We start from the raw sequence: 45365 nt of genomic DNA, 5'->3' as shown, positions 1-45365 counted from the left end.
TACGAGCACCCGCAAACTTACGACTCAGGACACTACGGTTTCCAGGGCTGCTGGGTAACTGGCCGCGATGCCCGTGGAGTGGAGCAACGGAGTCAGTTCGCTGGGCGGCAGGTCGCCTTGCAGCTTGGCGAGTCGGTCGGCGATCTCCTCGCCTCCGGCTCGGACGCCCGGCATGCGCAGTCCGTCGTCGTCATCCGCAGCTGACTCGGCCAGCACCCGCAACTCACAGAGCGGGTCCGTCAGCAGCAGCCACTCTGCGGTCTCTTGGTCGAGCGGGCTGGCAGCCGCCGTGCCACGAACACCGTCGAACCCCGGGATCGAGGCACCACCCGCGCTGAGCTTCGCGCCATAGGCGTCGCCCCCAGTAACAGGGCACCAGTTGTGCATCGGGGAAGCGCGCGGTCAACCCCGAGGCGACAAGAGTGGCCAACTGGTCGAAGCGTTCACGGCGCACGCCAGTCCCGTGAACGAAGACGAACCGCATGCAACCAGCCCTCCCCCATTTTGCTGTCTGCTGGCAGGAGAATATCTGCTGAGACGCATGAGCACGGGCAATTCGTTGCTAAGCGCGTGATGCAAAGCACCTCGGTAGACGCGCAGTGCTACATACGACACCCACTCGGGATCCGGAGGCCAGCATCAGGAACGACAGCTGAAGATCTCTTCGTCTTTCGCGTCTCGCATCCGTCTATGGCGTCGGCGAACCCGAGCGCCCGACCTTGCCCTCCACTCCGTGGGGGTCTGACGGCAACACGTCAGCCCTCGACCGGCTTACTGCTGCGCGGCTGACCTGCACTTCAGAGCACCTGAGACCCCATCAGAACGAGCGTCAAATGAGCGGCACGAGCGTCATTTCGGCGTCAAGATATCGCCCGTAACGCCCACACCGCACATAATGCGCACGGACAAAACCGCAGGTCAGGTGCCCTTTGCGACCGGTTCAAGGATGGCAACGCACTCCACATGGTGGGTCATCGGAAACAGATCGAAAGCCCGCAGCGTCCGCACCCCGTACCCCCCCTCCCGGAAGTACGCCAGGTCGCGTGCCAGGGCCGCCGGGTCGCAGGCCACGTACGCGATGCGGCGGGCGCCCAGGTTCGACAGGTGCTTGACGACCTGCCTGCCCGCGCCCGCGCGCGGCGGGTCCAGGACGATCAGGTCGCACTCCGTGATGCCCGTGCGCGGCAGCACCTGGTCGACCTTGCCCTGTTCGATGCGGACCCGGTCCAGGTCCTTCAGGTTGTGGCGGGCGTCCTCGACCGCGCGCTTGCCGGACTCGATGCCCAGCACCGCGCCCTTCTCGCCGATCCGCTGACCGATCGCGCCGGCGAACAGGCCCACCCCGCAGTACAGGTCGAGCGCCGTGTCGTTCTTGCGCGGCAGCAGGCCCTGCATCACCGCGCGGACCAGCGTGTTCGCCGCCTGCGGGTGGACCTGCCAGAAGCCGCCGGAGCCGACGCGGTACGTGCGGTCGTCGGCCCGTTCGCGGACGAACGCGCGGCCGTGCACGCGGTGTACGCCGCCGTCGTGCTCCTCCACCCGGAGCACGGAGACCGGCTTGTCCAGCTCGACGAGCGGGAGCCGGCCGCCCGGCTTCGGAGTGAGGATGACCTGGCGGTCGTGCGAACCCGTGGCGGTGATCGCCTCCACGCCCGCCAGTTGCGGCCACTCCCGCTTCTCGACGCCCAGTTCGGAGACGCCCGGTGCGGCGATCAGGCAGTGGTCGATCGGCTGGACGTCGTGCGAGCGGTGCTTGCGCAGGCCCACCCGGCCGTCCTCGTCGATGGCGTACTGGACGCGGGTGCGCCAGGCCGGGACCTCCCCCGGCGGCAGCTTGTCGCCCTCCGCCGGCATGACCGTGCCGTCCCAGCCGGCCTCCTCGGGAGTGAGCCCCGCCAGCCGCCACAGCTGTTCGGCGATCACCTCGCCCTTGAGGCGGCGCTGCGCACCGGGCTTCGCGTGCTGCCAGTCGCAGCCTCCGCACATTCCGGGACCGGCGTACGGGCAGGGAGCCTCGACGCGGTCCTTGGACGGCTCGATGATCCGTACCGCGTCGGCCCGCAGAAAGCGGGAATCGGTGTCCCCGTCCGTGACCTTGGCGATCACCTTCTCGCCCGGCAGGGTGTGGCGGACGAAGAGCACCTGGTTCTCGGCGGTACGGGCGATGCAGTGGCCGCCGTGCGCGACGGGCCCGACCTCGACCTCGTACTCCTCCCCGACCAGCGACGACGCGGATTCGTTCTGCATGAGGGGAGGCTCCAGAGGTCATGAGGGCAAGCAGGCGATCGGGCGAGCCGACGAGCAAGCTAGCGGTCGTACAGGCAGTCGAGCGGGCAGCCGGCGTGCGGCCGGACAGCAGCCCACCAGTCTACGTGTCGGCCGCCGGAGCGCTTACCACGAGCGGGGAGCGCCGGAGCCCGTGCGCCGCGCCTGCCTCATGTCCTCTTGGCCTCGGTCCGCCGGTCCTCACAGCCTCATGTCCTCATGGCCTCGGTCCGCCGGTCCTCACAAGCCTCGGGGCCTCGGGGCCTCAGGGCCTCGGTCCGCCGTTCCTCCGCCCGACCGCTCCCTGCCCCTGCTCGGCCGACACGCCGGGTCTCCCGCGACCGCCGTCGGCCGATCGCCCTTTCTCAGTCCTTGCGGGCCGGCTCCTTCGGGCGCCGCTCCACCGGGCCCCTGCGGACCGCGCCCGGAGCGTTCCACTCCGCGCGCCTGCGCGCCCGCTTCCTCGCCGCCTCCGACGACTGGAGCTGGTACGGCACCGACGTCACCATCACGCCCGGTGTGAACAGCAGCCGGCCCTTGAGCCGCAGCGCGCTCTGGTTGTGCAGCAGGTGCTCGTACCAGTGGCCGACCACGTACTCCGGGATGTAGACGCTGACCACGTCGCGCGGGCTCTCCCGGCGCAGGCTCTTCACGTAGTCGATGACCGGGCGGGTCACCTCGCGGTAGGGCGAGTCGAGGATCTTGAGCGGTACGTTGACGCCCCGCTTCTCCCAGTCGTCGCGCAGCGCCTTGGTCTCGTCCGGGTCGACGCTGATGGACAGCGCCTCCAAGTGGTCGGCGCGGATCAGCTTCGCGTAGGCGAGGGCGCGCAGGGTCGGGCGGTGGAGCTTGGAGACCAGCACGATGGCGTGGACGCGGGAGGGCCGCAGGCTCTCGTCGGTCGGCGTCTCGTCGGCGGCGATCTCCTGGGCGACGCGGTCGTAGTGCCGGCGGATCGCGCTCATGGTGCCGTAGAAGATCACCATGCCGAGCAGGGCGACCCACGCTCCGTGGGAGAACTTGGTGGCGAGCACGATCACGAGGACCAGACCGCAGAAGAAGGCGCCGAAGGCGTTGATCGCCCGGGAGCGGACCATGTGGCGGCGCTTGGCCGGGTCCTGCTCCGTGCTCAGGTGGCGGTTCCAGTGCCGCACCATGCCGGTCTGGCTGAGGGTGAACGACACGAAGACGCCGACGATGTAGAGCTGGATCAGACGGGTGGAGTCCGCCCCGTAGACCACGACCAGCAGGATGGCGGCGCCGGCCAGCAGGACGATGCCGTTGGAGAAGGCGAGCCGGTCGCCGCGCGTGTGCAACTGCCGCGGCAGGTAGCGGTCCTGGGCGAGGATCGAGCCGAGGAGCGGGAAGCCGTTGTACGCGGTGTTCGCGGCCAGGAACAGGACCAGTGCGGTGGCCGCGGCGAGGACGATGAAGAGAAACGATCCGTCGCCGAAGACGGCGGCGGCGACCTGGGAGATCACCGGGTCCTGGATGAAGCTGTCGCCGACGGCGGCGCCGTCGCGGATCAGGTCCTTCGCCGGGTTCTCGGCCATCTTGACGTCGGTGGCCAGGGCGAGCCCGATGATGCCGCAGAACATGGTGACGGCGAGCAGGCCCATCAGGGCGAGTGTCGTCGCGGCGTTCCTGCTCTTCGGCTTGCGGAAGGCCGGGACGCCGTTGCTGATCGCCTCGACGCCGGTGAGGGCGGCGCAACCGGAGGAGAACGCGCGCAGCAGCAGGAAGACCAGGGCGAAGCCGGCGATTCCCTGGTGCTCGGGCTTGATCTCCAACTCCGAGGTCGGCGCGTGCATCGTCTCGCCGAGGACCAGTCCCCGGAACGCGCCCCACAGGATCATGGCGAAGACGCCCGCCACGAACAGGTAGGTGGGGATGGCGAACAGCTTCCCGGACTCCTTGACGCCCCGCAGGTTCATCAGGGTCAGCAGCACGATCGCCACGACGGCGCTGAGCGTCTTGTGCTCCACGACGAAGGGGACGGCGGAGCCGAGGTTCTCCACACCGGAGGAGATCGACACGGCGACCGTCAGGACGTAGTCGACCAGCAGGGCGCTGGCGACGGTCAGTCCGGCCCGCGGTCCCAGGTTGGTGGTGGCGACCTCGTAGTCGCCGCCGCCGCTCGGGTAGGCGTGGACGTTCTGCCGGTAGGAGGCGACCACCGTGAACATGAGGACGACGACGGCGAGCGCGATCCAGGGGCTGAAGTGGTACGCCGACACCCCCGCGATGGACAGCACGAGGAGCACTTCCCCTGGTGCGTACGCCACCGAGGACAGCGGGTCGGAGGCGAAGACGGGAAGCGCGATGCGCTTGGGAAGAAAGGTCTCCCCCAGCTTGTCGCTGCGCAGCGCCCGGCCGATCAGGATCCGTTTGGGCACGTCGGTCAGTTTGGACACGCTGAGGATCGTAAGCGGATCGCGCACCGGGCGAGGACGCCCAAACGCCGTGGGCTGGCAATCTCCTGCGGTCAGAGCAGGAAACCACGCAATCCTTAACGGAATCCTTGCGCGCGCGGCACACGTTTTTACTCCCCCTTTGCCGGATTGTCCAGCTGATAGGACAGGCGGATGAGGGAATGTCCGCGCAGCCGCATAAGCTCGTGTCGGGCAAGGCCGCAGGCATGTGCCCCGTTGTTTGCCCGGCAAGCTGAGAGAGAAGTGTGAGCAGGGTGTTTTCGCAGGTCAGCCGGATGATCAGGACGGCGAGGTAGGCGCACGGTGCACATCGTCATCATGGGCTGCGGTCGAGTCGGAGCCGCGCTCGCGCAGACCCTGGAGCAGCAAGGGCACACGGTCGCGGTGATCGACCAGGACCCGACCGCGTTCCGGCGCCTGGGCTCCGGCTTCGGCGGACGCCGGGTGACCGGGGTGGGGTTCGACCAGGACACCCTCCGCGAGGCGGGGATCGAGGAGGCCGGAGCCTTCGCCGCCGTCAGCAGCGGCGACAACTCGAACATCATCGCGGCCCGGGTGGCCCGCGAGATGTTCGGCATCGAGAACGTCGCGGCCCGGATCTACGACCCCCGTCGCGCGGAGGTCTACCAGCGTCTGGGCATCCCCACCGTGGCGACGGTCCGCTGGACGGCCGACCAGATGCTGCGGCGGCTGCTGCCGTCGGGAGCCGAGCCGCTGTGGCGCGACCCGAGCGGAGGGGTGCAGCTCGCCGAGGTGCACACGACGCCGTCCTGGATCGGCCACAAGATCAGCACGCTCCAGGAGGAGACGGGCGTCCGCGTCGCCTTCCTCACCCGGTTGGGCGAGGCCATACTGCCGACGTCGCAGACCGTTCTCCAGGAGGGCGACCTCGTCCACGTGATGATGCGCACGGGCGAGATCGCCAAGGTCGAAGAGGCCTTCGCCGAGGGCCCCGAGGAGGGCGGTCACTGATGCGTGTGTCGATTGCCGGGGCGGGCGCGGTGGGCCGTTCCATCGCCGCCGAGCTGCTGGAGAACGGGCACGAGGTGCTGCTCATCGACAAGGCGCCGACCGCCATCTCGGTGGAGCGGGTCCCGATGGCCGAGTGGCTGCTCGCGGACGCGTGCGAGATCACCTCGCTCGACGAGGCCGCGCTGCAGCGGTGCAACGTGGTGATCGCGGCGACCGGGGACGACAAGGTGAACCTGGTCGTCTCGCTGCTCGCCAAGACCGAGTACGGGGTTCCGCGCGTGGTGGCGCGGGTCAACAACCCGAAGAACGAATGGCTCTTCAACGAGTCCTGGGGCGTGGACGTCGCCGTCTCGACCCCGCGCCTGATGTCGGCGCTGGTGGAGGAGGCGGTGAGCGTCGGCGATCTGGTCCGGCTGCTGCGCTTCAGCCACGGCGACGCCAACCTGGTGGAGCTGACGCTGCCGCCGGAGTCCGCGCTGGCCGGCACGCCGGTCGCGGAGGTGGCGTGGCCGCAGGACACCTCGCTGGTGACGATCATCCGCGGTACGCGGGTGCTGACGCCGAGCCCCGAGGAGACGCTGGAGGCCGGTGACGAGCTGCTGTTCGTGGCCGCGCAGGCGCGCGAGGAGCAGTTGGAGGACCTGTTGTCGGTCCGCCGCGACCCCGCGGAGGCGGACGACTGACCGGGAGCCGCGCGCAGCGAGAGGGGCCCGGAACCGCTGTGCGGTTCCGGGCCCCTCTCGTACGACGGCGGTCCGTGCACCCCCGCGCGACCGGCGCGCGGGAGGATCAGACCTCGGGGTCGCGCAGGGCCGCCGCGGCCTGCGCCTTGCGCTCCTTCTCCGCCTGTTCCTCGGCCTCCATCTCGGCGAAGACGTCGATCGGCGGCGGCGCCTTGGCGAGGAAGACCCAGGTCAGGTAGACCGCGAGCAGGAAGGGCGGGATCTTCAGCGCGACGAGCACCCAGCCGAGCTGGGTGGTGTCGGCCCACCAGTACAGCGGGAAGAGGATCGCGCACTTGGCGAGCAGGATCAGGCCCCAGGCGTAACTCGCCTTGGTGTACGCCTTCTTACGGCCCGGATTGCGGGTCCGCCAGGAGAGGTTCTCCTTGAAGACGGGGCCGAGGATGAGGCCGATCAGCGGGACGCCGGCCAGCGTGGTGATCAGGTAGGCCAGCGCGAGGCCGAGCGTGTAGAGCATGCCCGGCAGGTAGAAGTCCTTGGCGTTGCCCGTCATCATCGCGAAGACGACGCCGAAGGCGACGCCGAAGACGCCGCTGAAGGCGTGCTTGACGGTGTCCTTGCGGACCAGCCGTACGGCGACCAGTGCCAGCGACACGGCCAGGGCCGCGATCGCCGAGGTGTGCAGGTCCTTGTTGATGGTGAAGATCGTGACGAAGAGCAGCCCGGGAAGGACTGTCTCCACCATGCCGCGCACGCCGCCGAACGCCTCGAAGAGCGCGGCCTCGGTGACCGCCTTGGCCTCGGCGTCCTGCTGTTCGGTGCGGTGGTTCGGGTCCGTGTCGGACGTCGGCTTGTCGAGAGACGTCACCGGCTACTCCTTGCCGAGCGGTCGGAGTTCGTATGTGGGGTTGAACAGCACCCGTCGCCCGTGGCTCATGGCGACCCGGCCCGAGGCGATGATCCTGCGGCCGGGTTCTATGCCGACGATGGAGCGCCGGCCGAGCCAGACCACGTCCAACGGCTCGGTGCCGTCGAAGAGCTCCGCCTCCAGGGCGGGCACTCCGGCCCGGGGACGGAGGGTGACGGTCCGCAACGTACCAGCCACCTTCACGATCTGGCGGTCGGAGCACTCCGAGATACGGGTGCATCCGGTGGCCTGCGCGTCCTCCCGCAGCTCCTCGGACTCCAGGTCCTGCTGGGAGCTGGAGAGCCGGTCGAGCATACGGCGGAAGCGCCCGGACGGCCTCTCCGCCCTCTGGGCCTTCCCGGGTCGGGAAACAGCACTCATAAGCGAAGGGTACCGGTCTCGCGCGGCGACAGCGGAGGCCGCCGAGAACCACCCGATCAGGTGACAGATCGATGGGGCGGCAGGTTGCCGCCGCCCGGCGTTCCCGGGCGCCCCGGCGGTGCGCCCACGGAAACCGCGCCGGGGCTCACTCGCGCTCGAAGCGGTACCCCATGCCCGGCTCGGTGACGAAGTGCCGCGGGTGCGAGGGGTCCGCCTCCAGCTTCCGCCGCAGTTGGGCCATGTAGACCCGCAGGTAGTTGGTCTCCGTGCCGTAGGAGGGGCCCCAGACCTCCTGGAGGAGCTGTTTCTGGCTGACCAGGCGGCCTCCGTTGCGGACGAGGACCTCCAGCAGGTGCCATTCGGTGGGGGTGAGGCGTACGTCGCGACCTCCCCGGTGCACCTTCTTCGCCGCCAGGTCGACGGTGAAACCGTCCGTCTCGACGAGCGCCACGTCGTCGCCGCCGTCCTGGCCCACCGGCTCGGCGCGGCGTACCGAGGCGCGCAGCCGGGCCAGCAGCTCGTCCATGCCGAAGGGCTTGGTCACGTAGTCGTCGGCCCCCGCGTCCAGCGCCTCGACCTTCTCGTCGGAGGTCTGGCGCGCGGAGAGGACGAGGATCGGCACCCGCGTCCAGCCCCGCAGCCCCCTGATCACCTCGACGCCGTCCATGTCGGGCAGTCCGAGGTCCAGGACGACGACGTCGGGATGGCGGGCGGCGGCGAGCTGGAGGGCGGTCGCCCCGTCGGGCGCGGCGTCGACCTCGTACTTGCGGGCCTTCAGGTTGATCACGAGGGCGCGAACGATCTGCGGCTCGTCGTCGACCACAAGCACCCTGGTCATCGCGGACCTGCCTTTCTGCTGTACGGAGAGTTGCTGCGGGGGGGGAAGTCGCCGCACGGGGCGGGGGCGGGGGGCGGTACCTCACGAGGTGACCTGGGCGGGCAGGTCGGCGCCGACCGGGATGAGCCCCCGGGCCGCGGGGAGCGTGAGGACCATGGTGAGCCCGCCGCCCGGGGTGTCCTCGGCGTCGAGGGTGCCGCCCATCGCCTCGGCGAAGCCGCGGGAGACGGCGAGGCCGAGGCCGACTCCGGCGCCGCGCGGGGCGTCGCCGTAGCGCTGGAACGGTTCGAAGATCCGCTCCTTGGCCTCGTCGGGCACGCCCCGGCCGCGGTCCACGACCCGCAGCTCGACGCGTTCGCCCAGCGCGCTCGCGGCGACGGCGACGGGGTCCCCGGCCGAGCTGTACTTGACGGCGTTCTCGACGATGTTGGCGACGACCCGCTCCAGCAGCCCCGGGTCCACGGCGACCATGGGCAGCGTCTCGGGGATGTCGAGTTCGACGCTGCCCTCGGGGACGCCGCCGAGCGCCATCGGCACGACCTCGTCGAGGTCGATCTCGCGGATCAGCGGGGTCACGGTGCCGGTCTGGAGGCGGGACATGTCCAGCAGGTTGCCCACCAGGTGGTCGAGCCGGTCGGCGCCGTCCTCGATGCCCTCCAGCAGCTCCGCCTCGTCCTCCTCGGACCAGGCGACGTCGTCGGAGCGCAGGGAGCTGACGGCCGCCTTGATGGCCGCGAGCGGGGTGCGCAGGTCGTGGCTCACGGCGGCCAGGAGCGCGGTCCTGATCCGGTTGCCCTCGGCGAGCCTGCGGGCCTGTTCGGCCTCGCCGACCAGGCGCTGGCGGTCCAGGACGACGGCGGCCTGGGCCGCGAACGCGCCGAGCACCCGGCGGTCCTCGGCCGGCAGCACGCGGCCGGAGAGCGCGAGGGCCATGTGGTCGCCCACCGGCATGTCCACGTCGGCGTCCTCGGGTCGGGTCACCGGGGCCGGACCGACCGACCCCGCACAGGTCCACGGGTCGACGTCGCTGGTGCGCTCCAGCAGGGCGACGGACTCCATGGCGAAGGTCTCCCGCACCCGCTCCAGCAGGGCGTCCAGGGCGGTCTCGCCGCGCAGCACGCTGCCCGCCAGGAAGGAGAGGATCTCCGATTCGGCGCGCAGCCGTGCCGCCTGGTGGGTGCGCCGGGCCGCGAGGTCGACGACGGAGGCGACGGACACCGCGACCGCGAAGAAGATCACGATGGCGACGAAGTTCTCCGGGTCCTGCACGGTCAGGGTGTGGGTGGGCGGCGTGAACCAGTAGTTCAGGAGCAGGCAGCCCACGGCGGCCGAGGCCAGGGCGGGGCGCAGTCCGCCGAGCAGGGCGGCCACGACCGTCAGGAAGAGGAAGAGCAGGACGTCGTTGGCGAGGCCGGGACCGTTCTCCAGGCTGCTCAGCAGGACGGCGAGCAGACACGAGCCGACCACGCCCACGAGCCAGCCCCAGACGATCCGGGCCCGTCCGAGCCGAGCGCCGCGGGCGATCGGCAGTCCGCGCCCCTTGGCGACCTCCTCGTGCGTGACGATGTGGACGTCCAGGTCGGGGCCGGACTCGCGGGCGACGGTGACGCCGACGCCGGGGCCGTAGATGTACTGCCAGGTCTTGCGGCGGCTGGAGCCGAGGACGATCTGGGTGGCGTTGACACCGCGGGCGAACGCGAGGAGGGCCGCGGGTATGTCGTCGCCGATGACGTGGTGGAAGGTGCCGCCGAGGTCCTCGACCAGGGTGCGCTGGACGGCCAGCTCCTTGGGCGAGGCAGAGGTCAGGCCGTCGCTGCGGGCGATGTAGACCGCCAGGATCTCGCTGCCGGAGCCCTTGGCGGCCATACGGGAGGCGCGGCGGATGAGGGTGCGGCCCTCGGGGCCGCCGGTCAGCCCCACGACGATGCGTTCGCGGGCCTGCCAGGTGCTGCGGATGTCGTGCTCGCCCCGGTACTGCTGGAGGTATTCGTCGACCCGGTCGGCGACCCAGAGCAGGGCCAGCTCGCGCAGGGCGGTGAGGTTGCCGGGGCGGAAGTAGTTCGACAGGGCGGCGTCGAGCTTGTCGGGCTTGTAGATGTTGCCGTGGGCCATCCGGCGGCGCAGCGCCTGGGGCGACATGTCGACCAGCTCTATCTGGTCGGCCCGGCGGACCACCTCGTCCGGGACGGTCTCGCGCTGGCGGACTCCGGTGATCGACTCGACGACGTCGCCGAGCGATTCGAGGTGCTGGATGTTGACCGTCGATATGACGTCGATGCCGGCCTTGAGCAGTTCCTCGACGTCCTGCCAGCGCTTGGCGTTGCGGGAGCCCGGGACGTTGGTGTGCGCCAGCTCGTCCACCAGGGCGACGGCGGGGGCGCGCTCCAGGACGGCGTCGACGTCCATCTCGGTGAAGACGGTGGAGCGGTAGGGGATCTCGCTGCGCCGGACCTGTTCGAGGCCGTGCAGCATCACCTCGGTGCGCGGCCGGTCGTGGTGCTCCACGAAGGCCACCACGCAGTCGGTGCCGCGCTCGACCCTGCGGTGGGCCTCGGAGAGCATCGCGTACGTCTTGCCGACGCCCGGTGCCGCGCCCAGGTAGATCCGGAGTGTGCCGCGTCCCATGGCCCCATTGTCTTCTTCCGTCCGGCCGAGTTCGCGACGGCCGGTGGCGCCCGGTGCGGCTGCCTGCGACGACGCTACTCCGCGCGGCTGCGCCATTCGGGGCCGGGAGCGCTGGTGGGAGCCGTCTTGACGCAACCCTGATGCCTTCGCGGGGCCGCACCGCCGTCGGCCGGTGCCCTTCCCGGGGACGCCGACGGGCCGCACCCCGGGCGGGGGTGCGGCCCGTTCGCCGGTACGGGGACCGGCGGGCGTCGCGGTGGGTCGGGCCGGCCGGGGCCGGACCCGGCGGCCCTAGCGGACCTCGGTGATCTCGGGTCCGCGCTGGAGCTGGCCCATGCCGCCGGAGAACTTCGAGCTCTCCTGGTCCTCCTGCTGGACGCCCTCGGGGACCATCTGCGCGTCGTTGGGGAGCTTGAGGACGATCGGGTCGCGCGGCGCCATCGGGCCGTCCCCGCGGGCCACGACGGTGTCCCGGAAGACCGTCTCCAGGAGGCCCGCGGCTTCCGGCTGCACGGCGCCCTGGCCGGAGATCACTCCGCGCAGGAACCACCGCGGTCCGTCGACTCCGACGAAACGCACCAGCTGGACGCCGTTCGCGCCGTCCGGGAGCTGTACGGGGACCTGCGCGCGCAGCTCCCAGCCCAGCGGTCCCTCGACCTCGTCGATGACGCCGCCCTGCTGGGTGATGCCCGAGGCGATCTCGTCGCGCACCTCGCCCCAGATGCCCTCCTTCTTGGGCGCGGCGAAGGCCTGCAACTGGACGGCGCTGTCGCGCAGCACCACCGTGGCGGCGACGATCGCGTCCCCGGCCACCTCCACGCGCAGTTCCATGCCCTCGACCCCGGGCACGAAGATGCCGCCCAGATCGACCCGGCCCTCGCCGGGCTGGGAGACCTCGGAGAGGTCCCAGGGCCCGTCCGGCCGGGGAGCCGGCGGAAGATTCATCCGCCGGGCGCCCGGCGCGGCGTCCTCGGTACCGTCGGCGACCTGCTCGGCCTCGCGCACCTCGTCCGCCTCGTCCTCGGCGGAACCACTCTTCTTGCGACGTCCGAACACGTCACTGTCCTTCCCGGTCGGATACGACCGAAGCGTAGCTGTTCCCACCGCGGGTGATCCCGCCCTCGGCGCCGTCCACCGACGCGTGGCCGCCGGTGGACCCGAAGCCCCCTTCGGCCCGCGCCGAGCCGGGAAGTTCCGCCACCTCGTGGAAGCGCGCCTTCTCGACCTGCTGGACAACCAATTGGGCAATCCGGTCGAACCGTTCGAACCGCACGCTCTCGCGCGGATCGAGGTTGACCACGATCACCTTGATCTCTCCACGGTACCCGGCATCGACCGTCCCTGGGGCATTCACGAGGGCCACTCCGCAGCGTGCTGCGAGGCCGGAGCGCGGGTGCACGAACGCGGCGTACCCGTCCGGGAGGGCGATCGAAACCCCGGTGGGCAGAACCGCGCGCTCGCCGGGAGCGAGTTCCGCGGCCTCGGTGGTCACCAGGTCGGCCCCGGCGTCGCCGGGGTGCCCGTACGCCGGAATCGGGACTTCCGGGTCGATCCGGCGGATCAGTACGTCGACGGGTTCGCGCGTCACGGGTTCACCTCGAAGGCGCGGGCTCGCCTGGCCTGGTCCGGGTCGGCCATGGCCGCCTGGATCTCGGCGGGCCGGCCGTTGTCGATGAAGTGGTCGACCTTGACCTCGACGAAGAGGGCGTCGGCGCGGACGGCGACGGGGCCGTCGGGGCCGCCGATCCGGCCGGTGGCCGTGGAGTAGATCTTCCGGCCGTGGACGGCGGTGATGCGGGCGTCGAAGTGGAGCACGGTGTCCACGGGAACCGGCCGGATGTAGTCGGTCTCCAGCCGCCCGGTGACGGCGATCGTGCGCAGCAGCCAGTTCAGCGAGCCGAGGGTCTCGTCCAGGGCGGTGGCCAGTACGCCGCCGTGGGCGAGGCCGGGGGCGCCCTGGTGGGCGGGCTTGACGGTGAACTCGGCGGTCACGCTCACGCCTTCGCCGGCGCGCGCCTGGAGGTGCAGGCCGTGCGGCTGCCCGCCTCCGCATCCGAAACAGTGTTCGTAGTGCGCGCCGAGGAGTTCACCGGGGGCCGGGGCGTCCGGGTGCCGCACCGGCGCGACCGCGTCGGCCGGAGGTGTCAGACCTGCTGATGTTCCACTCACAGGCGCAGACCTTACCCGCGCTGCGGACCGCCGGTCGCGCCGTGCCAAGCTTGGTTTCATGCAGCCTTCCGCACCGTCTTTCGACGAACGCCTCACGGCGCCCCGGTCCTGGTGGTTCATCGCCTTCGGAGTGGGCGTCTCCTGCGCGCTGATGCTCCTGCCGCTCGGCACGCTGCCGCTGCTCGGCGGCCTGGTCGGCGGGACGGCCGCCACGGCGCTCCTGGTGAGCAACTACGGCTCCGTCCGCATCCGGGTGGTGGCGGGGGCGCTGGTGGCCGGCGACGCGCGGATCCCGCTGTCGGCGCTCGGCGAGCCCGAGGTGCTGGACGCCGAGGAGGCGCTGGCCTGGCGGAGGCACAAGGCGGACGCGCGGGCGTTCATGCTGCTGCGCAGCTATGTGGAGACCGCGGTGCGGATCGAGGTCACGGACCCCGACGACCCGACTCCGTACGTCTTCCTCTCCACCCGGGACCCGCGGGGCCTGGCGGCGGCGCTGACTGCCGTGCCGGCGGCCTGAGCGGGCAGCGCGCCGCTACCGGGGCCCGGGGCCCTCGATCTCCTTGGGCAGCTCGGCCGGGCGGGCGGGCTGCTCCAGCGGGGGCAGCTCCGCGAGGCGGGCCCAGGGCACCTGGTCCCTGCGCAGGTCGGCGCGGACGCGGTCGGCGAGCTTCTGGGTGTCACGGCGGTTCATCACGGCGCCGACGGCCGCGCCGATCATGAACGGGATCAGGTTGGGCAGATCGCGCACCGTGCGCTTCATGATCTGCTGCCGCAGCTCGCGCTTCATCTGGCCGCCGAGGGCGGCGTTGAGCGTGGTGGGCTTGCTGACGTCGATGCCGCGTTCCTCGGTCCACGACGTCAGGTAGGCGGTGCTGCGCTGGGCGAGATTGCCCGGCGGGCGGCGGCCGTAGACCTCGTGGAGCTCGGCGACGAGCTTCATCTCGATGGCGGCGACGCCGGTGATCTCCGCCGCCAGCTCGGCGAGCATGGCGGGCGGTACGGGCATCATCGCCGCGGCGCCGATGCCCGCTCCGACGGTCCCGGTGGCCCGGGTCGCGCCCGCCACCAGCTTGTCGGCCAGTTCCTCGGGCCCGAGCCCGGGGAACTGCTTGCGCAGGGTGTCGAGGTCGCGTACGGGGATGCGGGGAGCCATGTCGATGATCCGGTCGGCCAGCTGGCCGACCATGGCCCTGGCGCTCTCCCCGCCCTTGCGTACGCCTCGTCGTACCGCGTCCAGGCGGCGGGCCCCGGTCGCGGGCTCCTCCGCCGCGCCGGCCTCTCCCGTGCGGCCCGGAGCCGCTGCCGCCCCGGCCGCTTCGAGCGAGGCCGAACGGCCCCGCCCGTCGTCGGTGAGACCGGAGAGGTCCGGCAGGGCGGCGGGGTGGCCGTCGGGCGCGCCCGCGCCCTCCGCCGCTCCCGTACCGCCCTGATTCGCCTCCGGTCCGTGCCGGCGCCAGGGGCGCCGCTTGCGGAACGGTGTATCGCCTGCCACGGCCGGCCGGCCTCAGTCGCAGTCGCGGCAGATGGGCTGACCGTTCTTCTCGCGGGCCAGCTGGCTGCGGTGGTGCACCAGGAAGCAGCTCATGCAGGTGAACTCGTCGGCCTGCTTGGGCAGCACCCGGACGGCCAGCTCCTCGTTGGAGAGGTCCGCGCCGGGCAGTTCCAGGCCCTCGGCGGCGTCGAACTCGTCGACGTCGACGGCGGACGCGGTCTTGTCGCTCCGACGAGCCTTCAGCTCTTCGAGGCTGTCCTGGTCCACGTCGTCGTCGGTCTTGCGTGGGGTGTCGTAATCCGTTGCCATGTCGCTCTCCCCCTCATGGGTGTCTGCGGGTGTCTCAGCGCACGTAACGCGTGAGAGGCCGGACTTGTGCCCGACCTGAGGCGGAGATTTTGCCTCACATCAAGGTCTGTTACTCAATCGACACCCAACCGGGCTCCTCGGCGAGGATCGGCTTGGGTGGCGATGGGGACCGTACACGGTCCCGGCGGTGCGGTTCACGGGTGCCACCCCGTGTACTTCCCGTGATAACACCCCCCGAAAACCCGGGCGATTCCCGGCTTTCCGGCGGAGGCATGATCACGGAGCGTAGAGCGACGGAAAATCGGGCCTGTGATCGATCACACACGACCCGCCCGGGAACGGGTCCCGAAAATTCCGCCCAAAGCGAACATGGAGATACGGCACGGAGTCGCATCGCGCAGCCGTTCAGACCGGCAGGGTGACGCGCATCACAAGACCACCACCCTCGCGGGGCTCCGCGATGATACGGCCTCCGTGGGCGCGCGCGACGGATCGCGCGATCGACAGGCCGAGTCCGACGCCCTTGTCGCTGCCCGTGCGCTCCGTGCGCAGCCGCCGGAACGGCTCGAAGAGGTTGTCGATCTCGTACGCCGGCACCACCGGCCCGGTGTTCGACACGACGAGCAGGGCGTGGCCCGGCCGCGGCTCGGTGGTGACCTCCACCCAGCCGCCCTCCGCCACGTTGTAGCGCACGGCGTTCTGGACGAGGTTCAGAGCGATCCGCTCCAGCAGGACCCCGTTGCCCTGGACGACGGCGCCGGCCCGCTCCCCGCGCACCTCCACCTTCCTGGCCGCGGCCTCCGCGCGGGCCTGGTCGATCGCGCGCTCGGCCACCTCGGCGAGGTCGACGGGTTTGCGCTCGATGATCTGGTTGTCGCTGCGGGCGAGCAGCAGCAGCCCCTCGACCAGCTGCTCGCTGCGCTCGTTGGTGGCCAGCAACGTCTTGCCGAGCTGCTGGAGCTCGGGCGGGGCCTGTGGATCGGAGAGGTGGACCTCCAGCAGCGTGCGGTTGATCGCCAGCGGCGTGCGCAGCTCGTGCGAGGCGTTGCCGACGAACCGCTGCTGCGCGGTGAAGGCCCGCTCCAGCCGGTCCAGCATGTCGTCGAAGGTGTCCGCGAGCTCCTTGAGCTCGTCGTCCGGCCCGTCCAGCTCGATGCGCCGGGTCAGGTCCGTACCGGCCACCCTGCGCGCGGTCCGGGTGATCCGGCCGAGCGGGGACAGCACGCGGCCGGCCATGGCGTAGCCGAAGGCGAAGGCGATGATGCTGAGCCCCACCAGGGCGAGCAGGGAGCGGTTCAGGAGGGTGTCCAGCGCCTGTTTGCGCTGGTTGTTGACGCAGGCGTTCATGGCGGCGTTGAACGCGTCGGGACTGGCGTTCTCCGGGAGGTCGCAGACGTTGCTGGTGACGTTCCCGCTGACGATCTTGAACGGCAGCTCGCTGCCGACGTGCAGGGCCTGTGCGGCGAGCATGTAGATGATCGACAGCAGCAGGATGCCCGCGATCAGGAACATCCCGCCGTACAGCAGCGTGAGCCGTATCCGGATGGTCGGACGCAGCCACGGGTACGGGGTCTCCTGCTGCTTGGGCTCCCAGGTGGGCTTCGGAGGCGCGGCGGGGGGCGGCGGGCCGGCGGCCACGGGCCTCAGATCCGGTATCCGGAGCCGGGCACGGTGACGATGACGGGCGGTTCGCCGAGCTTCCGGCGGAGCGTCATGACCGTGACCCGCACCACGTTGGTGAAGGGGTCGGTGTTCTCGTCCCAGGCCTTCTCCAGCAGCTGCTCCGCCGAGACGACGGCGCCCTCGCTGCGCATCAGGACCTCCAGCACCGCGAACTCCTTCGGGGCGAGCTGGATCTCCGTGTCGCCGCGGAAGACTTCGCGGCGGTTGGGGTCGAGCTTGATGCCGGCCCGCTCCAGGACGGGCGGCAGCGCCACCGTCGTACGGCGTCCGAGGGCGCGCACCCGGGCGGTCAGCTCGCTGAAGGCGAAGGGCTTGGGCAGGTAGTCGTCCGCGCCCAGCTCCAGCCCCTCCACCCGGTCGCTGACGTCGCCGGAGGCGGTCAGCATGAGGATCCGGGTGGGCATGCCCAGCTCGACGATCCTGCGGCACACGTCGTCCCCGTGGACCAGGGGCAGGTCCCGGTCCAGCACGACGACGTCGTAGTCGTTGACCCCGACGCGTTCCAGAGCCGCAGCCCCGTCGTAGACGACGTCGACGGCCATGGCCTCCCGGCGCAGTCCGGTGGCCACCGCATCGGCGAGCAGCTGCTCGTCCTCGACGACGAGTACGCGCACGGCGCAGTCCTTCCTTCGGTCCTTCGATGGGTTCACAGGCGAGCGGCCCGCTGCGGGCCGCTCGGGCACGGCCGGCAGCACCGGCTGTGCGCCTCCATCCTGCCCGCAACGCGCGTAAACCGGCGGTAAGACGACGTCCGGGCACCGCTCGGCCGGGGTTGCGGCGGCTTTCCGGTCCCGTTGAGGTTTCTCTGAGCCTTCGCGTGGGGAAGAGGGCTTCACACCCGCGATCACGCCAGTCACGTGGCATGCCACGACCCGCTCCGTTCCCCGGAGATGCTGCGCGATCACCCGCCTCTCCGGCTCCCCTGCCGGAGGGGACCAGGGGCACACCCCCGTGCCACCGACCCACGATGAGGGGGCGCATCATGGACGCATTCACCGCAGGTCTCCTGCAACGCATCAAGAGCACCGAGTCCGACCTCACCCGGGCCCGCGAGAGCGGCGACGACTTCCTCGCGGACGTCGAACTGGGCGAGCTGGAGGATCTGCACCGCCTCGCCGCCGAACACGGCGTGGAGGTCGGCGCGACCACCGTCTGACACCCGTGTGAAGCAGGGCCCCGGACGCTGTCCAGACGTCCGGGGCCCTGTGCTGTGTCCGGGGGCCGCGCCGTCCGGGGGGCGGCGCGCCGCCCGCCGCGGCCGGATCAGTCGTGCCAGGCCCCCAGCTCCTCCAGAGCGGCCTGGAGGGGTTCGAAGACGCCGGGGACGGCGGCCACCGCCAGGTCGCCGTCGGCGGGCCGCCCGGGGCGTCCGCCGGTGAGCGCTCCCGCCTCCCTGGCGATGAGGTCGCCCGCGGCCAGGTCCCACGGATGCAGTCCGCGTTCGTAGTAGCCGTCCAGCCGGCCCGCCGCCACGTCGCAGAGGTCCACGGCCGCCGAACCGCCGCGCCGGATGTCCCGCAGCCGCGGGATCAGCTGCCGGGCCACGTCCGCCTGGTGGCTGCGGACCCGGCTGACGTAGTTGAAGCCGGTCGAGACCAGCGCCTGGTCCAGGGGCGGTGCGGGGCGGCAGCGCAGGGCGGTGCCGTTCGCCCAGGCCCCGCCGCCCAGGACTGCCTGGTAGGTCTCCCGCCGCATCGGGGCCTCGACGACGCCCACGACCCGCTCGCCGTCGCGCTCGGCGGCGATGGAGACCGCCCAGGTGGGCAGCCCGTAGAGGTAGTTGACGGTGCCGTCGAGCGGGTCGATGACCCAGCGGATGCCGGTGCTGCCGGCAGAGCTGGCGCCCTCCTCGCCGAGGATGCCGTCGTCGGGCCGGCGCTCGGAGAGGTAGCCGGTGATCAGCTTCTCGGCGGCGATGTCCATCTCGGTGACCACGTCGATGGGACTGGACTTCGTCGCGGCCACCCCCAGGTCGGCCGGGCGTCCGTCGCGCAGCAGGGCTCCGGCCCGGCGCGCGGCCTCCAGGGCCAGGTCGAGCAGGTCGGAGAGGGCGGGGTCGGTCACGGTGCTCCCAGGGGGCTCGGGGCGTACGGGACGGGTCAGGCGTACGGGCTGTCGGCGCCCGCCGCGGCCGGCTTGGGGGCCCGGGCCGGGCAGCAGCCGACCGGGCAGACGTCGTGGGAGGGGCCGAGGGAGCCGAGCGCGCACGGCGTGGCCCGCGCCCCCCGTTCGGTCGCCGCCCGCTCCAGGAGGAGGTCCCGTACCGCGGCGGCGAAGCGGGGGTCGTCGCCCACCGTGGCGGAGCGGCGGACGGGCAGGCCGAGTTCGGCGGCCTTCGCGGTGGCCTCGGTGTCGAGGTCGTACAGGACCTCCATGTGGTCGGAGACGAAGCCGATCGGCGCCATGACGACGGCCGGGACGCCCTGGCCGTGCAGGCTCTCCAGGTGGTCGCAGATGTCGGGTTCCAGCCACGGGATGTGCGGGGCCCCGCTGCGGGACTGGTAGACGAGCTGCCAGGGGTGCGCGACGCCGGTCGCCTCGCGCACCGCCTCGACGATCAGCCGGGCCACGTCGAGGTGTTCGGCGACGTACGCGCCGCCGTCGCCGTGTGCCTCCGGGGGGCCGGAGGCGTCGGCGGCGGCGGTCGGGATGGAGTGGGTGGTGAAGGCGAGGTGGGCGCCCGCCCTCACGTCCTCGGGCAGGTCGGCCAGGGAGGCGAGCACGCCGTCGGCCATCGGCTCCACGAAACCGGGGTGGTTGAAGTAGTGGCGCAGCTTGTCCACCCGCGGCACCGCGAGTCCTTCGGCCTCCAGGACGGCCAGCGACTCGGCCAGGTTCTCGCGGTACTGCCGGCACCCGGAGTAGGAGGCGTAGGCGCTGGTGGCCAGGACGGCGATGCGGCGGTGTCCGTCGGCGGACATCTCGCGCAGGGTGTCGGTCAGGTACGGCGCCCAGTTGCGGTTGCCCCAGTACACCGGCAGGTCCAGGCCGTGCTCGGCGAAGTCCTTGCGCAGGGCGTCGAGCAGCGCGCGGTTCTGCGCGTTGATCGGGCTGACCCCGCCGAAGAGGAAGTAGTGCTTGCCGACCTCCTTCAGGCGTTCCTCGGGGATGCCCCGGCCTCGGGTCACGTTCGCCAGGAACGGCACCACGTCGTCCGGGCCCTCGGGGCCGCCGAAGGAGAGCAGCAGCAGGGCGTCGTAAGGAGCGGGATCGCGCAGATCGGACATGGCGTCGATCCTGCCACCCGCCGGCGGCGGTGCGGCAACCGACATCCGACGCCGCCGGCGGACGTCCGGAATCCGGTTTTCCCGGCCCCCGCCCGCCCGTAAGCTGTATGAGCCCTCTGCACCCCTGACAGGCTTGACCGGAGTCCTCAGTTGCCCAGCCCCTACCGCGCCATTTTCGCGTCCCCCGGCTCCAAGGGGTTCTCCGCCGCAGGGTTCTTCGGCCGGATGCCGCTGTCCATGATGGGCATCGGCGTCGTGACCATGGTGTCCCAGATCACCGGCCGCTACGGGCTGGCCGGGGCGCTCTCCGCGACGCTGGCCATGGCCGCCGCGGTCTTCGGCCCGCAGGTGTCGCGGCTGGTCGACCGCTACGGGCAGCGGCGGGTGCTGCGTCCGGTCACGCTGGTCGCGGTGGCGGCGGTGGCCGGCCTGCTGTTCTGCGCCCAGCAGCGGATGCCGGACTGGACGCTGTTCGTCTTCGCGATCGGCGCGGGCTGCGTGCCGAGCGTGGGGTCGATGGTCCGGGCCCGGTGGGCGGAGATCTACCGCGGCTCCAGCCGCGATCTGCACACCGCGTACGCGTGGGAGTCCATCGTCGACGAGGTGTGCTTCATCTTCGGCCCGATCATCTCGATCGGGCTGTCCACCGCCTGGTTCCCCGAGGCGGGGCCGCTGATCGCAGCCGTCTTCCTGCTGGTCGGCGTCTTCTGGCTGACCGCCCAGCGCGCCACCGAACCGGTGCCGCACCCGAAGTCCACGCAGACCGGGGGCTCGGCGCTGCGCTCGGGCGGCCTCCAGGTGCTGGTGGTGACCTTCGTGGCGACGGGCGCGGTCTTCGGCGCCGTCGACGTGGTGACCGTGGCCTTCGCGGAGGAGCGCGGCCACAAGGCGGCGGCCTCCCTGGTCCTGGCCGTCTACGCGCTGGGGTCCTGCCTGGCGGGGGCCGTGTTCGGGCTGCTGCACCTGAAGGGGAAGCCCGCGAACAGGTGGCTGGTGGGGGTCTGCGCGATGGCCGTGAGTATGATCCCCCTCCAACTGGCCGGGAACCTTCCGTTGCTGGCCGTGGCGCTCTTCGTCGCGGGCCTCGCCATCGCACCGACGATGGTCACCACCATGGCCCTCGTCGAAACGCACGTACCGCGCACCAAGCTGACCGAGGGCATGACCTGGACCAGTACCGGGCTCGCGGTCGGCGTCGCACTCGGTTCCTCGGCCGCCGGCTGGGTGGTCGACGCGGCGGGGGCGAAGGCGGGGTACGCGGTGCCCGCCGTGGCGGGAGCGCTCGCGGCGGCGGTGGCGTTCCTGGGGTATCGCCGGCTGGCGAAGCCGGTCTCGACGGGAGGGCGCGGGGAAGATGACAAGCACCTACGCACGGACGACGACGAGCGCGTGGCGTAACTGGGCGGGCACCGTCACCGCCCGACCGGCCCGGGCCGAATCCCCCGCGTCCGTCGACGAGCTGGCCGAGGTCGTGCGCCGGGCGAACGCGGACGGTCTGAGGGTCAAGGCGGTCGGCACGGGGCACTCGTTCACCGCGGCGGCGGCGACCGACGGGGTCCTCATACGCCCCGACCTACTCACCGGCATCCGGGACATCGACCGCACGGCCATGACCGTGACGGTGGAGGCGGGCACTCCGCTCAAGCGGCTGAACGCCGCGCTCGCCCGCGAGGGGCTGTCGCTGACGAACATGGGCGACATCATGGAGCAGACGGTCGCCGGAGCCACTTCCACCGGCACCCACGGCACCGGCCGCGAGTCGGCCTCGATCGCCGCGCAGATCCGCGCCCTCGAACTCGTCACCGCCGACGGCTCGGTGCTGCGCTGCTCGGCCGAGGAGAACCCGGAGGTGTTCGCCGCCGCCCGGATCGGGCTCGGCGCCCTCGGCGTGATCACCGCGATCACCTTCGCCGTGGAGCCGGTCTTCCTGCTGACGGCCCGTGAGGAGCCGATGGGCTTCGACCGGGTCACCGCGGAGTTCGACGAGCTGGTGACGGAGAACGAGCACTTCGAGTTCTACTGGTTCCCGCACACCGGCAACTGCAACACCAAGCGCAACAACCGCAGCGGAGGCCCGGCCGCCCCGCCCGGTCGGGTGAGCGGCTGGATCGACGACGAGCTGCTGTCCAACGGCGTCTTCCAGGTCGCCTGCTCGCTCGGCCGCGCGATCCCGGCGACCATCCCCTCGATCGCCCGGCTCTCCAGCCGGGCGCTCTCCGCGCGAACGTACACCGACATCCCGTACAAGGTGTTCACCAGCCCGCGCCGGGTGCGGTTCGTGGAGATGGAGTACGCCGTGCCGCGCGAGCGGGCCGTGGCGGCGCTGCGGGAGCTGAAGGCCATGGTCGAGCGCTCGCCGCTGAAGATCAGCTTCCCGGTCGAGGTGCGGACCGCGCCGGCCGACGACATCGCCCTGTCGACCGCGTCGGGCCGGGAGAGCGCGTACATCGCCGTGCACCTGTACCGGGGCACGCCGCACCGCTCCTACTTCACCGCCGTCGAGCGCATCATGACCGCGCACTCCGGCCGGCCGCACTGGGGCAAGATCCACACCCGGGACGCGGACTACCTCGCGGAGGTCTATCCGCGCTTCGGCGAGTTCACGGCCCTGCGGGACCGGCTCGACCCGGACCGGCTCTTCGGCAACGACTACCTGCGGCGCGTGCTCGGCGACTGAGCCGGTACGCCGTCGGCCCCGGTCCCCTTCGTCCGGGGGCCGGGGCCGACGCGCCGGTGCGAGCGGCCGGACGTCACCGGTCCTCGCCGCCGGGCGGGGCCTGGTCGTCCCGCTGCTCCCCGCCGGGCGCTCCGGTGCCGGTCGGGTCGGGTGGGACGCTCGTGCCGCCGCCCGGGTCCGAGGGATCCGGCGAGGGGGTCTCGGAGGTTTCGCCGCCGCCCGGGTCCGAGGGCTCCGGGGAGGGCGACGGGCCGGTGCTCCCGCTCTCGCCGGTCCCCGGGTCCGTGCTCGGGCCGCTGTCGCCGTCCGGGTACGTGGCGGGAGGCGACTCGGTCCCGCCGGGGCCCGGCCGCCGGTCGCCCGGGTCGTCGTCCCGCTCGGAGTCCTGCGACGGGGCCGGGTCGGTGTGACCGGGGTCGCGGTCTCCGCCGCGTACGACGGAGCTGAGGGTCGTGCCCGTGCCGCCGCCGAGCTCGTTGCCCGAGACCATCTCGAACACGGTGATCCCGGCCATGGACACGCCGAAGACGGTGGCCGCCGCGAGGGCGGGCCGCTTCCAGCCGCGCAGCCGGGTGCCGTGCGTGACGCCCTCGGTGAACGCGTCGTCGCGGGAGCCGGAGCGGGGGCCCGGTCCCGCTCCGGGACCGGCGCCGCGGCCGGCCTGCGGAAGCAGCTGCGTGCGATCGGCCCCGGCGGTCGGGCCGCCCGGCGGCACGCGCAGCATCCGGGTGCGCGCGTCGTTCAGATCCAGCGACTGCGTCCGGTCGGCGTCCGGCCCCGGGGCGATCGGCCGCGTGCGGTCCGGATCGGCGCCGGGACCCACCGTGCGCAGCACCGTGGTGGCGTCGTCGGCCGGGGGCCGCGGCTCCTCCGGGTCCCGGGCGGGCCGCGTCTCCCTTGTGCGGACGGTCACCTGACGGCCCTCCGGGTGGGTCACCTGGACGGTGACCTCGCGGATCTGCTCTCCGGTGCGGCGGAAGAAGTGCTGGAAGACCGAGCCCCCGCACGTGGCGACGACGCTCATCACTCCGGCCCCGGCGATGGTGCCGTACACGCCCAGTTGCGAGGCGAGCACGGCTGCCGCGACGGCCGCGACGGCACTCCCGGCGACCTGCGGCAGACTCAGATCGAGGCGCCCTTCCTTGGGTTCCGTGTCACTTTCCGGCTTCTTGACCATTACCAGCCCCTGCTTGACATCTCCCCCACCCTGCACCAGGAAGGGACAAATGAGCGAAGTGGATAGTTCCGATTCTGGTGATTGTGTGAAGCACAACACCCATCAGGGGCATTTCGCAGCGAGGCGGGTAACTCAACTCCCGCGGCGCGCGAGAAGTTCGGCGGCGCGCCGGTCCACCCCGGTGGCCCGAATGGAGTACTGTGACGAGCCCTGGGGCGGACTCCCACACGGGAATCCGCAGCTGAGGGAGGGGGCCCACATCGGCACTCGAACCGGCGGCGTCGAAGCATCGCACGGATGCCTGCTGCACAGAGCGGCCATTTCGGTCACTTTGGGTCGCGAGGGGCAACCGTGTCATTGTGGCGTCCCAGAGCGAGCGCCCGACACGCCGGGCAACTTGGCAAGGTTGTGACAGGCTGCACCCGGGCAGGTCACACTCGACTAGCGGAAGCAGCGACGCACGTGACGTCGGCAGGCACCACCCGGGAGGTCCCCATGCCCGAACTGCGTGTCGTGGCCGTCTCCAACGACGGCACACGACTGGTGCTCAAGGCTGCCGACAGCACGGAGTACACGCTCCCGATCGACGAGCGGCTGCGTGCCGCCGTGCGCAACGACCGCGCGCGGCTCGGCCAGATCGAGATCGAGGTGGAGAGCCACCTCCGCCCCCGTGACATCCAGGCGCGTATACGAGCCGGGGCCTCCGCGGAGGAGGTGGCCCAGTTCGCCGGTATTCCGGTCGACCGCGTGCGCCGTTTCGAGGGCCCCGTGCTCGCGGAGCGCGCCTTCATGGCCGAGCGGGCCCGGAAGACCCCGGTGCGCCGCCCCGGTGAGAACACCGGTCCCCAGCTCGGCGAGGCCGTGCAGGAGCGGCTTCCGCTGCGCGGCGCCGACAAGGAGACCGTCCAGTGGGACTCCTGGCGCCGCGACGACGGCACCTGGGAAGTCCTGCTCGTCTACCGGGTCGCCGGCGAACCGCACTCGGCGAGCTGGACCTACGACCCGCCCCGCCGGCTGGTCCAGGCGGTCGACGACGAGGCGCGCGCGCTGATCGGCGAGGCGGACGACGCCGCGCCCGAGCCCAGCTTCCCGTTCGTGCCGCGGATCGCCCGGTTGCCGCGCGACCGGCCGCTGGACCGCGCGCTCGACCGGCAGATCGAGCGGCCCGCCCCGGCCGAGCCCGACGAGTACGTGGGCAGCGCCTCGGCCGGTGAGCGGGACTCGCTGACCAGCCTGCTGGAGGCGGTGCCGAGTTTCCGGGGCGACATGGTCGTCCCCGAGCGCCCGGCTCAGCCCGAGCCGCCCGCGCTCGAACCCGCCGAGGAGGCCGAGGCGGACGAGCCGCCCGCCGCAGCCGCTTCCGCGGGGGCCGGTTCGGCGTACGCGGACGTGCTGATGCCGCGGGCGGTGGCCGGTCACCGGGACCGGCTGACCGGGACGACGGACCGCCAGGCCGAGGCGGACGGGGTCCGTCCGGGCCGCCGGGCGGCCGTGCCGAGCTGGGACGAGATCGTCTTCGGCACCCGGCGCAAGAAGCAGGACTGACCGGACATGAGGTTCGGCGGGAGAAGGGCCCGTACGCAGGCGCGTACGGGCCCTTCTCCGTCGGGGGCCTCCGGATTACCCGGGCTCGGAGCCGGTGGCGACCGGGCGGGACTCGTCCGAGGACCACTCCGACCAGGAGCCCGGGTACAGGACGCCCCGGAGCCCGGCGATCTCCAGGGCGAGCACCTGGTGGGCGCCGGAGACGCCCGATCCGCAGTAGACGCCGACGCCTTCGGGGCTCCGCTCCGCGCCCAGTGCCGCGAAGCGGGCGGCCAGCAGGTCGGCGGGGAGGTAGCGGCCGTCCTCGCCGGTGTTCTGCGTGGTCGGCGCGGACACGGCTCCGGGGATGTGGCCGCCGACGCGGTCGATGGGCTCGACGTCGCCCCGGTAGCGCTCCGCCGCCCGCGCGTCCAGCAGCAGACCCGAACGGGCGAACGCGGCTGCGCCGTCCGCGTCGAGCGTGGGCAGGGCGCCGGGTTTCGGCCGGAAATCGCCCTCGGCGGGGTGCGGGATCTCGGTGGAGAGTTCGCCGGTCCAGGCCGCCAGCCCGCCGTCCAGGACCCGTACGTCGGGGTGGCCCGCCCAGCGCAGCAGCCACCAGGCGCGGGCGGCGGCCCAGCCCAGCCCGGCGTCGTACACCACGACCGGGGTGTCCTGGCCGACCCCGGCGCGGCGCATCGCCGCGCCGAACTCCTCCGGGTCCGGCAGCGGGTGGCGGCCTCCGGAGCCGGCCGGGCCCGCCAGCTCCGCGTCGAGGTCGACGAAGACCGCGCCGGGCAGGTGTCCGGCCTCGTAGTCGGGCCGGCCGTGCGGGCCGCCGAGCTGCCAGCGCACGTCCAGGAGCACGGGCCTGCGCGGTCCGGCCGACTCGCTCGCGTATGCGGATGCGGTGATGATGGGCTTCATGGGCGCCATCCTCGCGCAGAGACCGTGGCGCCCGTAACGGCGTCCGCGAGGACGCGCCACGGCGATGCCGCCTCTCTCCGTCGAGAACACGGAAAACCCGGCGCGGCCGGAGCGACACCCGCGCCCGGTGGTGCGAGCATCTGGACGGGGTCCGCGGACCGCGTCCCGACCCGGGACGGCGTACCCGCCCCGTTCCCCTGTACGGCCACCACAACGGTCCGAGGAGAGAGACGACGATGACCGAGGCTGCCGCCCGGCGCACGCCCGGAACACCTTGCTGGGTGAGTCTGATGGTGCACGGCCTGACCGCGACCCAGGAGTTCTACGGAGCCCTGTTCGGCTGGGAGTTCCGTCCGGGCCCCGACCAACTGGGCCCCTACGTGCGCGGCCTGCTGCACGGCAAGGAGGTCGCGGGCATCGGTCAGCTGCCGCCCGACCGGCACCTGCCCATCGCCTGGACGACCTATATCGCCACGGACGACGCCGACCTCACCGCGGAGGCGATCCGCGCCTGCGGCGGCACGGTCGGGGTCGGACCGCTGGACGCGGACGTCGCGGGCCGGCTCGCCATCGCCTCCGATCCGGGCGGAGCCGTCTTCGGCGTCTGGCAGGGCGCGGAGCACGTCGGCACCAAGGCGACCGGCATTCCCGGCACGCCCGTCTGGAACGAGCTGGTGACCCGTGAGACCTCGATGGTCGCGAAGTTCTACCAGATGGTCTTCGGTTACGAGACGGAAGCCGTGGTCTCGGCCGACTTCGACTACCAGACCCTGCACCTGAAGGGCCGTCCGGTGGCCTCCCTGCACGGCGTCGGGCACGCGCTTCCGCGCGACCGGGGCCCGCACTGGATGACGTACTTCGAGGTCGCGGACACGGATGAGGCGGCGGCCCGGGTGGTGGAGTTGGGCGGGCACGTCCTCCAGCCGCCGCGTGAGAGCTCCGGCGGCCGGATCGCGACGGTCGCGGACCCGGAGGGCGCCGCGTTCACCCTCATCCGGTCCTCGGGGTCCTCGGCGAAGTGACCGGTCCGGGCGCCGGCCACCGGGCCGGCGCCACGGGCTCAGCCCTCGGCGGCGACCGGCAGCACGTCCGGGGACAGCGTGCCCGCGCGGGCCGTGCCGGCGGTCATCCGGCGGCGGTGGTGACGTCGGCACAGCACCTCGTAACCGACCTCGCCCGCCTGCCGGTTGACGTCGCCGACGACGACCTGGGCTCCCTCGACGACCATCTCGCCGTCCACCGTGCGGGCGTTGTGCGTGGCGCGCGCGCCGCACCAGCAGAGCGCCTCGACCTGAAGGGCCTCTATCCGGTCGGCCAGCTCGATCAGCCGCTGCGAGCCCGGGAAGAGCTTCGTGCGGAAGTCCGTGGTGATGCCGAACGCGAAGACGTCCAGGCCCAGGTCGTCGACGACCCTGGCGAGCTGGTCGATCTGGACCGGGGCGAGGAACTGGGCCTCGTCCACGATCACGTAGTCGACCCGGCCGCCGCGGCTGATCTGGTCCACGAGGTGCGCGTACACGTCCATGCCCTCGTCGGCCTCCACCGCGTCCGTGACCAGGCCGAGGCGGGAGGAGAGCTTGCCCTCTCCCGCACGGTCGTCCCGGGTGAAGATCACGCCCTGGAGTCCGCGCGCCGAGCGGTTGTGACCGATCTGCAGGGCCAGCGTGCTCTTTCCGCAGTCCATGGTTCCGGAGAAGAACACCAGCTCGGGCATGAGGGGTCGAGCACCTTTCACAGCGGCGGGGCGAGGGAGTGGGAGAGATCGGTTACGAGCGTACTTCGAGGAGCGGAACGAGCTGTTCCACGGGGGTCAGTGAGCCGTGCATGCCGACCATCGCCGATTCGTGCGGCTCGTTGACCGACGCGGTGATGACCACGTCGTCGTGGGCGGCGGCCACCACGTCGCCGATGCGGCCGTACACCCGCTCGTCGACCCGGGGCCCGAACCAGCCCGCCGCGATCGCCTCGTCCCGGCTCGCCACCCAGAACTGCTCGCCGAGCACCTCGCGCCACACGGCCAGCACGTCCGACTGTGCGCCGGGCACCGCGTAGACGTGCCGGGCGCGGCCCTCACCGCCGAGCAGGGCGACCCCCGCGCGCAGCTCCCAGTCCTCGTCGAAGTCGATCCGGGACCGCTCGTCGAACGGGATGTCGATCATGCCGTGGTCGGCGGTGACGTACAGCGCGGAGCGCGGCGGAAGCTGCTCGGCGAGCCGGCGGGCGAGCCCGTCGACGTACATCAACTGGCCGCGCCAGGCGTCGGAGTCGACGCCGAAGCGGTGGCCCTTGCCGTCGACCTCGCTGTAGTACGTGTAGACGAGCGAGCGGTCGCCGGCGGCGAGCCGTTCGGCCGCGACGTCCATCCGCTCCTCGCCGGAGAGCCGGCCGAGGAACGAACCGCCGCTGAGCGCCACCTTGGTGAGCGGGGTCTGCTCGAAGGCGGGCGCGGAGACCTGCGCGGTGCGCACCCCGGCGGCGTCCGCGAGCCGGAAGACGGTGGGGTGGGGCTGCCACGCCTTCGGCTCGGTCCACGGCTTCCAGCGGAGCTGGTTCATCAGCTCGCCGGTCTCCGGGTTGCGCGCGGTGTAGCCGGGCAGTCCGTGCTCGCCCGGCGGCAGCCCCGTGCCGACGGAGGCGAGCGAGGTCGCGGTGGTGGACGGGAAGCCCGCGGTGATGGGGCGGCCGGTGCCGCCGCGCGAGGTGGGGAGCAGCGAGTAGAGGAAGGGCGCTTCGTCCGGGTGTGCGGTGATCTGCTCCCAGCCGAGGCCGTCGATCAGGAAGACGCAGTTGCGGTCGGCGGGGGTCAGCTCCTCGATGGCGGCCGAGAAGCCCGGCACCTCCTGGCCCGCGACGAGCGTCGGCAGCAGGTCGGCCAGGGAGCCGCCGCCGTACGCGGGGACGGGCGCGGTGTCGAGAGCGAGCGGGACGGGATCCGGCCAGGCGGGCTGGACCATCAGCGGCCGGTCGCCGCGGTGGCGGCCGTGGCCTCGGAGAGCGACTGGGCGAAGGCGAGGGTCTGGCGGACGGTGTCCGGCCCGTCGCCCGCCTCGCTGACCCGCAGGCTCAGGTCGTCCGCCGTGGAGCTGCCCGTATAGCCGTGGTCCGCCTCGCAGTTGGTGTCGCCGCAGGCGGCGGGCTCCAGGTCGATCCGGGAGACCGCGCCCCAGCCGATGGTGAGGACGACCTCGCGGGGCAGGGTGCCCGCCACGTACTTCTCCGGGTTGGCGACCACCCGGCTGACCACCACGGACGAGATCCGGTCGAGCTTGACCGATTCGGTGGAGGTGGTGGCGTACGGCGTCGGGGAGCTGGTGTCGGCGGCCTGCTCGTCGGTGTGGCTGACGATGAACCGGTGCTCGGTCAGCACCAGGACCGTGACGTGGCGACGGACCTCGTTGGAGTCGAAGGTGGTCTCCTGGTGCACCAGGTACGAAGCGACCGGCTCCCCGCCGACGGCGGCCTCCACCGCCTCGGCCACGAGGGCCGGGTAGTAGCCGCTGCGCTCGATCGCCGCGCGCAGCCCCTGGGTCGTGGTACCGGTCTTTGCCATACGCACCATCCTACGGGGGGCCGGTGACTGCCGGGAACGCCGTGCGGCGGCCCGCGCGGTCGCGGATCAGTAGTTCGGGAGGCGGCGGGGGCCGAGGTCGTCGCGGGCCGGCGGCGGGGCGAGCCGGACGCTCGCGCCGAGCACGCTCAGCCCGTGCGGGGCGACGACGACCGGTTCGAGGGCGACCGAGACCACTTCGGGGCGGTCGTCGACCAGCCGGGAGAGCCGGAGCAGGAGTTCTTCGAGGGCCGCCGTGTCGACGGGCGTCGCGCCGCGCCAGCCGAACAGCACGGGGGCCGCCCTGATGGAGCGGATCAGTTCGGCGGCGTCGCGGTCGGTGGCCGGAACGAGCCGGTGCGCCGTGTCGCCGAGGAGTTCGGAGGGCGTGCCCGCCAGACCGAAGGAGAGGACGGCTCCGGCCGCCGCGTCGATGGACGCCCGCACCACGGTGTCGACGCCTCGCGGGGCCATCGACTGGACGACCGGCAGCAGTTCGGCGGGCGAGCCGAGCAGGTCGGTCAGGTCGCCGTAGGCGCGGCGCAGCGCGTCCTCGTCCGCGAGGTCGAGCCGGACGCCGCCGAGGTCGGCGCGGTGGCGCAGGTGGGGCGCGGTGGTCTTCAACGCCACCGGGTAGCCGAGGTGCGCGGCGGCGGTGAGGGCGGCCTCCGCGTCCGAGGCGGGCAGCGTGGGGCGCACGGCGATGCCGTAGCGGCCGAGGAGGGCGCGGGCCTCGTCGTGGCCGAGGGACCGGCCGCGCGGGTCGGGCGCGGTGCCGAGCAGTTCCTCGATCAGCGCGGCGGCGCCCTGCTCGTCGATGGTGTCGTCGAGGAATTCGGGCACCTTGCCGGGCACGGCCGCCTGGCGTCGCCACTGGGCGTACTTGACGGCCTCGGCCAAGGCGCGCACGGCGCGTTCCGCGGCCGGGTAGGCGGGGATCCGGCCGGGGCGGACGGTCTGCTCGTCGGGGGTTTCGGCGTCGGCGGGCGGTGTCGCGGCGGCCCGGGGCGTGGGCGGAACGGTGTCCGGGGCCGCGGACCGGGAGGCCGGGCCGGCGGGCGCGGGCGGTCCGGCGGGCCGTGCGGGGGCGGTCCGCCGCTCGGCGGCCGGCGTGCGGGGGCGCGGTGCGGCGGTGCCGCTGGCCGCTGCCAGCGCCTCGGCGAGCCCGCCGATCTCCACGTGGACGACGGCCACCGGCTTCGCCGGGCCGCCGGCCGCCGCGCCGCGCAGGGCGGCGGCCAGCACCTCGCCGTCGCCGGTCTCGGCCTCGCCGTTCTCGCCGACCCACGGGATGGCGGTGACGATCACGGCGTCGCAGGTCCCGTCGGCCAGCGCCGCGGCCAGCGCGTCGCGGAAGTCCTGCGGGGAGGCCGCCGTGGTGAGGTCGATCGGCGGGCGCGGGCGCAGCCCCTCGGCCAGGCAGGCGTCGTACGTGAGGAGGCCGAGCGACTCGGAGTTGCCGAGGATCGCGACCCGGGGGCCGGCCGGAAGCGGCTGGCCGGCCAGCAGCAGCCCGGCGTCGACCATCTCGGTCACCGTGTCGACCCGGATGACGCCCGCCTGGCGCATCAGCGCGGAGACGGTGGCGTCGGGGATGCGGCTGACGGGGACGGCGTGGCCGGGCGGGGTGGAGCCGCTGTGGCGGGCGCCCTTCACCACGACGACGGGCTTGAGCGCGGCGGTGCGGCGGGCGAGGCGGGTGAACTTGCGCGGGTTGCCGAGGGATTCGAGGTAGAGCAGGGCGACGTCGGTGTCCTGGTCCTCGTAGGAGTACTGGAGGAAGTCGTTGCCGGAGACGTCGGCCCGGTTGCCCGCCGAGATGAACGAGGACAGACCCGCGCCGCGCCGGTGCAGACCGGAGAGCAGGGCGATGCCGATGGCGCCGGACTGGGTGAACAGGCCGATCCGGCCGCGGGCCGGCGACTCGGGGGCGAGGGAGGCGTTGAGCCGGACGGTCTCGGCGGTGTTGATGATGCCGAACGCGTTCGGGCCGATGATGCGCATCCCGTACGAACGGGCCTGGCGGACCAGTTCCCGCTGGAGCTCGCGGCCCTCGGAGCCCCGCTCGGCGTATCCGGCGGAGAGCACGACCAGGCCGCGCACGCCGTGTTCGCCGCAGTCGGCGACCGCTTCGGGCACCCGGTGGGCGGGGACGGCGATGACGGCCAGGTCGACCCGCTCGTCGATCTCGCCGAGGGAGCGGTGGGCGGGGACGCCGTCGAGGGTGGGCAGGCCCGCGTCGAAGGCGCGGTTCACGGCGTACGTCCGGCCGGTGTACCCGGAGGCGAGGAGGTTGCGCAGGACGGTACGGCCGACTCCGCCGGGGGTGCGGCCGGTGCCGATGACGGCGACGGAGCCCGGTGCGAGCAGCCGCTGCACCGAGTGGGCCTCGGCTCGTTGCTCCCGGCCGCGCTGGACGGCCAGGGACTTCTCGGTGGGTTCGAGGTCGAGGGTGAGGTGGACCGTGCCGTCCTCGAAGGTGCGCTGCTGGGTGTAGCCGGCGTCCCGGAACACCTTGATCATCTTGTTGTTGGCGGGCAGCACGTCGGCGGCGAAGCGCCGGATGCCGCGCTCGCGGGCGACCGCGGCGATGTGTTCGAGCAGGGCCGAGGCGACTCCGCGGCCCTGGTGGGCGTCCTGGACGAGGAAGGCGACCTCGGCCTCCTCGGCGGGTGCGGAGGCGGGCCGGCCGGCCGCGTCGATGCGGTCGTAGCGGACGGTCGCGATGAACTCGCCGCCGACCGTGACGGCCAGCCCCACCCGGTCGACGTAGTCGTGATGGGTGAAGCGGTGCACGTCGCGGTCGGACAGCCGGGGATACGGGGCGAAGAACCGGTAGTACTTCGACTCGTCGGACACCTGCTCGTAGAAGCTGACCAGCCGCTCGGCGTCGTCGGTGGTGATCGGCCTGATCCGCGCGGTTCCGCCGTCGCGGAGCACCACGTCCGCTTCCCAGTGGTCGGGGTACGCGTGATGCGGACTCTGCTCCGGCGTGGGCTCCATGGAAGCAGCCTACGGCTGCGACCCCGGTGGCGGAGGGTCCGGTGCCGGGGCAGTCTGAGGACGTCCGGGCGGTGGGCGACGCGCGGACGGGTGCGGGTGGGAGGCCGGGCGGAGCACCGCGTACCGCATGAGAGACTGGTCTAGACAACCATTGATATGTGAAGGGCAGAACCATGGCTGAGCGCCGCGTCAACGTCGGTTGGGCCGAGGGCCTGCACGCCCGCCCCGCTTCCATCTTCGTCCGTGCCGCCACGGCCTCCGGCGTCCCCGTGACGATCGCCAGGGCCGACGGCAACCCGGTGAACGCCGCGTCCATGCTGGCCGTCCTCGGCCTGGGCGCGCAGGGCGGCGAGGAGATCGTGCTCGCATCCGCCGCGGACGACGCCGAGGCCGAGGCCGCTCTGGACCGTCTGGCGAAGCTGGTCGCCGAGGGCCTGGAAGAGCTCCCCGAGACCGTCTGAACCGCCCGGCCCGCGCGGGCCGGACTTCCGGTCGCCGACCGGGAACCTTCTTCGAAAGAGCCGTGGAGCCTCCGGGCGCCGCGGCTCTTTCTTCGCCCGTGCCGCCAGGAATTCGACATTCCAGAAATTCGGTGCGCCGGGAATCCGGTGCGTCAGGAATCCCGGTGCGCCAGGAATCCCGGTGCGCCGGAAATCCGGGCAGCGCGCATTCGTTGAGCATGACGGCGGGAAGTACGGCGACGAACCGTGAATTCCTCCTCCTTGTATACGGCGCTCGCGTTAATGGCGGGCGCCCGCGGTGTTGACGCCGTGTTGCGACGTCCTCACCGCGCTCGCCCGGGGCGGAGGCGGGGTACGCCGGGCCGAGCGGCGCGGCCGATGCGCGGCGGCGGCCCGTTCCGCGTGCTGGGCCGCCAGCGCCCTGGCCCGTTGAGCGTCGCCGCGCGTCACGGCGTCCACGATCGCCCCGTGCTCGGCCCACGAGTCGACGGGCCGGGCAGGCTGCTCGACGGTGTACATCCAGGCGGTCTTGTGCCTCAGCTGCGTGAGCAGCGCGATGAGTCCGGGGCTGCCGGACGCCTGGGCCAGGGTCTCGTGGAACCAGCCGCCCAGGGACCGCAGATCCTCGCCCTCGCCCCGGCGCGCCCGCTCCTGCCCCAGTCTGACCAGGCCGCGGAGCACCTTGAGGTGGGCCTCCGTACGGCGCTGCGCCGCCCGCGCCGCACCCAGCGGCTCCAGCAGCATGCGGGCCTCCAGGAGATCGGCGGCGTCCCGCTCGGTGGGCTCGGCGACACAGGCCCCGGCGTGTCTGCGGGTGACGACGAACCCTTCGGCCTCCAGCGTGCGCAGCGCTTCGCGCACCGGCACGCGGGAGACCCCGTACCGTCGGGCCAGCGGCTCCTCGGTGAGGCGGCTGCCTCGCTCGTGGACACCCGAGACGATGTCGTCACGGATCGCCGCGCATACCGACTGCGCGGGAATGCGCATATCCGAACCTCCGCCTTGATCCCCGCGAAACGCGGCCGACCGACGCCTGTTCTGCGACTCTAGGGCAATCGGCCGCGATTTCCGATGGCAGGTCGAAATCCAACGCGCTTTTCGGCCGGGAAGACGGTCCGAGAAGGGAAACCGGTCGGGACGGAAACCGGTTCGGACGGAAACCGGTTCGGACGGAAACCGGTTCGGACGGAAACCGGTTCGGACGGGAAAAGCCGAAGGCCCCGGCAGGGGTGCCGGGGCCTTTCTCCGGTCAAGCGCCGCGCCGTCGCGCGGGGCGGACGCGGAGCGTGCGGGCGTCAGACGCTCAGACCGTGCGAACGGAGGTAGGCGACGGGGTCCAGGTCGGAGCCGTACTCCGAAGCGGTCCGGGCCTCGAAGTGCAGGTGCGGGCCGGTGGAGTTGCCCGTGGAGCCGGCGAGACCGATCTGCTGGCCGGAGGCCACGCTCTGGCCGACGGAGACACCGATCGAGGAGAGGTGGCCGTACTGGGTGTACGAGCCGTCCGCCATCCGCAGCACGATGTTGTTGCCGTACGAGCCGCCCCAGCCGGCCTCGACGACCGTACCGGCGCCGACCGCGACGACGGACGTGCCGGAGGCCGCGAGGAAGTCCACGCCGGAGTGGCTGCCGGAGGACCAGAGCGAACCGCCGGTCCGGTAGCCGGTGGTGACGTGGGATCCGGCGACCGGGAGGTGGAAGGCGTTCAGCCGGGCGCGCTCGGCGGCGCGGGCGGCACGGGCCTTCTCCTCGCGGATTTCCTCGGCGCGGGCCTCGGCCTTGCGCTCGGCCTCCGCCTTCGCCTCGACGCGCGCCGCCCTGGCCTCGGCCTCGGCCTTCGCCTTCGCCGCCGCTTCGGCCTGGAGCCGCTGGACCTCGGCCTGGGCCTCGATCTGCTCGGCGAGCGAGGTGTCGAGGGCGATGGCCTGGGTCAGGCCCGTGTCGACCACCTGGGAGGCCGTCTCGGAGTCCGCTGCGAGCGCCGGGGAGGCCAGCGAGCCGAGGACGCCGGTGGTGGCCAGGGCCGCGATGCCGGTGGCCTGGGCGCGCCTGCGGGTGGGGCGGCTCGGGGCACGGTGCTTCCCGGTGGCACGGGTGAACGCCATGGAGGAGCTGATCCTTTCCTTCCTTCTCGCCTACCGGGTTAGCTGACGGGTTCGGAGCAGGAAGGTCTCCTACGGATCCCCGGGCCGGGTCGCGGCACGGAGTTCCGATTCACCCCAGGGACTGTGTGGGTCCCCGGCTCCCCAGGCTCGCGCCTGACGGGGACTCGGCGATGACTGTCCGGCGCCGCGGATGCGGCTGACGGGTGGCGGACAGCCGGGCCGACGCTAAGCGGGGGGCCTTCCCATCACCAAACGGACAGCGGGGTTTGTCGCACATCCCACAGGACATACGCACCATCACTTCACCAAGGGCGACAGAAGCACTCAACGGTGCCAATCGGGCAAACGGCGGAACCCCGGTGGACCGTCGTCCGCCGGGGTTCCTCTGCCCCGCGCCCGGGAGCCCCGGGGTACGGGCGTACCCGTGCCGGGGAGTCCCGGTGCACGGGAGACGCGTCAGCCGCTGACGACGGACACCTCTCCGATGCCGAGCGCCTTCACGGGCTCCTCGATCTGCGCGGCGTCGCCCACCAGGACCGTGACGAGCCGGTCCACCGGGAAGGCGCTGACCACGGCCGCGGTCGCCTCCACCGTGCCCGTCTCGGCGAGCCGGGCGTAGAGGTGGGCCTGGTAGTCGTCGGGGAGGTGCTGCTCGACCTGGTCGGCGAGGGTGCTCGCGACGGAGGCGGCGGTCTCGAACTTGAGCGGGGCGACCCCCACCAGGTTCTGCACGGCCGTCTCGCGCTCGGCGTCGGTCAGCCCCTCGGCCGCCAGCGTCCGCAGGACCGTCCAGAGGTCCGCCAGCGCCGGACCGGTGGATTCCGTGTCCACCGAGCCGCTGATCGCGAGCATCGCCGCGCCGCCGGAGTCGGGGCCGGAGGAGCGCAGCACCTGGGCGAAGGCGCGTACGCCGTAGGTGTAGCCCTTCTCCTCGCGCAGCACGCGGTCCAGCCGGGAGGTGAGCGTGCCGCCCAGGCAGTACGTGCCGAGCACCTGGGCGGGCCACACGCGCTCGTGCCGGTCGGCGCCGATGCGGCCGATCAGCAGCTGGGTCTGGACCGCGCCGGGCCGGTCCACGATGATCACGCGGCCGGTGTCGTCGGCGGTGATCGGCGGCACCGGGCGGACCTGGCCCGCGTTGCCCGACCAGTCGCCGAGGGTGTCGGCCAGCAGCGCGTCCAGGTCGATGCCGGTCAGGTCGCCGACGACCACGGCCGTCGCGGTGGACGGGCGGACGTGGGCGTCGAAGAAGGCGCGCACCGCGGCGGCGTCGATCCGCCGTACCGTCTCCTCGGTGCCCAGGCGCGGGCGCGACATCCGGGCCGTGGCCGGGAAGAGCTCCTTGGAGAGCTGCTTCGCCGCCCGCCGGGCCGGGTTGGCCTGCTCGTGCGGGATCTCGTCCAGCCGGTTGCCGACGAGCCGCTCGATCTCGCTCTCGGCGAAGGCCGGGGCGCGCAGGGCCTCGGCGACCAGCCCGAGGGCCTTGGCCAGCCGGGAGGCCGGAACCTCCAGGGAGACCCGGACGCCGGGGTGGTCGGCGTGCGCGTCGAGGGTGGCGCCGCAGCGCTCCAGCTCGGCGGCGAACTCCTCGGCGCTGTGCTTGTCGGTGCCCTCGGAGAGCGCCCGGGACATGATCGTGGCCACGCCGTCCAGGCCCTCGGGCTCGGCGTCCAGCGGCGCGTCCAGGAAGATCTCCACGGCCACGACCTGCTGGCCGGGGCGGTGGCAGCGCAGCACCGTCAGCCCGTTGGGCAGGGTGCCGCGCTCGGGCGCGGGGAAGGCCCAGGGCCGGGCGGTGCCGGGGGTGGGCTGCGGGTGGTACTCCATGGCTGCTCCAGTCACGGCGGCGTCGCTCACTTGTCCGCTCCCTCGGGCGCGTCGGCGCCCTCGTCGTCCGCGTCGGACGGCTCGATCGGCTCGTACACCAGCACCGCCCGGTTGTCGGGTCGCAGCGCGGCCTCGGCCGCGGCGCGCACCTCCTCCGCGGTGACCTCCAGGACCCGCCCCACGGCGGTCAGCGCGAGCTGCGGGTCGCCGAACAGGACCGCGTAGCGGCACAGTTCGTCGGCGCGGCCGGCGACCGTGCCGAGCCGGTCCAGCCACTCGCGCTCCAACTGCGCCTGGGCCCGTTCCATCTCCTCCGGGGTGGGTCCCTCGGCCGCGAACCGGGCCAGCTCCTCGTCGACCGCGGCCTCGATGCGCTCCACCTCGACGCCGCCCGAGGTCTTGACGTCGAGCCAGCCCAGCGAGGGCGCACCGGCCAGCCTCAGCAGCCCGAATCCGGCCGCCACCGCCGTACGGTCGCGGCGGACCAGGCGGTTGTGCAGCCGGGAGGACTCGCCTCCGCCGAGCACGGTCAGGGCCAGGTCCGCGGCGTCGCAGGCGCGGGTGCCGTCGTGCGGGAGCCGATAGGCGGCCATCAGCGCGCGCGCCGGGACCTCCTCGTGGACCACTTCGCGCAGCTGCTCGCCGATGGTCTCGGGAAGGGTGCCGTCGCGGGGCGGCTGCTTGCCGTCGTGGGACGGGATGGAGCCGAAGTACTTCTCCACCCAGGCGAGGGTCTGCGCGGGGTCGATGTCGCCGACCACCGAGAGGACCGCGTTGTTGGGCGCGTAGTACGTGCGGAAGAACGCGCGGGCGTCCTCCAGCGTGGCCGCGTCCAGGTCGGCCATGGAGCCGATCGGGGTGTGGTGGTACGGGTGGCCCTCCGGGTAGGCGAGGGCGGTCAGCTTCTCGAACGCGGTGCCGTAGGGCACGTTGTCGTAGCGCTGGCGCCGCTCGTTCTTGACGACGTCGCGCTGGTTCTCCATGGACTCCTCGTCGAGCGCGGCGAGGAGCGAGCCCATCCGGTCGGCTTCCAGCCACAGGGCCAGCTCGACCTGATGGGTGGGCATGGTCTCGAAGTAGTTGGTCCGCTCGAAGCTGGTCGTCCCGTTGAGCGAGCCGCCGGCCCCCTGGACGAGCTCGAAGTGACCGTTCCCCTTGACCTGTCCCGAGCCCTGGAACATCAAGTGCTCGAAAAGGTGAGCCAGACCGGTGCGTCCCTTGACCTCGTGGCGCGAACCGACGTCGTACCAGAGGCAGACCGCGGCGACCGGGGTCAGATGGTCCTCGGAGAGCACCACACGCAGGCCGTTGGCCAGGCGGTACTCGGTCGCTGTCAAGCCGCCGGAGCCGGCCTGGGCGGTGGCCGTGTGACCCATGGGCATGTACGTCCCTTCGATCGCGATACTGGACTTCCTGCCAGACCTGCCACTCTAAGCAAGCGCACCGGCGCATGGCGAAGTTCCCGTTCCGCCGATCTCGTCGTGGTGACCGTGGACGGCGGTGCCGGCGATGGCGTCGGCGGTGGCGTCGGGACCGGTGCCGACGCCGTCGTGCCGGGGCCCGGGGCGGGTCCCCGGGGTCCGTTCGGACGGGTCGAGGTCGGCGTTGTCAGTGCGGCGGTCCACAATGGTCCGCGTCAGTACCTCAGGTTGTCCGAACAGAATCTGTGAAGGAGCCGCAGCCGCGATGGCCCGCCGTAGCACGAAGACCCCGCCGCCGGACGACTTCGAGGAGAAGATCCTCGACATCGACGTCGTCGACGAAATGCAGGGCTCCTTCCTCGAGTACGCGTACTCGGTGATCTACTCCAGGGCCCTGCCCGACGCCCGCGACGGCATGAAGCCGGTGCACCGCCGCATCGTGTCCCAGATGAACGAGATGGGCCTGCGCCCCGACCGGGGGTACGTGAAGTGCGCCCGTGTCGTCGGCGAGGTCATGGGCAAGCTGCACCCGCACGGGGACGCGTCGATCTACGACGCCCTCGTCCGGATGGCCCAGCCGTTCTCGATGCGGCTCCCCCTGGTGGACGGCCACGGAAACTTCGGTTCGCTCGGCAACGACGACCCGCCCGCCGCGATGCGGTACACCGAGTGCCGGATGGCCGACGCGACGTCGCTGATGACGGAGGCGATCGACGAGGACACCGTCGATTTCCAGTCGAACTACGACGGCCAGGAGCGCGAGCCGGTCGTCCTCCCCGCGGCCTACCCCAACCTCCTGGTCAACGGCGTGTCCGGGATCGCGGTCGGCATGGCGACCAACATGCCCCCGCACAACCTGGGCGAGGTCATCGCCGCCGCACGGCACCTGATCAAGCACCCGGGCGCCGACGTGGAGACTCTGATGCGTTTCGTGCCCGGCCCCGACCTGCCCACCGGGGGCCGCATCGTCGGCCTGAGCGGTATCAAGGACGCGTACACGGCGGGCCGCGGCTCCTTCAAGATCCGCGCCACCGTCGCCGTGGAGAACGTGACGGCCCGCCGCAAGGGCCTCGTCGTCACCGAACTGCCCTTCACCGTCGGCCCGGAGAAGGTGATCGCCAAGATCAAGGACCTGGTCTCGGCGAAGAAGCTCCAGGGCATCGCGGACGTCAAGGACCTCACCGACCGGGCCCACGGCCTGCGTCTGGTCATCGAGGTGAAGAACGGCTTCGTGCCGGAGGCGGTGCTGGAGCAGCTCTACAAGCTGACGCCGATGGAGGAGTCCTTCGGCATCAACAACGTGGCACTGGTCGACGGCCAGCCGCTCACCCTGGGCCTCAAGGAGCTGCTGGGGGTCTATCTCGACCACCGCTTCGAGGTCGTGCGACGGCGCAGCGAGTTCCGGCGGACCAAGCGCCGCGACCGGCTGCACCTGGTCGAGGGCCTGATCGTCGCGCTGCTCGACATCGACGAGGTCATCCGGATCATCCGGGACAGCGACAACTCGGCGCAGGCGAAGGAGCGTCTGATGGCGCACTTCTCGCTGAGCGAGATCCAGACCCAGTACATCCTGGACACTCCGCTGCGCCGCCTGACCCGGTTCGACCGGATCGAGCTGGAGAGCGAGCGGGACAGGCTCAACGGCGAGATCGACGCGCTCACGGCGATCCTGGAGTCCGACGCGGAGCTGCGCAAGCTGGTCTCCTCCGAGCTGGCCGCGGTGGCGAAGAAGTTCGGCACGGACCGGCGCACGGTGCTGCTGGAGTCGGCCGGTTCGCAGGTCGCCTCCGTGCCGCTGGAGGTCGCCGACGACCCGTGCCGGGTGCTGCTCTCCTCGACGGGCCTGCTGGCCCGTACGGCGAACGCGGACCCGGTCGAGATCTCCGAGGACGTCCGGCGGACGAAGCACGACGTGATCGTGTCGGCGGTCGCGGCGACGGCGCGCGGCGATGTCGGGGCGGTGACCTCCGCCGGCCGGCTGCTGCGCCTGTCGGTGATCGATCTGCCGCAGCTGCCGCACACCCACGCGGAGCCCAACCTCTCCGGCGGGGCGCAGGTCTCGGAGTTCCTGACCCTGGACGCGGGTGAGGAGCTGATCTGCCTCACGACGCTGGACGAGGCGTCGCCCGGTCTGGCGATCGGCACGCTGCACGGTGTGGTCAAACGGGTGGTGCCGGACTATCCGGCGAACAAGGACGAGTTGGAGGTCATCACCCTCAAGGACGGTGACCGCATCGTGGGCGCGAGCGAGCTGCGCACAGGGGAGGAGGACCTGGTCTTCATCACCACCGACGCCCAGCTGCTCCGCTATCCGGCGGCTCAGGTGCGCCCGCAGGGGCGGCCCGCCGGAGGCATGGCGGGCGTCAAGCTGACGGCGGGGGCCGAGGTGCTGTCGTTCACGGCGGTGGACCCGGCGGCGGACGCGATCGTGTTCACCGTGGCCGGGTCGCACGGCACGCTGGACGACTCGGTCCTGACGTCGAAGCTCACGCCGTTCGACCAGTATCCGCGCAAGGGCCGGGCGACCGGCGGGGTGCGCTGCCAGCGGTTCCTGAAGGGCGAGGACGTCCTGGTGTTCGCCTGGGCGGGCGCCACTCCGGCACGGGCGGCCCAGAAGAACGGCTCCCCGGCGCAGTTGCCCGAGCCGGACCCGCGGCGCGACGGTTCGGGTACGCCGCTGCTCCAGCCGGTGGCCGTGATCGCGGGGCCGGTGTGGGCGTAAGCCCGCGAGCGGCCGGGGAGACGGGAGACGCCGGAGACGGAGGAGGGCGCGGCGAGCACCGAGGTACACCCCCGGCGGCTGCGCCCCGCCCCCTGACCGGCGGCTACGCCTCAGCTGCCGCTTCTTCCGCCGCGGGGGTGTGCTCCTGTACGTACCGGAGCACACCCCACATGGCGCGTTCGGCATCGGCGGTGTCCGGCGTGCCGGCGGAGGACCGGTCGGCGGCCGGAGACCGCTCTGAGGCCAGGGGCGGGCAGGAGGCCGAGGGCGGGTCGGTGCGGCAGCCGAGGAGAGCGTCGCGGAGCCCTTCGGCGTCCAGGCCGGCCCCGATCATGACGAGCTGGGTGAGGCGCTGTCCCCCGCGCGCCCACGGCTGCGGGGCGAAGCGCAGGAACCGGCCGACGGCGTGCAGCGCGTACGCGTTGGACGGGTCGCCTGCGCCGAAGTCCACGAAGCCCTTGATCCGGTACAGGCCCTCGGGCCGCGAGTCGAGGAAGGCCATGAAGCGGCGCGGGTCCATCGGCGTGTCGGAGGTGAAGTCGACGCTGTCGTAGGCCGCGTGCAGATGCGCCGCACGGCCCGCTCCCCCGTGCCCGTGCTCGTGCCCGTCACCCTCCTCTCCGGCGCGCTGCTCATCGCCTGCGAGCTCCTCCTCCCGCAGGAGGTCCTCGAAGGTGAGCTGGCGGACCTTCTCGTCGGCGTCCGACCGCAGCGCGGGATCGAAGAGCAGCTCCGGATCGATCCGCCCGTGGGTGGCGGAGACGACGGCCGCGGGCCCGCTCAGGGCCGCGACGGTCTCCCGCAGCCGCTCCTGCTCCGCCGCGCCGACCCGGTCCGTCTTGTTCAGTACGACGAGGTCGGCGACGGCGAGATGGCGGTCGATCTCCGGATGGCGCTCCCGGGTCCGGTCGAACTCCGCCGCGTCGACGACTTCGACCAGCCCGCCGTACAGGATGTGCGGGTTGTCGCTGGCCAGCAGCATCCGTACGAGCTCCTGCGGTTCGGCGAGCCCGCTCGCCTCGATCACGATCACGTCCAGGCGGGCCGACGGCCGGGTCAAGGTCTCCAGGAACGTGTCGAGTTCGCTCGCGTCGACGGCGCAGCACAGGCAGCCGTTGCCCAGCGAGACCGTGGAGCCGACCTGGCCCGCCACGGTCATGGCGTCGATCTCGATGGCCCCGAAGTCGTTGACGATGACGCCGATCCGGTTTCCGGCACGGTTGCGGAGCAGGTGGTTGAGGAGGGTGGTCTTGCCCGATCCGAGGAAGCCCGCCAGGACGACGACCGGAATCTGCTGGGTGCGGGGCGGGGTCAACGGGGGCCTTCCTCATCGGGGTGTCAGGGCGCGGGGACCGGCTGCGGGGCGGGGATGCCGACGTAGCGGGCCGCAGGACGGATGATCTTCGAGTCCTCCGCCTGCTCCAGGATATTGGCGCTCCAGCCGATCACCCGCGCCGCGCAGAAAGTGGGGGTGAACATGGCGCGCGGCAGGCCGCAGAGCTCCATGACGACTCCGGCGTAGAACTCCACGTTGGTGTGCAGTTCCCGGCCGGGCTTGAGTTCGGCGAGGATGGCCTCGACCTGGCGCTCGACCTCGACGGCGAAGTCCACCAGCGGGCCGCCGAAGCCCTGGGCGATCGTCCGGAGCATCCGGGAGCGGGGGTCCTCGGTGCGGTAGACGGGGTGGCCGAAGCCCATGATGCGACGGCCCGAAAGTACTTGTTCGCGGATCCACCCGTCGATGCGGTCCGGGGTGCCGATGGCGTCCAGCGTGTCCAGGGCCCGGCTGGGGGCTCCGCCGTGCAGCGGGCCGGAGAGCGCGCCGACGGCGGCGACCAGGCAGGCGGCGACGTCGGCGCCGGTGGAGGCGACGACCCGGGCGGTGAACGTCGAGGCGTTGAAGCCGTGGTCGACGGTGGAGATCAGGTACTGCTCGACGGCCCGGACGTGCGCTGGCTCCGGTTCCGTTCCGGTGAGCATGTACAGGTAGTTGGCGGCGTAGGGCAGGTCCTCGCGGGGCTCGACCGGGGCGAGGCCCTGGCCCAGGCGCTGGAGCGCGGTGAGGACGGTGGGCACGGCGGCGCAGGCGGCGAGCGCGTCCTCGCGCCTCCGGCCGGCGTCGATGTCGTAGACGGGACGGAACCCGGCGGAGGCCCCGAGCAGCGACAGCGCCGTGCGCAGTCCGGCGAGCGGTCCCGAGGCGGCGCCCGCGCGGGCGATGGCCGGCAGGGCCTCGCGTACCTCGGCGGGCAGGGCGCGCAGGCTCGCCGTACGGGCGGCGAAGGCGGCTCGGGCCGCCCGGTCGGGCAGTTCACCGTGGAACATCAGGTACCAGACGTCCTCGAAGCTGCGGGTGCGCGCCAGCTCGATCGCCGAGTACTGGCGGTAGTGGTAGAAGCCTTCCCGGCCCCGGACGTCGCCGAGCGCGGTGTCCGTGACGACGACGCCGGCGAGGCCCCGAGGAGTGGCGAGCGGGGTGCGGGGATCGGCGGCTGCGGCAGGGGTGGTGGTCATGTCGGTTCTCTCCTCGCACATGGAACGTTGATTCGACTGTCCATGCTTGACGTGATTACTGTCAATATTGATTGAATCAATATGAAATGCCGAAACCCCTGCATCTAGCGATGGATCAAGGACGGGAGGGATGACGGGTATGGATACGGTGTCCGCCATGACGGATCGAGAACCGCCGGACCACTCCCCGGGCCCGCCCCGGCTGACCACCCGGGAGGCCGCGGAGCTGCTGGGCGTGAAGCCGGAGACGGTGTACGCCTACGTCAGCCGCGGGCAGTTGAGCAGCACGCGGGCCGCCGGCGGGCGGGGCAGCACGTTCGACGCGGACGAAGTGCGGGCCCTGGCCCGGCGTTCGGGTCGGCGCGAACCGTCCGCCGCCGGCGGGGACCTGGTCTTCCGGACGGGCATCACGCTCATCGAAGGGGACCGCTACTACTTCCGGGGCGTCGACGCGACCGAGCTGGCCCGTCACCACAGCTACGAGGAGGTCGCCGAGTGGCTGTGGACGGGTGACCTGAGGCCCGGCGTCCGCTTCACCGCGCCCGCCGGAACGCTGGCGGCGGCCCGCCGGACGGTCGACTCGTTGCCCGCCCACAGCGGCTCGACGGACCGGCTGCGGGCGGCGGTGACGGCGGCGGCGGCCGTCGACCCGATGCGATTCGACCTCTCGCCGGGCGCGGTGCTGAGCAGCGCGCGCAGCCTGATCCCGACGCTGGTGGGCGCGCTGCCCGTGCGGGGGGACGCTTCGGACACGGCGGACGGGGGAACACCGGAAGGGCCGGACGGCGGCCCGGTTCCGCTGGCGCGTGCGCTGTGGACGCGGCTCACCGCGCGTCCCGCCGACGCCGCGTCCCTCGCCGTCCTGGACGCCGCCCTGACTCTCCTGATCGACCACGACCTGGCGGCCTCCACCCTCGCCGCCCGGGTCGCGGCGTCGGCGCACGCGCATCCGTACGCCGTGGTCTCCGCGGGGCTCGGGGTGCTGGAGGGGCCGCTGCACGGGGCCGCGAGCGGTCTGGCGCACCGGATGCTCCAGGAGGCCGTGGACCGGGGCAGCGCGGTTCCGGTGGTGGCCGACCACCTGCGGACCGGACGCCGGGTCCCGGGGCTGGGGCACCGGCTGTACCGGGACGAGGACCCGCGCGCCCGGACGCTGTTCGCGCTGCTGGAGGACGTACCGCAGGCGGCCGAGGCGCTCGCGGCGGCTCGCGAAGTGGTCAGCACGACGGCCCGGCACGCTCCGCTGGCGGTTAATGTCGACCTGGCCCTGGCCGTGCTCTCCGTGGCCGGCGGTATGGAGGCCGAGGCAGGGGAAACGATCTTCGCGGTGTCGCGCACCGCGGGGTGGATCGCGCACGCCCTGGAGGAGTACGCGGAACGCCCGCTGCGGATCCGCCCCAGCGGGCTGTACACGGGACCCCGCCCACCACAGCCGCTGCCCGACCCGTTCCGGGAGCCGGGCAGCGCGGACTAGCACCGG

At 72.4% G+C, this 45365-nt stretch carries 40 protein-coding genes and 1 riboswitch; of the genes, 11 read left to right on the top strand and 29 right to left on the bottom strand.

The window, feature by feature from the left end:
- Positions 1-24 precede the first annotated feature (24 nt).
- The 3 genes from EES43_RS23130 to EES43_RS23120 all read right to left on the bottom strand — a co-directional run bounded on the left by EES43_RS23130 (position 25) and on the right by EES43_RS23120 (position 4679).
- Positions 25-387, bottom strand: a complete 363-nt coding sequence (locus EES43_RS23130) for a hypothetical protein (protein ID WP_124270491.1) — start codon at positions 385-387, stop codon at positions 25-27.
- A gap of 531 nt (positions 388-918) precedes the next feature.
- Positions 919-2247, bottom strand: coding sequence for a class I SAM-dependent RNA methyltransferase (locus EES43_RS23125; RefSeq protein WP_124270490.1), 1329 nt, complete (start codon positions 2245-2247; stop codon positions 919-921).
- Positions 2248-2630: 383 nt separating this feature from the next.
- Positions 2631-4679, bottom strand: coding sequence for an APC family permease (locus tag EES43_RS23120; RefSeq protein WP_124270489.1), 2049 nt, complete (start codon positions 4677-4679; stop codon positions 2631-2633).
- A gap of 321 nt (positions 4680-5000) precedes the next feature.
- Between EES43_RS23120 and EES43_RS23115 the strand changes: the two genes are divergently transcribed.
- Both EES43_RS23115 and EES43_RS23110 read left to right on the top strand, forming a co-directional pair.
- Entirely contained in the window at positions 5001-5669 is a 669-nt protein-coding gene (locus tag EES43_RS23115; RefSeq protein ID WP_124270488.1) for a potassium channel family protein, read from the top strand.
- Positions 5669-6352 carry a potassium channel family protein gene (locus EES43_RS23110; protein WP_124270487.1) on the top strand — a complete coding sequence of 228 codons (684 nt, stop codon included), beginning with the start codon at positions 5669-5671 and terminating at the stop codon, positions 6350-6352. Before EES43_RS23115 ends, EES43_RS23110 begins: the two co-directional genes overlap by 1 nt.
- Positions 6353-6458: 106 nt before the next feature.
- Here the strand turns inward: EES43_RS23110 and EES43_RS23105 are convergent, their stop codons facing one another.
- The 7 genes from EES43_RS23105 to EES43_RS23075 all read right to left on the bottom strand — a co-directional run bounded on the left by EES43_RS23105 (position 6459) and on the right by EES43_RS23075 (position 13272).
- Positions 6459-7220, bottom strand: a complete 762-nt coding sequence (locus EES43_RS23105) for a DUF3159 domain-containing protein (RefSeq protein WP_124270486.1) — start codon at positions 7218-7220, stop codon at positions 6459-6461.
- Between the two features lie 3 nt (positions 7221-7223).
- The gene (locus tag EES43_RS23100) at positions 7224-7574 is read right to left on the bottom strand and encodes an OB-fold nucleic acid binding domain-containing protein (RefSeq protein WP_124272121.1); all 351 of its coding nucleotides are present in this window, start codon (positions 7572-7574) and stop codon (positions 7224-7226) included.
- A 211-nt stretch (positions 7575-7785) separates the two neighbouring features.
- Positions 7786-8478 carry a response regulator gene (locus EES43_RS23095; RefSeq protein WP_124270485.1) on the bottom strand — a complete coding sequence of 231 codons (693 nt, stop codon included), beginning with the start codon at positions 8476-8478 and terminating at the stop codon, positions 7786-7788.
- An 81-nt stretch (positions 8479-8559) separates the two neighbouring features.
- Positions 8560-11103 (bottom strand): sensor histidine kinase, encoded by a 2544-nt coding sequence (locus tag EES43_RS23090; RefSeq protein ID WP_124270484.1) that lies wholly within the window; start codon positions 11101-11103, stop codon positions 8560-8562.
- Between the two features lie 291 nt (positions 11104-11394).
- On the bottom strand, positions 11395-12159 hold the full coding sequence (locus EES43_RS23085) for a DUF3710 domain-containing protein (protein ID WP_124270483.1): 765 nt from the start codon (positions 12157-12159) through the stop codon (positions 11395-11397).
- Position 12160: 1 nt separating this feature from the next.
- Positions 12161-12691 (bottom strand): dUTP diphosphatase, encoded by a 531-nt coding sequence (dut, locus tag EES43_RS23080; protein WP_124270482.1) that lies wholly within the window; start codon positions 12689-12691, stop codon positions 12161-12163.
- A complete protein-coding gene (locus tag EES43_RS23075; RefSeq protein WP_124270481.1) occupies positions 12688-13272 on the bottom strand; it encodes a PaaI family thioesterase in 585 nt (194 codons plus the stop codon). The genes dut and EES43_RS23075 overlap by 4 nt, the downstream gene beginning before the upstream one ends.
- Positions 13273-13330: 58 nt before the next feature.
- On the opposite strand from EES43_RS23075, the gene EES43_RS23070 reads away from it, so the two are divergent.
- Complete coding sequence (locus EES43_RS23070) at positions 13331-13789, top strand: DUF3093 domain-containing protein (protein ID WP_124270480.1); 459 nt, start codon at positions 13331-13333, stop codon at positions 13787-13789.
- A 15-nt stretch (positions 13790-13804) separates the two neighbouring features.
- Here EES43_RS23070 and EES43_RS23065 read toward each other — a convergent pair whose 3' ends face one another.
- From EES43_RS23065 to EES43_RS23050, 4 genes are all read right to left on the bottom strand, one after another.
- Positions 13805-14764 (bottom strand): hypothetical protein, encoded by a 960-nt coding sequence (locus EES43_RS23065; protein WP_124270479.1) that lies wholly within the window; start codon positions 14762-14764, stop codon positions 13805-13807.
- Positions 14765-14776: 12 nt separating this feature from the next.
- The gene (locus EES43_RS23060) at positions 14777-15073 is read right to left on the bottom strand and encodes a DUF4193 domain-containing protein (protein ID WP_003965732.1); all 297 of its coding nucleotides are present in this window, start codon (positions 15071-15073) and stop codon (positions 14777-14779) included.
- A gap of 405 nt (positions 15074-15478) precedes the next feature.
- Positions 15479-16711: a sensor histidine kinase gene (locus tag EES43_RS23055; RefSeq protein WP_124270478.1), complete on the bottom strand. Its 1233-nt coding sequence runs from the start codon at positions 16709-16711 to the stop codon at positions 15479-15481.
- A 5-nt stretch (positions 16712-16716) separates the two neighbouring features.
- Positions 16717-17370 carry a response regulator transcription factor gene (locus tag EES43_RS23050; RefSeq protein WP_124270477.1) on the bottom strand — a complete coding sequence of 218 codons (654 nt, stop codon included), beginning with the start codon at positions 17368-17370 and terminating at the stop codon, positions 16717-16719.
- Positions 17371-17738: 368 nt separating this feature from the next.
- Between EES43_RS23050 and EES43_RS30735 the strand changes: the two genes are divergently transcribed.
- Positions 17739-17912, top strand: a complete 174-nt coding sequence (locus EES43_RS30735) for a hypothetical protein (protein ID WP_164493226.1) — start codon at positions 17739-17741, stop codon at positions 17910-17912.
- 107 nt (positions 17913-18019) lie between these two features.
- Here the strand turns inward: EES43_RS30735 and EES43_RS23045 are convergent, their stop codons facing one another.
- Entirely contained in the window at positions 18020-18820 is an 801-nt protein-coding gene (locus tag EES43_RS23045; protein WP_124270476.1) for an inositol monophosphatase family protein, read from the bottom strand.
- Positions 18821-18855: 35 nt separating this feature from the next.
- Complete coding sequence (locus EES43_RS23040) at positions 18856-19983, bottom strand: ferrochelatase (protein ID WP_124270475.1); 1128 nt, start codon at positions 19981-19983, stop codon at positions 18856-18858.
- 150 nt (positions 19984-20133) lie between these two features.
- Between EES43_RS23040 and EES43_RS23035 the strand changes: the two genes are divergently transcribed.
- Together EES43_RS23035 and EES43_RS23030 are read left to right on the top strand one after the other, a co-directional pair.
- Positions 20134-21381 (top strand): MFS transporter, encoded by a 1248-nt coding sequence (locus EES43_RS23035; protein WP_124270474.1) that lies wholly within the window; start codon positions 20134-20136, stop codon positions 21379-21381.
- Positions 21338-22660 (top strand): D-arabinono-1,4-lactone oxidase, encoded by a 1323-nt coding sequence (locus tag EES43_RS23030; protein WP_124270473.1) that lies wholly within the window; start codon positions 21338-21340, stop codon positions 22658-22660. The genes EES43_RS23035 and EES43_RS23030 overlap by 44 nt, the downstream gene beginning before the upstream one ends.
- A gap of 73 nt (positions 22661-22733) precedes the next feature.
- On the opposite strand, the gene EES43_RS23025 is transcribed toward EES43_RS23030, so the two are convergent.
- Positions 22734-23837: a hypothetical protein gene (locus tag EES43_RS23025; RefSeq protein WP_124270472.1), complete on the bottom strand. Its 1104-nt coding sequence runs from the start codon at positions 23835-23837 to the stop codon at positions 22734-22736.
- A 495-nt stretch (positions 23838-24332) separates the two neighbouring features.
- On the opposite strand from EES43_RS23025, the gene sepH reads away from it, so the two are divergent.
- Positions 24333-25382, top strand: a complete 1050-nt coding sequence (gene sepH, locus EES43_RS23020; RefSeq protein ID WP_124270471.1) for a septation protein SepH — start codon at positions 24333-24335, stop codon at positions 25380-25382.
- Between the two features lie 75 nt (positions 25383-25457).
- Here sepH and EES43_RS23015 read toward each other — a convergent pair whose 3' ends face one another.
- The gene (locus EES43_RS23015) at positions 25458-26288 is read right to left on the bottom strand and encodes a sulfurtransferase (protein WP_124270470.1); all 831 of its coding nucleotides are present in this window, start codon (positions 26286-26288) and stop codon (positions 25458-25460) included.
- A 236-nt stretch (positions 26289-26524) separates the two neighbouring features.
- Here EES43_RS23015 and EES43_RS23010 point away from each other — a divergent pair, with 236 nt between their 5' ends.
- Entirely contained in the window at positions 26525-27310 is a 786-nt protein-coding gene (locus EES43_RS23010; RefSeq protein ID WP_124270469.1) for a VOC family protein, read from the top strand.
- Between the two features lie 38 nt (positions 27311-27348).
- On the opposite strand, the gene EES43_RS23005 is transcribed toward EES43_RS23010, so the two are convergent.
- From EES43_RS23005 to EES43_RS22990, 4 genes are all read right to left on the bottom strand, one after another.
- A complete protein-coding gene (locus EES43_RS23005) occupies positions 27349-28002 on the bottom strand; it encodes a thymidine kinase (RefSeq protein WP_124270468.1) in 654 nt (217 codons plus the stop codon).
- A 52-nt stretch (positions 28003-28054) separates the two neighbouring features.
- Positions 28055-29242 carry an alkaline phosphatase family protein gene (locus EES43_RS23000; protein ID WP_124270467.1) on the bottom strand — a complete coding sequence of 396 codons (1188 nt, stop codon included), beginning with the start codon at positions 29240-29242 and terminating at the stop codon, positions 28055-28057.
- On the bottom strand, positions 29242-29838 hold the full coding sequence (locus tag EES43_RS22995) for a DUF5998 family protein (RefSeq protein WP_124270466.1): 597 nt from the start codon (positions 29836-29838) through the stop codon (positions 29242-29244). Before EES43_RS22995 ends, EES43_RS23000 begins: the two co-directional genes overlap by 1 nt.
- Positions 29839-29904: 66 nt before the next feature.
- Complete coding sequence (locus EES43_RS22990; protein WP_124270465.1) at positions 29905-32838, bottom strand: bifunctional acetate--CoA ligase family protein/GNAT family N-acetyltransferase; 2934 nt, start codon at positions 32836-32838, stop codon at positions 29905-29907.
- A 173-nt stretch (positions 32839-33011) separates the two neighbouring features.
- On the opposite strand from EES43_RS22990, the gene EES43_RS22985 reads away from it, so the two are divergent.
- Positions 33012-33299 carry an HPr family phosphocarrier protein gene (locus tag EES43_RS22985; RefSeq protein WP_124270464.1) on the top strand — a complete coding sequence of 96 codons (288 nt, stop codon included), beginning with the start codon at positions 33012-33014 and terminating at the stop codon, positions 33297-33299.
- Between the two features lie 279 nt (positions 33300-33578).
- Here EES43_RS22985 and EES43_RS22980 read toward each other — a convergent pair whose 3' ends face one another.
- The 5 genes from EES43_RS22980 to EES43_RS22960 all read right to left on the bottom strand — a co-directional run bounded on the left by EES43_RS22980 (position 33579) and on the right by EES43_RS22960 (position 38853).
- Positions 33579-34286 carry a GntR family transcriptional regulator gene (locus EES43_RS22980; protein ID WP_124270463.1) on the bottom strand — a complete coding sequence of 236 codons (708 nt, stop codon included), beginning with the start codon at positions 34284-34286 and terminating at the stop codon, positions 33579-33581.
- Positions 34287-34594: 308 nt separating this feature from the next.
- Positions 34595-35401: a M23 family metallopeptidase gene (locus EES43_RS22975; protein WP_124270462.1), complete on the bottom strand. Its 807-nt coding sequence runs from the start codon at positions 35399-35401 to the stop codon at positions 34595-34597.
- A 12-nt stretch (positions 35402-35413) separates the two neighbouring features.
- Positions 35414-35581, bottom strand: a riboswitch (cyclic di-AMP (ydaO/yuaA leader).
- Between the two features lie 276 nt (positions 35582-35857).
- Entirely contained in the window at positions 35858-37228 is a 1371-nt protein-coding gene (locus EES43_RS22970; protein WP_124272120.1) for a M16 family metallopeptidase, read from the bottom strand.
- 26 nt (positions 37229-37254) lie between these two features.
- Positions 37255-38610, bottom strand: a complete 1356-nt coding sequence (locus tag EES43_RS22965) for a M16 family metallopeptidase (RefSeq protein WP_124270461.1) — start codon at positions 38608-38610, stop codon at positions 37255-37257.
- A gap of 48 nt (positions 38611-38658) precedes the next feature.
- Positions 38659-38853 (bottom strand): hypothetical protein, encoded by a 195-nt coding sequence (locus tag EES43_RS22960; protein WP_124270460.1) that lies wholly within the window; start codon positions 38851-38853, stop codon positions 38659-38661.
- A gap of 61 nt (positions 38854-38914) precedes the next feature.
- On the opposite strand from EES43_RS22960, the gene EES43_RS22955 reads away from it, so the two are divergent.
- Positions 38915-41371 (top strand): DNA gyrase/topoisomerase IV subunit A, encoded by a 2457-nt coding sequence (locus EES43_RS22955; protein WP_124270459.1) that lies wholly within the window; start codon positions 38915-38917, stop codon positions 41369-41371.
- 103 nt (positions 41372-41474) lie between these two features.
- Here EES43_RS22955 and EES43_RS22950 read toward each other — a convergent pair whose 3' ends face one another.
- Positions 41475-42686: a CobW family GTP-binding protein gene (locus tag EES43_RS22950; RefSeq protein WP_124270458.1), complete on the bottom strand. Its 1212-nt coding sequence runs from the start codon at positions 42684-42686 to the stop codon at positions 41475-41477.
- Positions 42687-42709: 23 nt separating this feature from the next.
- Complete coding sequence (locus tag EES43_RS22945) at positions 42710-43885, bottom strand: citrate synthase/methylcitrate synthase (protein WP_124270457.1); 1176 nt, start codon at positions 43883-43885, stop codon at positions 42710-42712.
- Positions 43886-44042: 157 nt separating this feature from the next.
- Between EES43_RS22945 and EES43_RS22940 the strand changes: the two genes are divergently transcribed.
- Complete coding sequence (locus EES43_RS22940; RefSeq protein ID WP_124270456.1) at positions 44043-45359, top strand: citrate synthase; 1317 nt, start codon at positions 44043-44045, stop codon at positions 45357-45359.
- Positions 45360-45365 lie beyond the last annotated feature (6 nt).

The sequence above is a fragment of the Streptomyces sp. ADI96-02 genome (assembly GCF_003846185.1).
In the GTDB taxonomy this organism is placed as follows: domain Bacteria; phylum Actinomycetota; class Actinomycetes; order Streptomycetales; family Streptomycetaceae; genus Streptomyces.
Note: the sequence above shows the minus strand (reverse complement) of the source record. Positions and strands in the feature narration are given on the sequence as shown.

What these genes read in the sequence shown, in the direction of transcription:
- EES43_RS23025 (WP_124270472.1), bottom strand. Translation starts at nt 23,837, where the DNA reads ATGGTCAAGAAGCCGGAAAGTGACACGGAACCCAAGGAAGGGCGCCTC.
- sepH (WP_124270471.1), top strand. Translation starts at nt 24,333, where the DNA reads ATGCCCGAACTGCGTGTCGTGGCCGTCTCCAACGACGGCACACGACTG.
- EES43_RS22940 (WP_124270456.1), top strand. Translation starts at nt 44,043, where the DNA reads ATGACGGATCGAGAACCGCCGGACCACTCCCCGGGCCCGCCCCGGCTG.
- EES43_RS30735 (WP_164493226.1), top strand. Translation starts at nt 17,739, where the DNA reads ATGGACGCATTCACCGCAGGTCTCCTGCAACGCATCAAGAGCACCGAG.
- EES43_RS23125 (WP_124270490.1), bottom strand. Translation starts at nt 2,247, where the DNA reads ATGCAGAACGAATCCGCGTCGTCGCTGGTCGGGGAGGAGTACGAGGTC.
- EES43_RS23005 (WP_124270468.1), bottom strand. Translation starts at nt 28,002, where the DNA reads ATGCCCGAGCTGGTGTTCTTCTCCGGAACCATGGACTGCGGAAAGAGC.
- EES43_RS23070 (WP_124270480.1), top strand. Translation starts at nt 13,331, where the DNA reads ATGCAGCCTTCCGCACCGTCTTTCGACGAACGCCTCACGGCGCCCCGG.
- EES43_RS23040 (WP_124270475.1), bottom strand. Translation starts at nt 19,983, where the DNA reads ATGTCCGATCTGCGCGATCCCGCTCCTTACGACGCCCTGCTGCTGCTC.
- EES43_RS23060 (WP_003965732.1), bottom strand. Translation starts at nt 15,073, where the DNA reads ATGGCAACGGATTACGACACCCCACGCAAGACCGACGACGACGTGGAC.
- EES43_RS22945 (WP_124270457.1), bottom strand. Translation starts at nt 43,885, where the DNA reads ATGACCACCACCCCTGCCGCAGCCGCCGATCCCCGCACCCCGCTCGCC.
- EES43_RS23130 (WP_124270491.1), bottom strand. Translation starts at nt 387, where the DNA reads ATGCACAACTGGTGCCCTGTTACTGGGGGCGACGCCTATGGCGCGAAG.
- EES43_RS22955 (WP_124270459.1), top strand. Translation starts at nt 38,915, where the DNA reads ATGGCCCGCCGTAGCACGAAGACCCCGCCGCCGGACGACTTCGAGGAG.
- EES43_RS22975 (WP_124270462.1), bottom strand. Translation starts at nt 35,401, where the DNA reads ATGGCGTTCACCCGTGCCACCGGGAAGCACCGTGCCCCGAGCCGCCCC.
- EES43_RS23090 (WP_124270484.1), bottom strand. Translation starts at nt 11,103, where the DNA reads ATGGGACGCGGCACACTCCGGATCTACCTGGGCGCGGCACCGGGCGTC.
- EES43_RS23095 (WP_124270485.1), bottom strand. Translation starts at nt 8,478, where the DNA reads ATGACCAGGGTGCTTGTGGTCGACGACGAGCCGCAGATCGTTCGCGCC.
- EES43_RS22990 (WP_124270465.1), bottom strand. Translation starts at nt 32,838, where the DNA reads ATGGAGCCCACGCCGGAGCAGAGTCCGCATCACGCGTACCCCGACCAC.
- EES43_RS23030 (WP_124270473.1), top strand. Translation starts at nt 21,338, where the DNA reads ATGACAAGCACCTACGCACGGACGACGACGAGCGCGTGGCGTAACTGG.
- EES43_RS23010 (WP_124270469.1), top strand. Translation starts at nt 26,525, where the DNA reads ATGACCGAGGCTGCCGCCCGGCGCACGCCCGGAACACCTTGCTGGGTG.
- EES43_RS22970 (WP_124272120.1), bottom strand. Translation starts at nt 37,228, where the DNA reads ATGGAGTACCACCCGCAGCCCACCCCCGGCACCGCCCGGCCCTGGGCC.
- EES43_RS23110 (WP_124270487.1), top strand. Translation starts at nt 5,669, where the DNA reads ATGCGTGTGTCGATTGCCGGGGCGGGCGCGGTGGGCCGTTCCATCGCC.
- EES43_RS22995 (WP_124270466.1), bottom strand. Translation starts at nt 29,838, where the DNA reads ATGGCAAAGACCGGTACCACGACCCAGGGGCTGCGCGCGGCGATCGAG.
- EES43_RS23000 (WP_124270467.1), bottom strand. Translation starts at nt 29,242, where the DNA reads ATGGTCCAGCCCGCCTGGCCGGATCCCGTCCCGCTCGCTCTCGACACC.
- EES43_RS23015 (WP_124270470.1), bottom strand. Translation starts at nt 26,288, where the DNA reads ATGAAGCCCATCATCACCGCATCCGCATACGCGAGCGAGTCGGCCGGA.
- EES43_RS23100 (WP_124272121.1), bottom strand. Translation starts at nt 7,574, where the DNA reads ATGCTCGACCGGCTCTCCAGCTCCCAGCAGGACCTGGAGTCCGAGGAG.
- EES43_RS22965 (WP_124270461.1), bottom strand. Translation starts at nt 38,610, where the DNA reads ATGCCCATGGGTCACACGGCCACCGCCCAGGCCGGCTCCGGCGGCTTG.
- EES43_RS22980 (WP_124270463.1), bottom strand. Translation starts at nt 34,286, where the DNA reads ATGCGCATTCCCGCGCAGTCGGTATGCGCGGCGATCCGTGACGACATC.
- EES43_RS22985 (WP_124270464.1), top strand. Translation starts at nt 33,012, where the DNA reads ATGGCTGAGCGCCGCGTCAACGTCGGTTGGGCCGAGGGCCTGCACGCC.